Genomic DNA, 56,018 nt, shown 5'->3' with positions numbered 1-56,018 from the left:
AGCACCCAGCGCACCGCATCCATGATGTTGGACTTGCCGCAGCCGTTGGGGCCCACCACGCCCACCAGTTGCCCCGGCAGCATGAAGTTGGTGGGCTCGGCGAAGGACTTGAAGCCGGACAGCTTGATGGAATTCAGGCGCACGATGCAGGCAGATGGCGGTCCGCGGCGAACGGACGAATGAGGACGTGGGGGAACAACAGGGAAGCTCGGAATGATACCGCGCGCCACCCCTGCTCAAGAATGGAAAGCGGCCCGCGCGGGGCCGTGTCGAATGTCAAGAATGGTTTGAGGGGGCGTCCGGCACCCCGCTGCCATCCGTGCACTCCACCACCTGGGGCCGGTCCTGCGCCTCCTGCGGCAGGTTCGCCGGGCTCAGGGCCGGAGGGCGCGACACGATGGCCTGGCGGACCAGTGCCTCGAAGCTGCGCACGGGCACGGGCGGACTGAGCAGGTAGCCCTGCCAGGCATGGCAGTGCTGGTCTTCGAGGAATTGGCGCTGCGCCTCGGTCTCCACACCCTCGGCGATGACCTGCAGGCCCAGGCTGGTACCCAGGGCGACGATGGTGCGCGCAATGGCCGCGTCGTTGGGGTCGCTGAGCACGTCGCGCACGAAGCTGCGGTCGATCTTGAGCTGGTCCAGCGGCAGGCGCTTGAGATAGGCCAGCGAGGAGTAGCCGGTGCCGAAGTCGTCCAGCGAGAACCCCACGCCGTGTGCCTTGAGCGTGGCCATCTTGGCCGCCGTGTCGTCCACGTCGGCCAGCAGCAGGCTTTCGGTCAGCTCCAGCTTGAGCAGGCGCGGATTGGCACCGTGCTCCTTGAGCGCCTGCAGCACCTGCTCCACGAAGCGCGCCTGGTGGAACTGGCGCGGGCTGACGTTGACGGCCAGCATCAGGCAGGCCATGTCCGGCTCCGCCGCCCATTGCGCCAGTTGCCGGCAGGCCTCGCCCAGCACCCATTCGCCCAGTTGCTGGATCAGGCCCGTTTCCTCGGCCAGCGAGACGAAGAGCGACGGCGGCACCAGCCCTTCGCGCGGGTGGTTCCAGCGCAGCAGGCCCTCGGCGCCGACGATGCGCCCGTTCGCCACCTGCGGCTGGTAGTACAGGACGAATTGCGAGCGCACCAGGCCCTCGCGCATTTCCTGCTCCATGGCCGTGCGCGATCTGAGCACGGCCTGCAGTTGCGGATCGAAGAACTGCAGCGTGTTGCGCCCCATGCCCTTGGCCTGGTACATGGCCATCTCGGCACGGCGCAGAACCTCGTCGGCACTGAGTTCCTGCTCGCCGAACAGGCTGGCGCCAATGCTCAGCGTGATGTGGCAGGACTGGCCACTCAGTTGCAGCGGTTGCAGCAGCAGCGAACGCATGCGCTGGACCTCGCCTTCGAGCTTGGAGGCGGCGTGCATGGAGTCCTTGCCCAGGTCCTCCAGCAGCACGACGAAGTCATCGCCGCTGTGACGGGCCAGCGTGGCCTCGCGGCCCAGGGACTGGGCCAGTCGCTCGGCAATCATGCGCAGCAGCACGTCGCCCAGTTCCAGCCCCAGGCTGTCGTTGAAGGCCTTGAAGTTGTCCACGTCCAGCAGCATGACGGCGCCACAGCGCCCGCGACGGCGGCTGGAGGCCAGCGCCTGCTGCAGCCGGTCCACCAGCAGGCGGCGGTTGGGCAGGCCGGTAAGCGCATCGTAGAAGGCCAGGCGGCGAATTTCTTCTTCGGCGGTCTTGCGCTGGCTCTGGTCCTGCAGGATCAGCAGGCAGCCTTCGTCCAGCAGCATGCCGCCGATGGATACGGAGCGCGCGCAGCCGTCGCTGCCTATGAGCTGGTACTCCTCGGAGTTGAGGGTGCCGCAGCTGTCGGACTCGCTGCCATGGGAGCTTTGGGCAACGCGCGCCCGCGCCTGCGCAGCCTCGAAGCGGCGCTGCATGCGCTGGCGGCGGGCTTCATCCGGGCACATGTTGCGCCACCAGCCGTCGCCATCCATGCCGGCCGTGGCGCCATGGCCTGCCAGGCGCATGAATTCCTCGTTCCAGTAGGCGAAGCGGCCATCCTCCTGCAGCATGGCCAGGCCCAGGGGCAGGCGCTGGATGACCATGCGCAGGTGGCGCGATCCGTCGCGCTGCATTTGCTGCAAGTGGCGGCGCGCGCTGATGTCCTGCACCAGGGCCATCAGCCGCAGCGATGGGCCGTGGCCCAGCGCGGAGATGTGCAGTTCCACCCAGACCAGGCTGCCGTCGCTGCGCCGCAGCTGCCGCTCGATCTGCAGGGCGCGGCGCTGGCCCGCAGCCAGTTCCTGCAGCAGCAGCCTGTCGCCCTCCACCGTTTCGGCGGCCACCAGGGCCAGCAGGGGGCGCTGGCACAGCTGCTGTGCCTCGTGGCCGGTGATGTCGCAATACCTGCGGTTCACATGCAGGACATTGCCGTTGGCCGCGTCGATCTGCACCACGCCCACGGCGGCCTGCTCGAACAGTGCCTGAAAGCGGGCATCGCTCTCGCGCATGCTGCGGGAAGAGGCACGCAGTTGCGCCCAGCTGGACGGATGGCGCCGCCACCAGGCTGCCGCCAGCGAGGCCAGCAGGACTGACACCAGCATGCCCAGCGCAAACAGCACCAGGGGCTGGGCACGCTCGGTCCAGGACAGGGCCGTGCTCACGGGAATGAAGTTCAGCCGCCACAGCCGGTCCTGGGCCTGCAGTGTCTGCTCCAGCACCACCTGGCCGGTATCGCCCAGGCCTACCGCATCCTGCCCGCGCTCGGGCCAGGCAGCACCCAGATACAGCGGCAGCGGCGATACGCCGGCCGGCGGCAGGGGCGAGACCGGGCCTGCGTCATGCATGGCCAGCGCTAGCCGGCCCAGGAAGCCGCGCTCATGCAGGTCCTGCACCAGGTCGTGCACACGAATGCTGACGTCGGCCGTTCCCAGGAACAGCGGATGCGCGGCCGTGCCATCCGGAGACTGGTGGTCCGCCAGCGCAAAGACGGGCGCGCGCACCAGCACGGCGGTGGCATGCTCGCCGGGCTGCTTCATTGCAAACGGCGCCGAGACCACGGCGGCCGCGCTGTCCCGGCTGCGCAGCATGCTGGCCATGAGACTGGGGCGGTCGTGCATGTCCAGGCCGGCGATGGATTCATTGCCTTCCACCGGCCAGAGATAGTCGATGAAGAAATAGTGGGGATCGGGCCTGAACGAGGCCGACGGATCCTGGCTGGCCTGACCGCGCTCCGTTGCGGCCCGCGTAAAGGTCAGCGCCTGCATGCCGGGCTGTATCTGTATGCGCAGCGCCTGCGCAATGCGCGCGAAGGCCTGCTGCCCCATCTCGGGAGAGGCGGCCAGCTGGTTGGCCACATGCTGGACCATGACGGCATAGGCATCCAGGCGCATCTCCAGCGCCTGGCGGGCAGACTGGGCCTGTTGCGTATGGCGTTGCAGGTCGATGCGCTCCAGCGCCCGCTGCTGCTGCAGGGCGAGCGCGGCGCTCAGGCACATGCCCACCGCCATGACGGTGGCGGCTGGCCAGGCGGTCCGGATGGCTACAAGCGTGCGCTGGGCAAAAGCTGACATGGAGCGGCTAAGGCTGAATAGGCAGTCACGGGGAATCGGTCCAGGAGCACGGAACCACTCGTTGCCAGCCCCATGGCCAGCCACCCGAAAAGGCCGGGCAGGCCATGTGGAGCAGAGAGCGAGGATAAATGGATTTCGGCACCCGGCAGGCAAATCATATGTAAGACAAATCCTACAAACGCCTTTGCTCTATCGTCGGAATGCGCTCTTGCTGAAGACCTCCACGGGCAAACCCTAGAGTGCAGGCAGCAAGGTGCTTGTACCCGGCCCCATGTGCCCGGGCTCGCCGGGCCTGCCGGGCCTTGCCGGGCACCAGGGGTGGAGGGCGAGGCATTGCACAAGCCCTCATCCATGAAATCAGAGGCGGCAGTTTTGAAACAACAATGAAACGGATGGTACGGCAGCAGGTGGCGCTGCAGCCCTTCAGCCTCTGGCAGCAGGCTGCGATGCTTGCACGGGTTTCCCCTTGAGTCGGATGGCATGCTGCTTGCAACAAGCCTGGTGCACTGCCAACCATAACTCTGCAGGAGACACCAACCCATGAGCATCAACCGCCGCCGCTTTTGCGCCGCCCTGCCCGCCCCGCTGGCCGGCCTTGCGCTGCCGCACCAGGGCCTGGCCCAGGAGGCGTTTCCCAGCAAGTCGCTGAAGATCGTCTGCCCCTTCGCACCCGGCGGCGGATCGGACTTCATTGCGCGCGTGGCCTCCAACGTGCTCAACGACAGGCTGGGCCAGCCCGTGGTGGTGGAGAACCGGCCGGGCGCCGGTGGCACGCTGGGCACCGAGTACGCGCTGCGCTCGGCGGCCGATGGCTACACGCTGCTGCTGGTGGCGGGCAGCTATACGGTCAACCCTTCGCTGTACAAGCTGCGCTTCGACCCCGTGGCCGACATGACGCCCGTGATCCAGCTGTCCAAAGGCGCCTACGTGGTCTGCGTGAGCCCCCGCGTGCCCGCCAGAAACCTGCAGGAATTGCTGACCTATGCGCGTGAGAACCCGGGCAAGCTGACCTTTGCCTCGGCCGGCAATGGCAGCCATCTTCACATCGTCACCGAGTACCTGTTCGGCATGGCCAAGGTCAAGGCCACGCATGTGCCCTATCGCGGCACGGGCCCGGCCGTGACCGATCTGCTGTCGGGCAATGTGGACATGCTGGTGGCAGGCACCGAGGCGCTGATGCAGCACGTCAAGAGCGGCAAGCTGCACGCCCTGGCCGTGACCACAGCCCAGCGCCTGCCCGCCTATCCCGAGATTCCGTCGGTGGCCGAAAGCGGCCTGCCGGACTATGACGTGGTGGCCTGGCACGGCCTGCTCGCGCCCAAGGGCCTGCCGCCCGCCGTGCTGTCGCGCATCAATGCTGCGTTGGACACCGGCCTCAAGGCGCCGGCACTGCTGGCCCAGCTGGAGCCCACGGGCGTGTCCCCGGCAGGCGGCACACCGGCCCAGTTCGGCGCCCTGATCCAGTCCGAGATTCCCCGCTACGCCAAGGTGGTGAAAGACAACGAAATTCGCGCACAGTAATAGGCGCCCAGCAATCGGCTCACGCAGGCCCGAGAATCCATCCGCCCCCATGACGTCCCGCTACAAGAAACCCCTGCCCGGCACCACGCTGCACTACATCGACGCCCGCGCCGCCGTCGATGCCCTCTCGCCCGGTGCCTGGGCACGCCTGCCCTACACCGCCCGCGTCCACGCCGAGAACCTCGTGCGCCGCGCCGATCCCGCGCAGCTGGACGGCTACCTGCTGCAGCTCATCGAGCGCCGGCGCGACATCGACTTTCCCTGGTACCCCGTGCGCGTGGTCTGCCACGACATCCTGGGCCAGACCGCCCTGGTGGACCTGGCCGGCCTGCGCGACGCCATTGCGGCCGAAGGCGGCGACCCCGCCCAGGTCAACCCCGTCGTGCCCGTGCAGCTCATCGTGGACCACTCGCTGGCCGTGGAGTGCGGCGGCTTCAATCCCGATGCCTTTGCGAAGAACCGCGCCATCGAGGACCGCCGCAACGAGGACCGCTTCCACTTCATCGAGTGGACGAAGAAGGCCTTCGCCAACGTGGATGTGATTCCCGCAGGGAACGGGATCATGCACCAGATCAATCTGGAAAAAATGTCCCCCGTGGTCACTGTGCAGGATGGCCTGGCCTTCCCGGACACCTGTGTCGGCACCGACTCGCATACCCCCCATGTCGATGCCCTGGGCGTGATCGCCGTGGGCGTGGGGGGCCTTGAGGCCGAGAACGTCATGCTGGGCCGCGCCTGCTGGATGCGCCTGCCCGAGATCGTGGGCGTGCGCCTCACGGGCCGGCGCCAGGGCGGCATCACCGCCACCGACATCGTGCTGGCCCTGACCGAATTCCTGCGCCAGCAAAAGGTGGTGGGCGCCTATGTGGAATTCTTTGGCGAGGGCGCCGACAGCCTGAGCATCGGCGACCGCGCCACCATCTCCAACATGTGCCCTGAATACGGCGCCACGGCGGCCATGTTCTCCATTGATGCCCAGACCCTGGCCTACCTGCGCCTGACCGGCCGCGACGAGGTCCAGGTGCGCCTGGTCGAGGCCTATGCGCGCACCGCGGGTTTCTGGAGCGACACCCTGGCCGGGGTGGAGTACGAGCGCCTGCTGCAGTTCGACCTGTCCACCGTGGTGCGCAACATGGCCGGCCCCTCGAATCCGCACCGGCGCCTGCCCACCTCGGCCCTGGCCGAGCGCGGCATTGCCGATGCGGCAAAACTGCAGGCCGCCCGCGCCCAGGAGAGCCAGGGCCTGATGCCCGATGGGGCCGTCATCATCGCGGCCATCACCAGCTGCACCAACACCAGCAACCCGCGCAATGTCATCGCCGCGGCCTTGCTGGCGCGCAATGCCAACCGTCTTGGATTGGTGCGCAAGCCCTGGGTCAAATCCTCACTGGCGCCGGGCTCCAAGGCCGTGGAGCTGTATCTGAAGGAGGCCGGGCTGCTCAGCGAGCTGGAGCAGCTGGGCTTTGGCATCGTCGCCTTTGCCTGCACCACCTGCAACGGCATGAGCGGCGCGCTGGACCCCGCCATCCAGCAGGAAATCATCGAGCGCGACCTCTACGCCACGGCCGTGCTCTCGGGCAACCGCAACTTCGACGGGCGCATCCATCCCCAGGCCAAACAAGCCTTCCTGGCCTCGCCGCCGCTGGTCGTGGCCTATGCGCTGGCGGGCACCATCCGCTTCGACATCGAGCAGGATGTGCTGGGCGTGGTGGACGGCCGCGAGATCCGCCTCAAGGACCTGTGGCCCGCCGACGAGGAGATCGACGCCATCGTCGAGCAATCGGTCAAACCTGCGCAATTCCGCGCCGTCTACGAACCCATGTTCGCCATCCGCAAGGACGATGGCGACAAAGCCTCGCCCCAGTACGACTGGCGCCCCCAGTCCACCTACATCCGCCGCCCGCCCTACTGGGATACCGAAGGCGTGGGCGCGCTGGCGGCCTTCCCGCGCACGCTGCGCAACATGCGGCCACTGGCCCTGCTGCCCGACAACATCACCACCGACCACCTGTCGCCCTCCAACGCCATCCTGGCCGACAGCGCGGCGGGCGAATACCTGGCGCGCATGGGCCTGCCCGAGGAGGACTTCAACTCCTACGCCACCCATCGCGGCGACCACCTGACGGCCATGCGCGCCACCTTCGCCAACCCGCAGCTGGTCAACGAAATGGCCGTCATCGACGGCGTGCAGCACAAGGGATCGCTGGCGCGCATCGAGCCCGAAGGGCGCGTGGTGCGCATGTGGGAGGCCATGGAAACCTACCTGAACCGCCGCCAGCCGCTGATCATCATCGCGGGTGCCGACTACGGCCAGGGCAGCTCGCGCGACTGGGCGGCCAAGGGCGTGCGGCTGGCCGGAGTCGAGGCGGTGGTGGCCGAAGGCTTCGAGCGCATCCACCGCACCAACCTCATCGGCATGGGCGTGCTGCCGCTGCAGTTCGTGCCGGGCACCGACCGCAGGACCCTGGGGCTGGACGGCACGGAGGTCTATGGCGTGGAAGGCGAGCGCACGCCGGGCACCCAACTCACTCTGGTGATTGAACGAAGAAGCGGCCAGACGCTGCGCGTGCCCGTGACCTGCCGGCTGGACACGGCCGAGGAGGTATCGGTCTACGAGGCGGGCGGCGTGCTGCAGCGCTTCGCCCAGGACTTTCTTGCACAGACACAGGACGCTTGATGAACACCACACCCCAGATCCGCATTCCCGCCACCTACCTGCGCGGCGGCACCAGCAAGGGCGTGTTCTTTCGCCTGCAAGACCTTCCGGAGACTGCGCAGCAGCCGGGCGCCGTGCGCGACGCCATCCTGCTGCGCGCCCTGGGCAGCCCCGACCCTTACGGCAAGCAGATCGACGGCATGGGCAATGCATCGTCGAGCACCAGCAAGGCCGTGATCCTCTCGGCCAGCACGCGCGAAGGCCATGACGTGGACTACCTGTTCGGCCAGGTCTCCATCGACCGGCCCTTCGTGGACTGGAGCGGCAACTGCGGCAATCTCTCGGCCGCCGTGGGGCCCTGCGCCATCCACATGGGATTGATAGCCCCTGCGCGCATTCCACGCAACGGCACGGCCACCCTCCGCATCTGGCAGGCCAATATCGGCAAGACCATCGTGGCCCATGTGCCCATCACGGACGGACAGGTGCAGGAGACGGGCGACTTCGAGCTCGATGGCGTGACCTTTCCTGCGGCCGAGGTGGCGTTGGAGTTCCTGGACCCTGCCGATGAGGGAGAGGACGGAGGAGCCATGTTCCCCACGGGCCATCTCGTGGACCGGCTGGATGTTCCCGGAGTCGGCAGCTTTGCAGCCACGCTGATCAATGCGGGCATTCCGACCATCTTCCTGAACGCAAAGGACCTGGGCTACACGGGCTGCGAGCTGCAGGACGCCATCAACGGCGATGCCGAGGCGCTGGCGCGCTTCGAGGCCATACGCGCCCACGGCGCCCTGCAGATGGGCCTGATCCAGGAACTGTCCGAAGCCGCCAGGCGCCAGCACACGCCCAAAATCGCCTTTGTGGCACCGCCAGCGCCCTACACGGCCTCCAGCGGCAAACGCATCGAGGCGGGCGATGTGGACCTGCTGGTGCGCGCCCTGTCCATGGGCAAGCTGCACCACGCCATGATGGGCACTGCGGCGGTGGCCATCGGCACGGCGGCAGCGGTGCCGGGCACGCTGGTGAATCTGGCGGCGGGCGGCGGCGAACGCGGCGCCGTTCGCTTCGGCCATCCCTCCGGCACGCTGCGCGTGGGCGCCGAGGCCCGGTTGGTGAATGGCCAGTGGCAGGTGACCAAGGCCTTGATGAGCCGCAGCGCGCGCATCCTGATGGAAGGCTGGATCAGGGTGCCTGGCGAGGTGTTGAACGCCGCGTGAATGCGCAGGGCCCGGCTTCAGATCTGGGCCGTGCTCACGCCTGGCCGGTCAGCGCCGCTGCGTGCCACGTCTGCAGTTGCTCCAGCGTGTTCGTCGTGCCGCCGCAGGCCACCACCAGCACGCGCTTGAAACCCTGCAGCGCAGGTGCGCCTGCGTAGGCCAGGGCCAGCGCGGCACCGCAGGCGGGCTCCACATGCAGGCGATGGTCATCAATGAAGCGCAGGCAGGCGTTCAGCGCCTGCGCATCCGTCACTACGGCGCTGCGCACGGGGTGCACCTGCGACAGATCGAAGGCCCGCTGGCAGACCTGGCGCGCGCCCAGCGAGGTGGCAACGCTGGTGATGCGGTCCAGCAGCACGCGGCGGCCCTGGGCCAGCGACTGCGCCAGGGAGTCGGCGCCGGCTGTCTCCGCAGCAATCACGGGCACATCAATCCAGCCATGGCGCTCCAGGCCCTGCACCACGCCGGCCAGCAGGCCGCCGCCGCCCACGGCCAGCACCACGGCGTCGGGCTTGAAGTCGGCAGCAGCCAGCTCATCGACCAGGGTGGAATGCCCCGCCCACAGCAGCGGGTCGTCAAACGGATGGACAAAGGCATCCTCGGCACCCAACAGGGACTGGGCCAAGGCATTGGCCTCGTCCCAGACGGCGCCATGCACGATCAGCTCGGCGCCCTGAGCACGGATCAGTGCCCGCGCATGCTCGGTCGTGGTTTGCGGTACGACCACGGTGACGGGTATGGACAGCTGCCGCCCGGCATAGGCCACGGCAATGCCGGCATTGCCGCCCGACGAAGCTACAAAGCGCTTCTTGCCCTGGCGCGCCAGGATCTCGCAGGCATGGCCTATGCCGCGCAGCTTGAACGATCCGCAGGGTTGCAGCGCATCCAGCTTGAGCCAGATTTCAGGACCACCGACATGGCTCAGGGCATGGGACGGGATAAGGGGAGTGAAGGTGTGCAAAGGCATGGGGTGGCAGTGTAGGACTGGCGTTCAGCCGCGATAATCCCTTGGCTTTTCAAATATTCTTTGCGCCATGAGCACAAATCAAGCCCTGCCCCTGTTCGGAGAAATGGCCATCTTCGTCAAGGTGGTGGACACGGGCAGCTTCTCCGAGGCCGCACGCCAGCTGGGCAGCACGCCATCGGCCACCAGCCGGGGCGTGGCGCGGCTGGAAAGGGCTCTGGGCCTGCGCCTGCTGGAACGCACCACGCGCAAGCTGCGCCTGAGCGAGGCCGGCCGTGAGGTGCATGCGCGCTGCCTGGACATGGTGGGCGCCGCCCAGGCCGTCATGGCCGCGTCCCTGCTGCAGGACGCGCAGCCGCGCGGCCTGGTGCGCATCAGCGTGCCCAAGGCCGTGGGCCGTACCGTGGTCCATCCCCACATGCCCGACTTCCTGGCCCTGTATCCGGAGGTCGATGTGCAGATGCGGCTGGAAGACCGCTACATGGACCTGATCGACGACCCGGTGGACCTGGCCATACGCATCACCAACCACCCGCCACCGGGCCTCATGGGTCGCCACCTGATGGACATCGACCATCTGCTGTGCGCCTCGCCCCAGTACCTGGCCCGGCACGGCACGCCCGTGCATCCACTGGAGCTCAAGGCCCACAGCTGCATCTACCTGGGCGAGGAGCCCGGCGACGCGCACTGGAAGCTGCGCGGCCATGGCAAGACCGTCACCGTGGCCGTGCGCGGGCGCTATGCCGCCAACCACACCGGTGTGCGGCTGGACGCCGTGCTGCAGCACATCGGCATCGCCAGCCTGCCCCGCTTCACGGCACGCGAGGCCCTGGCGGACGGGCGCATCGTGCAGGTGCTGCCGGACTGGAGCTTTCTGCCCAACTACAGCGGCCAGCTGTGGATTCTTCACCCGCCCACGCGCCACCTGCCGCTCAAGCTGCGCGTGCTGATGGATTTCCTGGCCGAGCGGCTGGGCGGGGTTGGTGGGCCGCCGGTCCAGCGTGGCTAGCACCACAGCGGCAAGCGCTTGACAAACCTGGGGGGTGGCCGCGAAGCGTTGACCGGCGGCGCACGCACCTGCGTCGATACACTTTCGGCTTCACATCTGAGGGACGGTCATGGACACGAGCATCTATGTTTCGGAGCTGACAGCGGATCTGGAAACGGAGTTCATCAAAGGTGCCAGCCAAAGCCGCAAACTGCACGCGCCATGGGTGTCGCCCCCCAGCACGCCGCAGGAATTTCAGAGCTACCTGGCACGCGTGCAGGAGCCGGCTGGGGCCGCCTTTGTGATCTGGGAGTGGCACAGCGACGGTTTTGCCGGAATCGTGCAGATCACGAACATCGTGATGGACCCGTTCCGCTGTGGCCTGATCGATTTCTATGCGTTCTCGGGCTTTGAGGGAAAAGGCCTGATGAAGGAAGGCCTCGCGCATGTCGTGAAGCAGGCTTTCAGGACATTGAAGCTGCATCGGCTGGAAGCCAACATCCAGCCTGAGAACAAGGCAGCCATTGCACTGGCCAAGTCATGCGGCTTCAAGCTGGAGGGCTTCTCACCGGCGTTCATGAAGGTTGGAACCCGCTGGCGAGACCATGAGCGCTGGGCGATGCTGGCCGCTTAGGTTGTGCCGCGCGATCTTGGTCGCTTGTGGAATGTCAGCGGGGCAAGCTGCGAGATCTCAGTTTTGGCTCGTCGCTCCAGGGGTTTCGCACGGCAATGCCATCGTTTTTGGCCAGTTTGACCAAGGCTTGGAAGGACTCCGAGAATTGTCTCTCTGTCAACAATGCCCGCATCCGCCGCACAAAGCGCGTGCGCGGACTTTCGTCGGGCTCGTTGTCAAGGTCGAACTGGAAGATCCGGTACAGACCAATCAGCACAGGCTCCAGCCACTTCCCCTCGGGGGCCGCTGACTTGGCAACATCCTGGTACCAGAGATCCAGGGGCCTCTCGTACTGAAAGATCATGTCGTTGTAGCCCTTGCTGGATGGGGCAGGAAATGCCAGCCATTGGCCCATGGTCCATAGGTCATACAGTGCAAAACGGAAGGCTCTCAACGGGAGCTCTTCGTGGTCCCATGGAAAGTATCTGGGTGCTCTGCTGACGTAAGTGTCTCGGGTCACTGGCAACTGCACAGTGTCTTGAGACAGGTCTGGAAGCATCAGGTTGAACAGCCGTTCGTTATGCCCGTTCGTATGTATGTCCACAATTTTGCAATGTGCATAGGGCGCAGGGGCGTCAGGAAGCTGAGACACAGCGAGGGGCAACTCTTTTTCCAACTCTGACGTGCTGACCAGGCGCGTGCCCCCGGAAGATGCATGGCCCTGCCCGATGCTGAAGAGCAAAGTGAAACCTCCGAGGCGATCTCCCGGCAGCGCCTGAGGGTGCTCCATGAACTGGTCCCGCAATGAGCGCAGCACCGTCTCGTCCTGGCAAGGGTGCAGGTACAGGAACAGCAGCAGATTCAAATGGCGCACCGTGGAATCACGGTCCCAGTCGTGGAGCTTTTTCCAATGGGGAAGGGAGCCTTTGAGGAAGTACCTCTTGACGATCCCCCGGCCCTTCTTGGTCATTTCCAGCGCATAGAGCATTTGCTCGATCTCCGGCCACTGCTTCTCGCGCTCCTTCATCCAAGACTTGTCGTCGGTTTTCCAGTGACTGGTGTCGAAATTCTCCAGGGGATTCAAGGAACTCACTCTATTTCACTCCCAATGCTTCATGCTTGTTGGGGGCGATGATAGACAGCCCGCAGCGATCGGTACTGGACATTTTGACCAGTGAAGAGGAGCCCTGGAAGGCGAGCGGCACCGCGAAGCAGGAACGGCTGCATCACGCAGGTCGTGCGCTCCTGCCTGCGTGCTGGCACCGGGCATGGCACATCTGCCGACCCTCATACGAAAATCGCATTCAACCTGAAAAAGGTCAAATGCCTCCGGTGTGACGGATCGCTCAATATGCCCAAGTGAATCGCGGTTAAAGTCGGCTTCCATTCGATTCACCCCTCACAACGGAGCAAGCATGTCAAAGCGACTGAATGGCCTCATGGCCGCGGCCCTTGCCGCCTTCATTTCCACACCCGCGCTGGCCATTCTTCCGGATTCGGGCATGTGGAGCATTGGCGCGGAACTCAATGGCAAGCCCGGGCGCGGCATTCAGATCGACAGGCAGGGTGGCTCCACGCTGATCCTGACCTATTTCGGTTATCGCGCGGACGGATCGTCACTGTTCCTGCAGGCCGCAGGCACGCTCAAGGACGGCAAGCAGTTTGACGGTGTGCTCACGAAATACCGCAATGGCCGCGCACTGGGTGGCCAGGCCCGCGATGGAGAGTTTGCACAGGAGGCTGGCCCGGTCAGGATCGTCTTCGATTCCTCCACCACGGCGACGATCACCCTGCCAGGCGAGGCTCCGCAGCGCCTTCAGCGCTTCCAGTTCGAGGATCTCAGGAACCGGCTCAACTTCACGTTCTTCCATTCGAGCGCACAGGACTATGCACGAATGTCGTCATCTGGCGAAATAACTTTCAAGGTTGATGCGAACTCATTGATCGCCGTCGAGAGATCAAATGCTGGAAGCATTGCCTGCGAGTACAGTGGGAATTTGCAACCGACGGGTGATTCCTTCAGCTCCGAAGGAACTGCCCAATGTTTTTTTGGGGCCACGTCGCAAGCCTACCTGTACAACATGAGAGAACTGAAGGTGGATGAGTTCGGCGCGCTCACTGCACGTTTTTATTTCAGGCATCCCAGCTATCCCGAACTGCGACCTTCCCTTCGGTCGGTCGCCGGCATATGCAAAGGCAGTGCAGCCAATATTGACGTCTACCGTTGCGATCCATCCGATTTGAAACTTGACCCTGGCCTCTGGAAAGAGTGGTGACAGCTCGCGTCAGTCGCTTTGGCTACGCAACCTGCGCCACAGCGTGGCCCGGCTGATACCCAGGATCTCGCAGGCGCGGCGCTGGTCGCCCTGCACCTGCTCCAGTACTTCGCGCATGCGCTGGCGCTCGGCATCGCGCCGGGCCTCGCGCAACTGCAGTTGCCGCTGCTGTGCGGGCAGGGTCTGAACGGTACCCTGCCCAGCCCCGCCGCATTCAGGAAACAGCTCCCGCAACCGGCCCATGTCCACGCGGCCCGCGCTGTCACGCAGGTCGTGGCGGCAGGCCAGCAGGCGCTCCACCCAGTTGTCCAGCTCTCGCGCATTGCCGGGCCAGCGGTGCGCGGCGGCCAAATCCAGCAGGGCTTCCAGCAAGGGCTCCAGTGAAGAGGACTCGGCCTGCAGTGACTGCGTGCGCAAACGTCGCGCAAGCATGGTGCGGGCCAGGGCCTGGACATCGCCCTGTCCGCGTTCGTGCAGTCCGGGCATGGCCAGGCGCAGCACGGCCAGGCGGTAGAACAGGTCGCGCCTGAATTCACCGCGCTCGACCAGGGCCGCCAGATCGGCATGCGTGGCGGCGATGACGCGCAGGTCCACGGGCACGGACGTGGTGGAGCCCACGCGCAGCACTTCGCGCTCCTGTAGCACGCGCAGCAGGCGGGATTGCAGGGCCAGCGGCATGTCCCCGATCTCGTCCAGGAACAAGGTGCCCGTATGGGCTGCCTCGATCAGCCCGGTCTTGCCGCCGCGCCGCGCGCCGGTGAAAGCGCCTTCGTCGTAGCCGAAGAGTTCGCTCTCCAGCAGGCTTTCCCCCAGGGCCGCGCAGTTGACGGCCAGAAAGGGCTGGGCGGCGCGCCGGCTGGCGCGGTGCATGCCCTGGGCCAGCAACTCCTTGCCCGTGCCGCTGTCGCCCTGGATGAGCACGGTGGCATCGCTGGCCGCGAACTGGCGCGCCAGGCGGCGCACGCGCTGGGCGGGTTCGCTGTCGCCCGCGTAGTCTTCGATGCGCCAGCGCACGCCCGCTCCGCGCAGGCTGCGGTTGGCGCGCAGGTGGCGGTCGGCGCGCTGGATGATGGCGGGGTCGCGGCAGACCAGCAAGGCGCCCGTGAGCTGGCCGTTTTCCACGATGGGCGCGCGCCGTACCACCAGGGTGCGCATGGCCAGCTGGACCACGTCTTCACTGCCTTCGGGCTCCAGGGACTGCGACTGCAGCGCCTGTGCCAGCGCCAGCGCGGGCGCCACCTCGTCCAGCAGCCGGCCATGCAGCGCCCTGGCGGGCGCGCCCAGCAGGGCCGCCATGGTGGGGTTCAGTGCCTGGATGCAGCCTTGCGTATCCACGGCGACCACGCCGTCCTGCAACTGGCCAAGCACGGTTTCCAGCCGCTGGTGGCGGGCACGCTCGGCATGGCGGTGGCGGGCCAGCAGCACCGCGTCGCGCAGGGCCTGCAGCACGGCGCCGTCGGAGTACAGCAGCACGCTGGGAATGCCGGCCTGCTCGGCCAGGTCGGCAACCAGCCCTGGCGCGACCACGGCACCCACGCCTGCGGCCTGCAGCGCACGCACGCAGGCCTGGGCATCCTCGGGCCCGTGGTAGCTGAACTGGGCAATGCCGGCGCCGAACAGCGCGTCGAACTGGGCCAGGTGCGGCGAGGGATGGTCGAACGACACCAGCCCGATGCGCGGCGTGCCGCCCGCCTGCGCCAATTCCCGCGCGCTGGCCAGCGCCTGCAGCAGATCGAAGCCGCGCACCTCGATCATGACCACGGGAATGTCGACATGCTCGCGCACCCAGGCACCACTGGCGCCGGCGGCCACCAGCGCGTCTATGGGCTCGACCGCCTGCAGCGCGCGCACGGCCTGCACAGCGTCGTCAAAGGCCGCGCTGACATGCTCCACACGCACCTGGTCGCCCACCGCCAGGGACATGCGCTCCAGCACGCGGCCGATGCGATGGCGGCCTATGGTGACGACACGGGGCCATGCCACGCGGGGGGCGGACGGGGTTCCAGGGACAGGGGCCACGAATGATTCATTCATGCAACCGATTATTTCATTCATGCAACATCGCGCCGCATGAATCCAGCAGCAGGTTCCGCCTCATCCTCTTGTGAACTGAAAAATGCATTCAGATCAATGGCTTGCAATAACAAGGGTTTACCCTTTATTGCCATGGCATGCAGCTTGCAAACAAGGCCGGCGTTTCAATCATTTCAAGTATTTCCAGGAGACTCCCCATGCACCAGCCATCCCGCCTGCCCCGCCGCACCGCCCTGGCCGCCCTGCTTGCCACCGTGCTGCCGCTGGCCGGCGTGTCGTTTGCCGCGCCTGCCGCCGATGCCTGGCCCACCCGCCCCATCCGCCTGGTGGTGCCGTTCTCTGCAGGCGGCGCCAACGACCTGATGGCCCGCTCGGCCGCCGAAGGTGCGTCCAAAATCCTGGGCCAGCCCGTGGTCATCGACAACCGCGCAGGCGCGGGCGGCACCGTGGGCGCCGACATCGTGGCCAAGGCCCAGCCCGATGGCTACACCCTGCTGGTGAGCGCGGCCGGCGTGATCTCCAACAGCATGATCAAGAAGACCATGCCGTTCAAGGACGATGCGCTGGTGCCCGTGGCCATGATCGGACTGGCGCCTTCGGTGATCGTGGTTCCCAAGAACGCGCCCTACCAGAACCTGCGCGATTTCGTCGAGGCATCGAAGAAGGGCCAGGGCTTCAATTTCGCCACGGCCGGCACGGGCAGCACGCCGCATTTCGTGGCCGAGATGCTGAACGTGAAGTACGGCGCACAGCTGCAGCCCGTGCCCTACAAGAGCGGATCGGAAAGCACGACGGCCGTGCTGGGCGGCCAGGTGGAGGGCACGTCGGAGGCCAGCATCATCGCCCTGCCCCACATCCTCAATGAGGGCAAGTTCAAGGCCCTGGCCACGACCTGGACGCAGCGCATCTCCGCCTATCCGCAGCTGTCCACCGCCGTGGAGCAGGGCTTTGCCGAGCTGCAGATAGCGCACTGGGCCGGCATCCATGCGCCCAAGGGAACGCCGCCTGCCATCCTGGACAAGCTGGCCGCCGCCGTGGACCAGGCCATGAAGGAGCCGGCCACCGTGGAGAAGCTCAAGGGCCTGGGCATCGAGCCCATCGGCGGCACGCGCGCCGAGTTCGTGAAATTCACCGATGCCGAGCGCAAGCGCCTGGGCGAGATCGTCAAGGCCGCGAAGATGCAGGAAAAGTGAGCCGCTTCCGCCACAACCACGGATTCCAACCGAGACAAGACACCATGAATACCCGCCGCAATACCCTCCGCCTGAGCTTGGGGCTGGCCCTGAGCGCCACCGCCGCTGCTGCGGCCCTGCTCGCCGCCCCCGCCACCGCCGTGGCCCAGGGCGCAGATGCCTGGCCCTCGCGCCCCATCAAGCTCATCGTGCCCTATGCGGCCGGCGGCTTTGCCGATACGCGGGCCCGCAAGATCGCCGACAAGATAGGCCAGAGCCTGGGCCAGCCCATCGTGATCGACAACCGCGGCGGCGCGGGCGGCGTGACGGGCACGGATGCCATCGCCAAGGCCACGGACGGCCACACTTTCGGCTTCGGCTCGCCAGGCCCGCTGGTGACCAATCCCATGCTGATGAAAAAGCTGCCCTACAACGCCGCACGTGACCTGCAGCCCATCATCCTGATCGAAGAGGCGCCGCTGATCCTGACCACGGCGCCCAACCAGCCGTTCAAGACCGTGGCCGAGCTGGTGGCTGCAGCCAAGGCCAAGCCGGGCACGCTGACCTATGGATCGTCGGGCGTGGGCGGTGCCCACCACCTGTCGGGCGAGCTGCTGGCCTTCCAGACGCGCACGGACATGGTCCATGTGCCCTACAAGGGCGGCGCGCTGGCAGCCACCGACCTGATGGGCGGCCACCTGGCCTTCATGTTCGAGATGGGCTATGCGGCCCTGCCCGCCATCCAGGGCGACAAGGTCAAGGCGCTGGCCGTGTCCAGCAAGCAGCGACTGAAGGTGCTGCCCAGCGTGCCCACGCTGGATGAGGCGGGCATCAAGGGCTTCGAGTCGTACAACTGGCTGGGCATGATCGCGCCGGCCAGCACGCCGCCGGCCGTGATCGAGCGCCTGAACAAGGCCGTGAACGAGACCCTCAAGGACGCCGAGGTGCGCGCCATGATCGAGAACACGGGCGGCATGGTCATGGGCGGCACGCCCCAGGCCTACGGCAAGTTCATCGAGGCCGAGCGCGCCAAGTGGGGCCCGGTGATCAAGAACGCCAACATCACGCTGGACTGAGCGCCAGCCCGCGCATCGCTTTTTCCCATTCGACAGAACCATCCATGAATACCAAGCAACAACTCAAGGCCCTGGCCGAAGCGCGCCGCGGCGTGCTCGTGCCCGGCGCATTCAACGCGCTGTCCGCGCGCGTCGTGGCCGATCTCGGCTTCGAGGCCATCTATGTGACCGGTGCCGGCGTGACCAACATGTGGTTCGGCCTGCCCGACCAGGCCTTCATGGGCCTGACCGACATCGCCGACCACACGGCCCGCATCCGCGACGCGGTGGATCTGCCGCTGATCGTCGATGCCGACACCGGCTTTGGCAACGCGCTCAACACCTATCACGCCGTGCGCACGCTGGAGCGCGCAGGCGCCGACTGCATCCAGATCGAGGACCAGATCAGCCCCAAGCGCTGCGGCCATTTCAATGGCAAGGAAGTGATTTCCACCGAGGAAATGCTGGGCAAGATCAAGGCCGCCGTGGACGCGCGCCGCGACCAGGGCACGCTGATCATGGCGCGCACCGATGCCTGCGCCACCCAGGGCTTCGAGGCCGCTGTGGAGCGCGCCCAACGCTTTGCCGAGGCGGGAGCCGACATCCTGTTCGTGGAAGCCGTGACCCAGGCCGATGAGATCCGCGCCCTGCCCCAGCGCCTGTCCACGCCGCAGCTGATGAACATGGTGATCGGAGGCAAGACGCCCATCACCGACGCGGGCGAGCTGGCAGACCTGGGCTATGGCCTGGTGCTTTATGCCAACGCGGCGCTGCAAGGCGCCGTGGCCGGCATGCAAAAGGCGCTGGGCCAACTGCGCAACGAGCGCAGGGTGGACGAGAACCCCGCTGTGGTCGCCCCCTTTGCCGAGCGCCAGCGCCTGGTCAACAAGCCGTTCTGGGACGGGCTGGAAAAGAAGTACGAGTGAAGCGCGAGTGAAGTTCGAGCGAGGGCGGGCTGGCGCAGCGCCGCTCAGCCGCTCAGCCCCTCGCAGGCGCCTTCCACCCCTTGAGCGTCAACTCCAGCGCCTGCAGCGCCTGCGGCAGGCGTTCGGGGGGCGCCCCTTCCTCGGCAATCCAGAACGCGGATTCCACCAGGCAGCCATTGAGCAGGCGCGACATGGCCAGAGGATTGGCACGCACGATCACGCCGCGCTCCATGAGCTGCTCCAGGTAGCCGGCCACGAAGGCGATGCAGGCGCGGTGCTGCTCGCCCTGGTCCGTGCCCGTGAGCACGGCGCGCGCATCCTGCAGCACGATGCGGCGTATCTCGCCCTCCTGCGCCATGGCCAGGTAGGCGCGGCAGTAGGCCAGGAAGCCCTCCCAGGGGTCGGCATGGTCGGCCAGCACCTGCTCCAGGCGTGCGTCCATCTCGGCATCCATCTGCGCCACCACGGCGGCCAGCAGGCCCGGCTTGCCACCGAAATGGTGGTACAGCGCGCCGCGCGTCAGCCCGGCATTGGCCGTCAATTCGTCCATGGAGGCCTGGGAATAGCCCTGGCTGCCAAAGGCCTCGCGCGCAGCCTCGATGAGCTTGGCGCGTGTCTCCTCGATCATGCTGGCCCGGCTTTTGCGCATGGCGCACTCCATTCACATACAAAACGTATGCCAATGATACGGCGCGTCATGGGCAGCCCGTAGAATTGCTGACATACGCCGCGTATGTGATTGCAGCGGCCTGTCCGTTTTCCGAGGTTTCCATGTTCCACGCCTACCGCCAGCTGTTCACCCGGCCCGGCACGGCCGCCTTTGTGCTGGCCGGTCTCCTGGCCCGCCTGCCCCTGTCGATGACGGGTATCGGCCTGATCACCATGCTGTCCCAGCAGCGCGGCGCCTACACGCTGGCCGGCGCGGTCGCGGCCTGCTTTGCGCTGTCCATTGCAGTGCTGGCGCCCCGCATCTCGGCCCTGGTGGACCGCCATGGCCAGCGCAAGGTCCTGCCCTGGGCAGCGGCCGTGAGTGCTGCCGCCATGTTTGCGCTGCTGGCCTGCGCGCATTGGCAGGGGCCGGATTGGCTGCTGCTGGTGCTGGCAGCGCTGGTGGGTGCCCTGCCCAGCATGCCGGCCATGGTGCGTGCGCGCTGGACCGTGCTGCTGCGCGGTACGCCCCAGCTGCAGACGGCCTATGCGCTGGAGGCCGTGCTGGACGATGTCTGCTTCATCGTCGGCCCGCCGCTGTCGGTGGGTCTGAGCATGGTGCTGTTCCCCGAGGCCGGGCCGCTGGCCGCCTCCTTGCTGCTGCTGGTGGGCGTGGCGCTGTTCGTGGCCCAGCGCCGCACAGAGCCGCCCGTGGACACATCGCAGCAGCGCACGCGCCAGCAGTCGCTGGCCCGCCATCCCGTGGTGCGCACGCTGGCGCTGTTCATGCTGGCCCAGGGCATCATCGTGGGCACCATCGACGTGGCCAGCGTGGCCTTTGCCACGCAGCAGGGCCAGCCGGCGGCGGCCAGCATCGTCCTCTCGTTCTATGCGTTGGGGTCCTGCGTGATGGGACTGGTGTTCGGCACGCTGCGCCTGCAGGCGCCGCTGCACCGCCAGATCGCCTGGGTGGGCGCCTCGGTCTGCATCACCGCCGTGCCCCTGCTGCTGGCCACCAATGTGTTCACGCTGACCGTGGCCGTATTGCTGGCCGGCATTACCTTCGGCCCGACCATCACCGTGGCCATGGGCCTGGTGGAGCAGCAGGTGCCGCACCAGCGCCTGACCGAAGGCATGACCTGGCTGCTGACCGGCATTGCCATGGGCGTGGCCCTGGGCGCGGCCGCCGCAGGCTGGGCCACCGACCTGTGGGGCGCGCGCATCTCCTTCGTGGTGGCGCTGCTGGCCGGTGTCGCCATGTGGGCCCTGGGCGTGCTGGCCGCACGCCAGGCACGAGCGAAAGAGAGCCCGCCTGCCGAAGACGCAGCCGCCGCCTGCACCTGAACACGGCCGCAACGCCCGCGCCAGCCCAGACCGCTCAGGCCGCTCAGGCCGTGGCCATCAAGGCCAGCAGCTCGGCCAGGCGCTGGCGCATCCACAGCGCTTCGGCCCCGGGCGCCAGCCCTTCCAGCCAGAGCATGCGCACGGTCAGCGGCGGCAGCGCCAGCCCCTCGCAGGCGCGTTGCCGCAGATGCGGGCGCAGATCGCCGAACTCGGCAATATTGACCGGCAGGATGGCCCAGCCCAGGCCGTCGGCCACCATGTCGGCAATCACATAGAAGCTGTTGGAGCGCCAGACGGCGGGACTGAGCACGGTGTCCTCCACGCCCTCGATGTGCATCAGCAACTGGCGGTGCGCGGCCAGCTGCCTGCGCGTGAGGGCCGCCGTGCCATCGAGCACATGGCCCTTGGCCACGCAAATGGTCTGCGGCACGCTGCCGATATGGCGCTGGGCACAGGTGGCCGGCGCAGGCGCTCGGTCGAACTGGAAGGCGACCTGGGCACGCTGCGCCGCCACATGCTCGGCCACTTCGGAGGCCGTGCCGTTCAGCACGGTCAGCTCCATGGCCGGAAAGCGCGCCGCCAGCTCCTTGAACAGCTGGGCCAGCGGCACATAGGGCAGCGCCTCGTCCAGCGCAACGGCCAGGCGTGCCTGCCCGCCTGTGGCCAATGCGCGGGCGCGGTGGTCCATGGCCTGGGCCTGGTGCAGCAGGGACCGGGCCTCCAGCAGCATCACCTCCCCTGCCGCCGTCAGCTGCACGCGGCGCCCCACGCGGTCGAAGAGTTCCAGCCCCAAGTCGGCCTCCAGCAGGCCGATGGCCGTGCTCACGGCCGACTGCGCACGTCCCAGGCGACGGGCGGCCTCGGTCATGGTGCCGGCTTCGGCCACCGCCACAAAATGCTTCAGCCTGTCGAGTGTCCATTCCATCCATCAATTTTATGGATGGAATCAAACTTTGATAAATCATTTCATTGATGGAAACTGTGGTTTTCATCAAGAAGGAAGCCCTGGCCCACAAGGCCCGGGGCAAACAGGTGCTTTATGGCGTTCACAACGCAAACCCAGAACCCCGTTTCGGGGCATCTTCCAAAATCCCAGGCGGCCGATCCGCGCCGCTGGCTGGTGCTGGCCATCGTCTCGGTAGCGCTGCTGCTCATCGTCATCGACATGACGGTGCTCTACACGGCGCTTCCGCGCCTGACGCGTGACCTGGCGGCCACGGCCTCGGCCAAGCTATGGATCGTCAATATCTACGCGCTGGTGGTCTCCGGCCTGCTGCTGGGCATGGGCACGCTGGGCGACAGGCTCGGCCACAAGCGGCTGTTCATGGCCGGGCTGTGCGTGTTCGGCGTGGCATCGCTGTGCGCGGCCTTTGCGCCCTCGCCCGCCCTGCTGATTGCGGCGCGCGCGCTGCTGGGAGTGGGCGCGGCCATGATGATGCCGGCCACGCTGTCCCTGATCCGCCTGAGCTTTGCCGATGAGCGCGAGCGCGCTCTGGCCATCGGCATCTGGGCCTCGGTGGCCTCGGGCGGTGCGGCCTTCGGGCCGGTGGTGGGCGGGCTGCTGCTCGAATACTTCTGGTGGGGCTCGGTGTTCCTGATCAATGTGCCCATCGTGCTGCTCGCCCTGCCCCTGGCCGGCTGGTTGATTCCCGCAGGCACGGCCACCTCGCAGCGGCCCTGGGACTTCATCGGCTCATTGCAGGTCATGGCAGGCCTGGTGGGCAGCACCTACGCCATCAAGGAAGCCGGCAAACAGTCGCCCGACTGGGCCCTGGCCGCCGCGACCCTGGTGCTGGGCCTGGGCTTTCTCGCGCTGTTCGTGCGGCGCCAGCGCCGCAGCAGCGACCCGCTGCTGGACTTCGCGCTGTTCCGCAACCCGGCGTTTGCCACGGCCGTGGCCTCGGCCCTGGTGGCAGCGGCCGCGCTGATCGGCATGGAGCTCGTGTTCAGCCAGCGCCTGCAACTGGTGCAGGGACTGTCGCCACTGCAGGCCGGCCTGGCCGTGCTGCCGCTGCCGCTGGCCGCCTTTGTGGCCGGCCCCGTGGCAGGCCACTGGCTGCCACGCCTGGGCGGCGCGCGCATGTTGCCGGCAGCGCTGCTGCTGTCGGGCCTGGGCATGGGCGGCTATCTGCTGGTCCACGACATGGGCTGGTGGCCGCAGGCGGCGGCGCTGGCCGTGCTGGGCCTGGGCATAGGCGCGGCCATGACCACGGCGTCGAGCACCATCATGCAAAGCGCTCCCGCGGACCGTGCCGGCATGGCGGCCTCGGTCGAGGAGGTGTCCTACGAGCTGGGCGGCGCCCTGGGCGTGACGCTGATGGGCAGCCTGCTGTCGGCCATCTATGCAGGCTCCCTGCGCCTGCCGGAGGGCCTGGGCCTGGCCCTGCCCGATTCCGTGCGCGACAGCCTGGACGAAGCCCTGCTGGCTGCCGATCAGCTGATGCCCCAGGCCGCGCACCAATTGACCGAACTGGCACGCACGGCCTTCGGCCAGGGCTTCAGCGCCGTGATCGCCAGCGCCACGCTGCTGCTGGTCTGCACGGCACTGTGGACGGGCTGGCGGCTGCGCGCTCAGCGCCGCTGAGCCGTCGCCTTCCTCTCAAAAAGCAAAAAGCCCCGTCCGGGGCTTTTTGCGTTGCGTGCACATGGCGTGCACACGTCGTACCTGCGCTTCGATCAGGCGAAGTTCTGCTCGGCAAACTTCCAGTTCACCAGTTGGCCGAGGAAGGTCTCGACGAACTTGGGACGCAGGTTGCGGTAGTCGATGTAGTAGGCGTGTTCCCAGACGTCCACGGTCAGCAGGGCCTTGTCTTCCGTGGTCAGGGGCGTGCCGGCGGCGCCGGTGTTGACGATGTCCACCGAACCGTCGGCCTTCTTGACCAGCCAGGTCCAGCCAGAGCCGAAGTTGCCCACGGCCGACTTCACGAAGGCTTCCTTGAAGGCGGCGTAGCTGCCCCACTTCTTGTTGATGGCGTCAGCCAGTGCGCCGGTAGGCTCGCCGCCGCCGTTGGGGGCCATGCAGTTCCAGAAGAAGGTGTGGTTCCAGATCTGGGCTGCGTTGTTGTAGATGCCGCCGGAAGACTTCTTGACGATCTCTTCCAGGGTCATGTTTTCGAATTCGGTGCCCTTTTGCAGGTTGTTCAGGTTCACCACATAGGCGTTGTGGTGCTTGCCATGGTGGTACTCCAGCGTTTCCTGGCTGTAGTGGGGTGCCAGCGCGTCAATCGCATAGGGCAGAGGGGGCAAGGTATGTTCCATGGTGTTTCCTTCGTGGTTGAAATCTTTTAGGACGGGCCAGCACCTGTTGCGCAGAGCGCCTGCAGCGTCTGCCGTGACCGTCGCGCGGGGCCTGCACTGCGCGCATTGCTGCGAGCCCTGGCCCTCACGCACCCGAACGGGCATTGTAGGAACAACTTCGTGACCCTGCGGCGAAAGCGCGCGCCAAATGGCCCATCTTGGCCCGCTGCTGCGAGGGTGGATGTGAATTGACCTTGATCCGGCCAATCGGCCTACACGGATACTGCCTGCCACCCGCCACTCCCCGCACGCCGAACGCTGCACACAGCGGGCCGCAGTTCAGAGCAGGCGCGGCTGCGTCACCACCAGGTCCAGGCTGCCGTCGGCCAGTTGCGCCTGCAAGGCCGTGCCCGGTGGCGCGCTGCGCGCCTCGGTCACGGGATGGCCCTCGGCATCGGTCAGCAGGGCATAGCCGCGCTGCAGCACCAGGCGCGGGTCCAGCAGCTGCAGGCGAAGCTCCATGCGCGCCAGGTGATCCGCGCGCCGGTCGAGGCCGCGACGCATGCCGGCAGGCAACTGCGCCTGCAGGCCCTGCCCCGCATGGTCCATGCGCTGCAACCGCAACTGCATGGCATGGCGCAGTCGCTGGGCCTGGCGGCTGAGCTGCAGCCGGCTGCGGGCCAGTTGCTCGCTGGGCCGGCCCAGGCGCTGCGCTGCCAGGTCCAGGCGCTGCTGCTGGCGGTCCAGCAGCCGCTGCACGGAATCCTCCAGGCGGCCCTGCATGAGCTGTAGCGCACCCATCCAGACCTCGCGCGGCTGGCTCACCAGTTCGGCCGCCGCCGTGGGCGTGGGCGCGCGCAGGTCGGCGCAGAAGTCGGCAATGGTGAAGTCGGTCTCGTGCCCCACGCCGCAGATCAGGGGCACAGGGCTTTGCACGATGGTGCGGGCCAGGCGCTCGTCATTGAAGGCCCAAAGGTCTTCAATGGAGCCGCCCCCGCGCACCAGCAAGATGGTGTCGATGGGCGGCGCGCCGGCAACCGAGCCATCAACCGAGCCCGCGCCTTCCCGCGCCAGGCCATAAAGCCTTTGCAGCGCATCGATCAGGGAGGCCGGCGCCTGCGCGCCCTGCACCAGGGCAGGCACCAGCACCACGGGGATATGGGGCACGCGGCGGCGCAGCGCCGTGATCACGTCGTGCAGCGCAGCAGCCCCCGGCGAAGTGACCACGCCAATGCCGCGCGGCAGCGGCGGCAGGTTGCGCTTTCGGGCCGCGTCGAAAAGGCCTTCGGCCTCCAGCTGCGCCTTCAGCCGCAGGAACTGCTCGAACAGGGCGCCCTGGCCTGCACGCTGCATGCTCTCGACGACCAGTTGCAGGTCGCCACGCTGCTCGTAGACGCCCAGCCGGCCACGCAGCTCGACCAGTTCGCCGTCGCGCGGCGAAAAATCCATGAGCTGGGCCGCACGCCGGAACATGGCGCAGCGGATCTGCCCGCCCGCGTCCTTGATGCTGAAGTAGCAATGGCCGCTGGCCGCGCGCGAGAAGCCGCTGATCTCGCCGCGAACCGCCACCGGATTGAAGCGTGCCTGCAAGGCGTCGCTCACGGCGCGGCACAGCGCGCCGACTTCCCAGACCAGCGGCGCCGCTGCTGGGTTCATTGCGCCGAATGCACCACTCATGCGGCCTCCCGGTCTGCATGCAGTGCAACATTCTCCACAGGCAGGCGGATGCAGACCCGAGCAGGCACTTTGGCGGCAATTTGCAGAAGCACTCTCAAAAACACCTCGCAAGCAATTGATTCATAAAGATTTTTTTGCTGCAACAAAGAATTCACATTTGTCACAGTGTCCATTCGCCGCCGCAGCGGCGTTTGCGCAACCCGCTTGATAACAAAGTTATCCACAGAAATCTGTGCTATAGCGACCATCCAAAATCCCGAATATGGGGAGCCGCCCGTTGCCTGGATGCTGCGCCGGGTCACAGTTTTCAGGCGATCGCGGACACGAGACGCCTGGACCGGCCATATGGCTGGGCCATAATCGTCGGCTGCAGTTAAACGCGGGGGGAAAACAACTTGCTGTCGATCATACAAGCCGCAGGCTGGCCGATCTGGCCACTGATTGCCTGCTCCATCCTGGCTCTGGCCCTGGTTTTTGAACGTTTCGTGGCGCTGAAAACGGCCCGCGTGGCGCCGCCTGCCCTGCTGGGCGAGGCGATTTCCGTGTCCTCGCGCGGCCTGCCCAGCCAGGAAGTCGTGCAGCAGTTGTCCCAGAACTCCACGCTGGGCGAAGTCCTGGCAAGCGGACTGCGCGCCCTGCAGGCCCATCCGGACAGCAGCGAAGAAGAGCTTCGCGCCTCCATGGAAGGCGCCGGCCGCGCTGCTGCCCACACGCTGGAAAAGCACCTGAGCGCGCTGGCCACCATTGCCTCTGCCGCGCCTTTGCTGGGCCTGCTGGGCACGGTGATCGGCATGATCGAGATCTTCGGCTCGCAAGGCGGCGCATCGGCCACCGGCGGCGGCAACCCGGCGCAGCTGGCGGCCGGCATCTCCATCGCCCTGTACAACACGGCCTTCGGCCTGATCGTCGCCATTCCGGCACTGATCTTCTGGCGCTACTTCCGCGCCCGCGTCGATGGCTACCTGCTGGGCATGGAGCTGGCTTCCGAGCAGTTCGTGCGCCATCTGGTGCGCGTCGGCGGCAAGTGAACCCGCAGAACCCGCACGCGAGAGACCTGCCATGAACTTCCGTCCCCGCCGCCGTGACGAGCCCGAGATCAACCTGATCCCGTTCATCGATGTGCTGCTGGTGGTGCTGATCTTTCTGATGCTGTCCACCACCTACAGCAAGTTCACCGAACTGCAGCTGACCCTTCCCGTGGCCGATGTCGAGCAGCAGCGCGACCGGCCCCGCGAAATCATCGTCGCCATCGCTGCCGACGGCCGCTACGCCATCAACAAGACCGCCGTGGAAGACCGCAGCGTCACCGGCCTGACCCAGGCACTGGCCGCAGCGGCCGTTGCCGGCAAGGACAGCGTGGTCATCATCAGCGCCGACGCCACCGCGCCGCACCAGTCCGTGGTGTCGGTGATGGAGGCCTCGCGCCGCGCCGGACTGTCCCAGATCACCTTTGCCACGCAGACCTCGGCCAGCGCCGGGCGCTGAGGGCAAGGCCTCCATGCCCGGGAATGGCCCCGCCCCCGCAGCCTGGGGGCTTCGCGCGGCCTGGCGCCGCCGTGGCCCGCTGGCCTGCGCCCTCTTCCCCCTGTCCCTGCTGTACCGTGCCCTGCTGGGCCTGCAGCGGCTGCCCTATGCACTGGGTTTCAGGCGTGCAGGCCAGGCCGGCATTCCGGTCATCGTCGTCGGCAATGTGATTGCGGGCGGCGCCGGCAAGACCCCCGTCACGCTCGCCCTGGCCCGCCATCTGCGGGACAGCGGCTGGAGCCCTGGCATCGTCTCGCGCGGCTATGGCCGCAGCACGGATGATTGCCGAGAAGCCACGCCCGAAAGCGCCCCCGCCGATGTGGGCGACGAGCCCGCGCTGCTGGCTCGCGCCAGCGGCGTGCCGGTCTTCGTGGCCCGCAAGCGCATCGAGGCCGTCCAGGCCCTGCGCGCCCGCCATCCGCAGGTGGATGTGGTCATCAGCGACGACGGCCTGCAGCACCTGGGCCTGGCCCGCGACATCGAGCTGTGCGTCTTCAACGACGACGGCATCGGCAATGGCTGGCTGCTGCCAGCCGGCCCGCTGCGCGAACCCTGGCCGCGCCCCGTCACCGCCGTGCTGCACACGGGAGCCTGCCCTCCAACGGATGCGCCCGCCTTTGCCATGCAGCGCCAACTGGCCGCTGAAGGCGTCAATGCGCACGGTGAGCGCATTCCCCTGGCGGCCCTGCGCGGACGGCCCGTGGAGGCCGTGGCCGCCGTGGCCCGGCCCGAGGCCTTTTTCTCCATGCTGGCCACTGAACAGGGCCTGACGCTGGAGCACGCCCAGGCGCTGCCGGATCACTATAATTTTGAGAGCTTCCAGCGCTTGGAACGCAATGAAGACCCGCTGGTCTGCACCGAAAAGGATGCCGTCAAGCTGTGGCGCACCCATCCCCAGGCCTGGTCCGTTGCGCTGCAATTGCAGCTGCCGCCAGATTTCTGGGCGCTGCTGGATCAGCGGCTGCAGGCGCTGCGCAGGCCACGCGCCTGACTATCATCACCGTCTTGGCTGGCCGCCACGGCCCGCCCTCCCCCTCCAAAACACAGGATCCGCCATGGACGCCAAACTTCTCGAACTGCTGGTCTGCCCCGTCACCAAGGGCCCGCTGCGCTTTGACCGCGAGCACCAGGAACTGGTCTCGCGCAGCGCGCGCCTGGCCTACCCCGTGCGCGACGGCATCCCGGTGCTGCTGGAGGCCGAAGCCCGCACGCTGGACGACGACGAGCTCGAGGACTGATCGCGCCGCAAGGCCCGATTTCCGACGACGCCCGCGCCCGCACTTTCGACCATCTCCGCAACGCACCATGCCCACCGCGCACTTCACGGTTCTGATTCCTGCCCGCCTTGCCTCCAGCCGCCTGCCAGGCAAGCCCCTCGCAGACATTGGTGGTCTTCCCATGGTCGTGCGCGTGGCACAGCGCGCTGGCCTCAGCGGCGCCACGCGCTGCGTGGTCGCGGCCGATGACGAAAGCATCGTCGCCGCCTGCGCCGCGCACGGCGTTGCGGCCGTGCTCACGCGCAGCGACCACGCCAGCGGCAGCGACCGCCTGGCCGAGGCCTGCGAACTGCTGGGCCTGGATGGCGATGACATCGTCGTCAACGTCCAGGGCGACGAACCGTTGATCGCTCCCGACCTTATCGATGCCGTGGCCGCCCTGCTGACGCAGCAGCCCTCGGCCAGCATGGGCACGGCGGCACATGCCATCGACAGCCTGGCCGACTTCACCAACCCGAACGTGGTCAAGGTCGTCTGCGATGCCCAGGGCATGGCCCACTATTTCAGCCGCGCACCCATCCCCTTTGCGCGTGAGCATGCAGGCCAGGCATGGTGGGAGACGGCATCTGCAGCGGCAGCGCCGGGCCACCCCGGCTTCGCGCCCCTGCGCCACATCGGCATCTACAGCTACCGTGCCGGTTTCCTGCGCAGCTTCCCACAGCTTTCTCCCGCCCCCACCGAGGTGCTGGAGGCGCTGGAACAGTTGCGTGCGCTGTGGCATGGCCACCGCATCGCCGTCCACCTCACGCCCCATGCACCAGGCCCCGGCGTTGACACCCCCGAAGACCTGGAACGGGTGCGCGCCCGGTTGTCCGCCTGAATCCGATCCCGCATACGCCAATACAGATGCGCCAATGGCGATGCCCGGCATCGCCATTCACATCACAACTGCACATGCGGTTTTGTCGGACAGCAAAACGCAGTTTTTGGAGATTGCACAGGCGACAGTTTTGCCCTCTGCGTGTAAGCCAGTGTTAGCCCTGTGCGTGCTATCCTTGCCCGCGACAAAAATATGACGCATGGACTGTCCGCCCCGGTGGGCCGATCCGGCAGACAAGAATTTCTACTCTCCTCAAGGACTTCCATGAAACTGATTTTGTTGGGCGCACCCGGCGCCGGCAAAGGCACGCAAGCCGCTTTCATCTGCCAGAAGTACGGCATCCCCCAGATTTCCACCGGTGACATGCTGCGTGCCGCCGTCAAGGCCGGAACGCCCCTGGGCCAGCAGGCCAAGGCCGTGATGGACGCCGGCCAACTGGTCAGCGACGACCTGATCATCAATCTGGTCAAGGAACGCATCGCCCAGGCCGATTGCGCCAACGGCTTCCTGTTTGATGGATTTCCCCGCACCATTCCCCAGGCAGACGCCATGAAGGCCGCTGGCGTGAAGCTGGACTACGTGCTGGAGATCGACGTGCCCTTCGACGCCATCATCGAGCGCATGAGCGGCCGCCGTTCCCACCCCGCCTCGGGCCGCACCTACCACGTCAAGTTCAATCCGCCCAAGGTCGAAGGCCAGGACGACGTGACCGGCGAGCCGCTGGTGCAGCGCGAAGACGACAAGGAAGAAACCGTCAAGAAGCGCCTGGACGTCTACAGCAGCCAGACCCGCCCCCTGGTGGACTACTACCGCGCATGGGCCGAAAAGGAAGCTGCAGCGGCGCCCAAGTACCGCGCCATCAGCGGCCTGGGCTCGGTCGAGGACATCACCCAACGCGCACTGGCTGCACTGGCTGAGTGATGCAGGCCATGTGCCGCAACGAAAAAAGCACCCGCCGGGTGCTTTTTTGTTGACCGCCAGCAATTGAAGAAATGCCGGCGTCGCTGCCCGGCTCAATCGCGCGGCTGCGCTGCCAGCGCCAGCATCATCGCAATCCGGGCCTTTGCCACGGGCAGCTGCGCCAGATCGGCCTCTGCCGGGTTGGTCCCAAGGCCGGAGGCCACGGGCAGGCCTTCGGCACAGCGCGTGCCCCGCCAGATCCAGACGCCCTTGTCGCGGGCACGCTGCAAGGCCGCTTCCATGCCTTCGTGAACCGTCGCATTGCCCGTGCCAGCCACGACGATGCCACGCACGCCTGCCGCCACCAGCGCATCCACGCCGCTGGCACGCGCCAAGGCGCCGCTGAACACCACCTCGACCCAGGGCAGCTCATCCAGCGCCAGCAGATCAGATGACATGGCCGCAGGCACCATGGCCCGCGCGGACGGCGCGGCGGGGGAGGACGGCGCATCGGGCACCAGCCAGCGCACACGCCCTTCCTCCACCAACGCCTGCGGCCCGCCCTCCACGGAGCGCATTGCCTGCAGCCGGTAGGGATGGACCTTCTGCACCTGGGCTGCCGCATGCACCTCGCCGCCCGCCACCACCCATACGCCGCTGCGCCCGCCGCTGGCAGCCACGGTCACGGCATCGCGCAGATTCTGCGGTCCGTCTGCCAACAGGGCCGTGGCCGGGCGCATGGCGCAGGTCAGCACGATGGGCTTGGTGGCCGGCAGCAGGCTGTGCAGCAGCCAGGCCGTCTCTTCCAGCGTGTCCGTTCCATGCGTGATCACCACGGCGCGTGTGTCCGCATCCTCCAGTGCCTGCGTGCAGGCGCGCAGCAACGCGCGCCACACGGGCCAGTCCATATCCTTGCTGTCCACCTGCGCGATCTGCTGCGTCTGCACGGGTCCCAGCGCCTGCTGCTCCAGGTCCGGCACGGCCTCCAGCAGCGATTGCACCGTGATCTGCCCGGCCTTGTACCCCACGCCCTGCGACTGCGAATCCGCCCGGCCGGCGATGGTCCCGCCCGTGCCCAGAATCACCAACTTTGACTGCCCCACTTGCACCTCTTGGAAAACTGGTTAAAAATACAGATACTGTATAAATCATCAGATGGCCTCCCAGCCTGCCATCTGCCCTCAAGGACCGGACGCACGCCATGCTCGACCATCCCAAGCTCACCGCCCGCCAGCAACAGATCCTGGACCTGATCCAGGCCGCCATCTCCCGCACGGGCGCGCCTCCCACCCGCGCGGAAATCGCCAACACGCTGGGCTTCAAGTCCGCCAACGCTGCCGAGGAACACCTGCAGGCCCTGGCCCGCAAAGGTGTGATCGAACTGGTCAGCGGCACCTCGCGCGGCATTCGCCTGCGTACCGACACCGTGCGCAACATCAATGCCGCGCGCGGCACCAGCTTCGGACTGCCGCTGTCGGCCCTGGCACCGCTGATGCTGCCCCTGGTGGGCCGCGTTGCGGCGGGCTCGCCCATTCTCGCCCAGGAACATATCGACCAAACCTATTCCGTCGAGCCCAGCCTGTTCCAGACGCGCCCCGACTATCTGCTGCGCGTGCGCGGTATGTCCATGCGCGACGCGGGCATCATGGACGGTGACCTGCTGGCCGTGCAGTCCGCACACGAAGCCCGCAACGGCCAGATCGTCGTGGCACGCCTGGGTGACGAAGTCACCGTCAAGCGCCTGCGCCGCACCACGCAGGGCGTGGAACTTCTGCCGGAAAACCCAGATTACCCGGTGATTCGCGTCGCCCCCGAAGAGGCCTTTGCCATTGAAGGCCTGGCCGTGGGGCTGATCCGCAACAGCATGTCCATGTAAGCCGGACTGGCGGCGCTTCTCAGGCCGCCTCACCCCATTTCACGCATCGCCCAGGTGGTAGGCGCGAAGCCTTGGAGCTTCGCCCTGGGCGGAGCTTTGCCCGCAAACCGCAATCCTGCCTGTGTCCATGCCTCTTTGAAACACGCCAACAGGAGTCGTCACATGGGATTCGCTCTGCCAACACTGTCTTCTTTTTCCTTCCTGCGCCTGGCACATGGCATCCGCCTGACTGCGACCGCCATGGAGTCGGCCATGCCTCTTGCACAAGCCCCTGCGTGCCAGCCATTACCTGCTGCAGCACCCGAGCCCGCCAACGTGATCTCTTTCAGCAAGGCACGCCGGCGCAGCCAGCAGCGCCGCGGCAAGGCCGCACGCGCTGCAGACCATGGAGATGCCCAGCTGATCCTGCCCTTGCTGCCGACGCAGCCCACCCTGCAATCCGCGCCTGAGCAGCCTTCAGGCCTGCGCATCATCCAGCGGTCGCCGCAGGAGCAGCCGGAATGCCTGTTCATCTCCGGGCGAATGGCCGATGTCTGCGCTGCGCTGGAGCGCATGGAAGCGCATGGCGGACCGGCAGCCAACTGAGGCCCGATGCAAGGTGTGCGATACACCTTGCACAACACAAACCTGGGCGGCGCGGACCGCCGCGTGCCGCACGAGGAATCGGCCTGCGCAAAGCTGGTGCAGGCTGGCGGCCACCACTGCCCTGTAGCGCACATGCAACAAGTGGACGCCCTCTTTGCGGGAGGGGCGCCGGCCTGAAAGATAATTGATAAGCATTCTTATTATCTTTTGCAGCAGCGATTGCCACTGCGCCCGCCTCCTCCGCCCCAGCCTTCTCCGTGCACAGCCTCTACCAGAACCACCATCCCTGGCTGGAAAGCCTGCTGCGCAAACGCCTGGGCAACCGTGACGATGCCGCCGACCTGGCCCAGGACACCTTTGTGCGCCTGCTGCGCTCTCCCCTGCCGCAGCAGGACATCCGCGAACCCAGGCGCTACCTGGCCACCATCGCCCGGGGCCTGGTCGCCGACCTGTTTCGCCGCCGCACGCTGGAGCAGTCCTATCTGGACTATCTGGCCCAGTTGCCGCAATCGCTGGCGCCTTCGCCCGAAGAGCAGGCCATCGTCCAGCAAACCCTGCTGGATGTGGACCGCATGCTCCAGGGCCTTCCCCCCAAGGTTCGCGAAGCCTTCGTGCTGGCCCAGTTCGAGGAACTGAGCTACCCAGAGATCGCCGAGCGCCTGGGTGTATCGCTGCGCACCGTCAGCAACTACCTGACCCGGGCGATGGAGCATTGCTGCCTGGTCCTGGCATAGCCACATGGGCGAGAGACATCTGGAAGGCAACGACCGCCGCGCCTTGCATGAGGCCGCCGCCTGGCACGTGAAACTGCGCGGCGCCTCTGCCACAGCAGGCCTGCAACAGGACTGGCAGAAATGGCATGAGGCTGATCCCGCCCACCAGCGCGCCTGGCTGCGCGTGCAATCCGTCACCGCGCAGCTGTCGCATCTGCCCGCCCCCCTGGCGCGCCAGGCGCTGGGCCGCCGCGCCTCGCCCACCCGCCGCTCCGTGGTGCGCGGCGTGGCTCTGGGCCTGGGCAGCGGCGCCACGGCCTGGATGGCCTGGAAAGGCGCACCACTGGAAAGCTGGCAGGCCGGGCAGCGCACAGCCACGGGCGAGCGCCGGGATCTGACGCTGCCCGACGGCTCCCTGGTGGCCCTGGATACGGCCACCGCCTTGGACACCGTTTTTGACGACCGCCAGCGCCTGCTGCGCCTGCACCGTGGCCGCATCCTCGTCGCCACCGAGCCCGACGCGCTGGGCCGCCCCTTCAGCGTGCAGACCCCGCAAGGCCACGTACTGGCCCTGGGCACGCGCTTCACGGTCCATCTCGCGGACGATGGCCTGTGCCACGTCACCGTGCAGGAAAAGGCCGTGCGCCTGCAGCCTCTGGACAGCGATGCGCCCTCCGCGCAATTGCAGGCCGGACAGCAGGCCGCCTTCTCGTCCAGCGCCACCCAGCCGCCCACGTCCGCAGACCCCTTTGCAGCCAGCTGGCATGAAGGCGGCCTGGTCGCGCTGGACATGCCGTTGGGCCAGCTGATTGACGCCCTTGCCCGCTACCGGCCCGGCTACCTGGGCTGCTCGGCCGAGGTCGCCGGGATGCTTGTCTCGGGCGCCTTTCCCGTGGATGACACGGATCGCGCCCTGGCCGCGCTCGTCAGCCGCTTTCCTCTGCAACTGCGAACCCGCACCCGCTATTGGGTGGAGGTGCAAGCGCGATCAAGCTGAGATGATGGGATGGGGCCGTGGCGAAGTCTCTCGTCCAGGCCGGCACTTCAGAGCGGCGCATACGGGTGATGCACCACGTCGAAGCCCTCCTCGTCGGAGGGCGCGACAAAGTAGCTCGTGATCAGGTCGAATTGCTCATCGCTGGCCTGAAACGGATGCTCGCCTGCCGCATTGCGCGCACGCAAGCGCTGCTTGCAGACCTCGTCAGGCACATCCAGAAAATGCAGGCGGTGCGAGGCGCCCACTTTCTCGAACACGCTGCGCGCCCACCCCCTCCCCTCCAGGGTATTGGCCGGAAAATCCAGCACCACCGACACGCCAGCGTCCAGCAACGCCTGTACATGCGCCCCCATCAACCCCTTGAGCCGCGTGCTGCAACGCACGTAATCGGCCACCGACTGCATCTCGCCGGGGTACAGGCCGGCCAGCCAGGAATCCTCGCTGACCAACACCGTTCCGGGCCCGGCCGCCAATTGCCGCGCCAGCGTTGACTTGCCCGAGCCGATCTTGCCGCAGACCATGTGCAGCGTGGCAAGCCGCGCGTTGGCGGCAGGGGCATCGGCATATTCTGCACAACGGGGCCGGGACTGTTCGGAAACCTGCATATCCATCTCCTGAAAGGCTTGAGAAAACCCCGGAGACGGAATGAAAAAACCCGCCTCCTCTGGGCGGGTTGCATGGCGCTGAAGGCCGCTGGCTAACCCACCATCCAATGGATGGTGCGAATAATCTGCGTTGCGTTCAGGCGGGCCATGGCGCACAGCATAGCGCAATCGCGGTGTCTCAATGGGCCACCATGCGCACCAGCCCCAACCCCGCAAACAGCGCAGCCACGCCAAGCACCAGCGAGCCCAGCGCATACAGCACGGAGGCCAGCCAGTCGCCACGCTCATACAACATGCCGACCTCCAGCGCGTACGTCGAAAACGTGGTGAAGCCACCCAGAATGCCCGTGGTGATGAACAGCCGCGCACTCTGCGGCAGCGTTGTCTTGAGCGCAAACCACTCCACCACCACCCCCATCACGAAGGCACCCAGCACATTGATCGCCAATGTACCCAGTGGATACGCACTGCCCACCAGCCGCAGCGCGAGCAAGTTCGTGCCATGCCGGAGCGCAGACCCCAGGCCGCCTCCAACGAACACCAAAATGAAACCGTAGAACCCCATGACCGTCCTTTCATCGAATAACCGGACGGGCGTGCCGGGCAGGATCAAGACATGGCCCCGCCACCGGCAGGACCCATCCCACCAAGGCAGGAGCCATCAGCCCTTCGCAGGGCGGTTTCGGGAAGCTCCATTCCCATCGTGCAGCGAGTGCTGGCTGCGGGGGCGAGTTTACTCTGGACCTGGCAAGCGGCAGAGGTGTGAGATTGCGTTGCAGACGCTGGCCGTACCCTCCAAATGACCAGCGGCACAATGCAACAATGAAATTCATCGTGCTCCTGATCATTGCAGCGGCCTTGCTGTACGGCACAGCAAGGCTTTCCAACATTCACATCGGTGAGCGCGCCGCAGGCGGCCATGACGGCACACCGACCACAGCACAAGAACGTTTCAGGCAAGCCGAGAAGGAGGCTCAGGAGACCGCTGAAGCAGCCCGCCGCGCTGCCCTGCGGGACGCCGAGTGAAACGAGCCATTCGAACCAAGACGAAAGTTGTCAGGCATGCGGGCCAAAGGACTATTCTTCGTCTGTAATTCGATTCCGATCAGGCCCATCAATTCATCGATATGCATATGCGACTCTTGACCACAGCAATCTTTACAGCACTTTTCGCATTGCCTGCCGCAGCCCAGGTCTTTCAATGCAAGGATGCTTCTGGAAAGTCAACTTTCTCAGACAGTCCTTGCAGCAGCACTGACACTGGAGCTCTGATACAGCGCAAAAAATCGGACGATGAGATCTCCCGTGAACGGGCTGATGCAGCACAGGCGAATGAACAAAAGTATCAGCGCCAGATGAACGAAATGCAGCAGCGCCAGATCGAGAGCCAGCAGCGTGTCATCGAGCAGCAAGCCCGCCAGACAACTGCTCCTGCGCCCGAGCAGCTCGGCGCGTCCCTTCAGTGCAAGCAGGCGCGCAAGGAGCTGGAATTCGTCTCCAGCATTCGCACCATTTCCCAAGACGAAAAACGCATGCGGACCAATGCCGCGATCACGAGTGTCAATGCCGCATGCGGCTCAAATACGCCCCTGATGCAGGAGCCGCCGAAGGTGATTGGGACACCGCGAGTACCTCACTCCATTCAGCAACCAGTTTCTCAATGAGAACCAGGCACGGAACTGCCAGATATCGAGCGCAATCATGACTCCTCTCGCGCCACTCACCAGCGGGGGAACATGTTCAGGCATTCTCCCAATGCCACACAGCCTCTTCAGACCGCCGCCAACCCGGTCTTCACCGACTTCGCCAACAGGCGACCATCCACCAAGCCTTCTCGACATCGTCGTCGCCAAGACGTTCCAGTGTGTAAGCCACTGATACGGTTGCGCGGAGCCAACCTTGTCCTGCCTGCCTGCGTTCGTTGGATAAGGATGTTCAGTCCCACAGTGAGATGGTGCGGATGAAGTCTAAAGCGGCTTGGATCTTTTTCCCATGCCTCGCAAATCGCCCTGAATGGTGTCTTCCACCTGAGCGCCTTCAAGTGCTTGCCGAAGTTGTAGCTTTGAACGAAGGCCTGGACATGCTCCCGTAGCTGCTCCAGTCCTTCGTACTCGTACGCCTTGATCGTGGATTCCTTGATAGTCCGGTTCATGCGCTCGACCATGCCGTTCGTCCAGGGGTTCCAGGGGTGGTACGGCTTGGTATGCCTTTTCTCAACGTCATTGAACTTGCAGATGCGCTCGAAGATGTGACCGATGCATGTGTCGGTGACGCCGCCTCTGAAGCGTTCTTGTCCCGTAAAGGCCATGCCGTTGTCCGTCAGAACGGTATGTATGCGGTACGGGAAGGCCACAAGCACCTACCGAAGGAACTGTGCTGCATTGGCTTTCGTGGCCCTGTCAAAGAACGCGACATGCGTGAATTTTGTGACTCGGGCTATGGCGACAAACATGTGCTGTCTGCCACTGGAGATCTTCATTTCGGCGCTGTCGATGTGCACGAAGCCGAGCGTCGTTTCTTCAAACTTTCCGTGCCTTCGTGGCAGGTGCGTTGCGGGTTGTCGGCTGATTCCGTGACGCTGCAGGCATCGATGCAAGGCGCTGCGGCTGAGCTTGGGTGCTGTCTCCAGGAGTTGCCCCATGAGATCGTTCAGCGACAGATGCCGTTGCTTGCGCAACGCAATCGCCAAGTGTTCTTGCTCTTGGGAAAGATGCTGGCTTGCTCTGTCCCGAGGACCCATGGGCTCATCAAGCACCGAGGTGCGCGCACGCCACTTGGCCACGGTCTTGGGGTTGATGCCGTAGAGCTTGGCCAAGGACCGATGGGAGCCGGTCGCTAGCTGGAGTTCTGCGCGGATACGCGGCGTCGTGCGGGCGCTGCCATGCAGGCGGATTGCCATAGTGCTTTCTCCTGTTCTAGGCTGAAGAATGCACCATGACTTCCTGGGACCGTACATCTAATCACACCCAACTGAACGATGCATGAGCGAAGGGGCCGCTGCTCCTTCCCTGATGCATCCGGTCCTCGATCACTGCTTGATGGAGCAGCAAGATCATGAAAGGCTAGGGACGGATTCTCTCGTAAGTCGCAATACCTTTGGTCTTGGTGGAGTAGAGAATTAGCTGATTCTTTTTATTTAGATTCATTGATGTTTTATAAGCCATTCCATTAGGAAGCGGATAGATCATTGTCACCACATCCCCCTCTAATCGATACAATCCCTCGGTCCGACGACCATCATTTCTAATAGCTGCCACCGCCCCGCTCTTACTAAACTCCAGATGATCTTTCGGATCTCCGTCTGTATCGTGCTTCATCTCCCAGAGACCTATTATTTGACTCAACTCAGCGCCAAATACGTCATTCGCGCCACCCAAAAATATTGCAAGCGATATAAAAACAGGCTTCAATCCCTTAAGCATCATTCAACCCTCTCTTGAACAAGTAACTCTTAGAAAATAACAACCACTTATAGCGGATATCGCTTTAGTGCGTCACTCATCTTTGACGAGTGGCGAATCCTAACCTCCCATAGTCCGTTTGGCAGTCGCCTCTCGGGCTTTTTTGCGCCCATGCCACAAGTCACATCACCCGCCCTGCGCTATCACGGCACCAAGTTCCGGCTGGCGCCCTGGGTGCTCCAGCACTTCTCCGAGCACCGCTTCTACGTCGAGCCCTTCGGCGGCGCGGCCGGCGTGCTGCTGCAGAAACCCCGGGCCTACGCCGAGGTCTACAACGATCTGGACGACGACATCGCCAACTTCTTCCGCGTGCTGCGCGACCCTGGCCAGTCCGAGCGACTCATCCAGTTGCTGCACCTCACGCCATACGCGCGGGCCGAGTTCGACCTGTCTTATCAAGACTGCGACGACCCCGTGGAGCGCGCCAGGCGCACCGCCGTGCGGGCATGCATGGGCTTCGGCTCAGCCGGCGCTACAAAGGGAGTGACGGGCTTCCGCATTGACACTGCCAGGCCCTACGGCACGGCACAGCACCTCTGGAGCCGCTACCCAGGCCAGCTGCCGCCCATCATCGAACGCCTGCAGGGCGTGCTGATCGAGAACCGGCTGCCATCGAGGTCATGCAGCAGCACGACACCGCCGATACGCTGCACTTCGTGGACCGGCCCTATGTCTTCGGCACGCGCTCGCTGCGCAACGTGGCCCAGGGCTGCTACCGGCACGAGATGACGGACGAGAAGCACCTGGAGCTACTGGGCGTACTGCGAGGCCTGCGCGGCATGGTCGTGCTCAGCGCCTACCCATCGGAGCTGTACGAGCGCGAGCTGGCCGACTGGCAGGCCCACACCACCGGCGCCCGCATCTCTGCTGGCCGTGGCACAGCGGTCAAAACCGAAGTGCTGTGGCTCAACCCAGAGTGCCAGCAGCGCCTGGCCGTGCCACCCGCCTTGCAGCAAGCGCTCGGGATCTAGCTCGAGCAATTCTCCTGCCAGGCCGGCCATGACAAGCCACCGAACTGGATCAACGGCAAAGACAGCGGGCAATTCCTGATCGAAACGGCCAAAAGTTAGGCGAGGGGCTGCCGATACACCAAGTAAGGAGGTGCGCGCCAAGTCTAGGCGGCGCCTCAAGCCCCTGGGTGCGCGCGCCAGGGGCTTTTTCTTCCCAGGCGACGCCCAAACTGGATCGTTGGCAAGGATCGGGAGCAATTCCTGATTGCAAGTCAGTGGCAGACGTATACACCACTGATTAAGAGCTCGTAAAAATAGCGAGCCATGAGAAATTAATATCTCGCATGGTCGCCAAAAATTCGATTCAACGCAATTTATATGCAAACGCAAATGCTTTAACTATTAGTTTGTGTGCCTCACCCCAAAACCACGCAAATTATCCAAGTATCCAGGGGCATTATCTGTGCCACATTGCTTGCAGACGCCATCAATACCTTTTCGAAGCAACTCTTCGATTGTGACTGGCGTTGTTGGGAACGGGTTCTCTTCCTGCGTGACGACTATCGTGAATGTATCCCAATATGTTCCTTCACCCCACGACCAACGATATTCTCCAGGTCTAAGTCCTAAACTACTAAGGGTCCAGTCGTTCCATCTAGCGAGTGATTGAAGAGGTGCGCCGGACACATACCCGTTTGGCACCATTAGAGTACCCCACGATGCATCAATACCTACAGCATCACCTTCTGCATACGTGGCATCTATAACCCCGGGAGCAAATCCAAATCGATCAGGCCCAGTAACTTGCCCTAGATATATACCGGGATTACGCTTGCCTAATGCCAAAAGCCCATAACCAGAGGCAATATTGGGTTGAATAACGCGAGTATATACATCCCCCTTTAAACTTATCATATTAATTGACCCACTCCCCACCGCAATAACGTCACTGCCAGACTGATAAATTGTCACTGTGTAATGCGCATGCGCACAAACGGAAGTAGCAAAAGCAATTGCTGCAATCAGTTTTTTAAATTTCATTTAACCCTCTTTGCTTATTACCAAATTTTACAACAAACCATTCTAGTTTATCTTGAGCAATCGACAGGTATCTCGAAGCCGCCCGGCCCTGCCGCGAGCGGCTTTTTTTGGCCCAAATTTCAAGGAACCGCATGCTTACCCCCTCAATTTCTCCTGCCCCTCGCGGCCAAGCTGGTGATCGACCTTTTCGCCGGCGGCGGTGGCGCATCGACAGGCATCGAGCAGGCCATCGGCCGCCCGGTCGATGCCGCCGTCAACCACGATGCCGACGCCATCGGCATGCATGAAGTCAACCACCCGCAGACCAAGCACTATCGCGCCGACATCCGCGAGGTGGACCCACTGTCCGTGACCAAGGGCGAGCTGGTGGGCCTGCTGCACGCATCCCCGGACTGCACGCACCACAGCCAGGCCCTGGGTGGCCAGCCGCGCAACGGGGAAATCCGGTCGCTCGCATGGATCGTCATCCGCTGGGCGGGCAAGACCCAGCCCGATGTCATCACGCTGGAGAACGTCGAACAGATGATGCAGTGGTCCCCGCTGATTGCGAAGCGCGATCCAGCCACCGGCCGCGCCATCACGCTGGACCGCATCACGGACCCCGCCACGGGGAAAGCCACCTTCCGCGTAGCCGACCCCGGCGAGGTGGTGCCGCGTCGCAATCAGTTCCTGGTGCCGGACCCGAAGCACAAGGGCCGCAACTGGCGCCACTTCATCCAGGCGCTGCGCGACCTGGGCTACAAGGTGGAATGGCGGGTGATCTGCAACGCCACCCTGGGCTCGCGCAGCACCCGCACACGGCTGTACCTGATCGCCCGCCGCGACGGCCTGCCCATCGTGTGGCCAGCGCAGACGCACTGGAAGAATCCGAAGGCGGGCCAGAAGCCATTCCGCCAGGCAGCCGAGTGCATCGACTGGAGCATCCCCGGGCAAAGCATCTTCGGGCGCAAGAAGGAACTGGCGCCGGCCACCATGCGGCGAATCGCGCATGGCCTGGACAAGTTCGTGCTGAACAGCCCCCAGCCATTTATCGTGAACATGGCCCACGGCGGGAAGATCGAAATGCTCGACCGCCCCATGAGCACCATCGCCACGGAAAAAGGCGGCTGCCGTGCACTGGTGTCGCCCACCCTGATCCAGATGGGCTATGGCGAAGCCAAGGGCCAGGCGCCGCGCGTGCTCGACCTGTCCCAGCCCCTGGGCACGGCCGTGGCCGGCGGCATCAAGCACGCCGTCAGCTCGGCATACCTGGTGCAGGCCGGGCACGGTGAAGGCAAGGACGGCGGCAAGCGCTGGAGCCACGGCGCCAACGACATCCGGGGGCCGCTGGGCACTGTGACGGCCAGCGGCGGTGGGCAGAGCCTGGCATCCGCGTTCATGGTCCAGGCCAACGGCGGGTTCAACAGCACGCCGGCCCGCGACCTGCGCGACCCCGTATCGACCGTGACCACCAGCGGCAGCCAGCAGCAGCTGATCGCCGCCCACCTGTGCACGCTACGCAGGAATAGCGTGGGCCGCGACATGCGCGAGCCAGTGCCCACCGTCACGGCCGGGGCCGAGCACCATGCCCTGATCCAGTACCACCTGTCGCCCGAGCAGGAGGCCGGCGCCCTGCGCTGCGCCGCCTTCCTGATGCGCTACCACGCCAGCGGCGGCCAGTGGGCGGACCTGCGCGACCCCATGACCACGATCACCACGCGCGACCGCCTGGCGCTCGTGACCGTGTGGCTCAAGGGCGAGCCCTGGGTGATCGTGGACATCACGCTGCGAATGCTGGTGCCGCGCGAGCTCCACAACGCCCAGGACTTCCCCCCTGGCTACGTCATCGACCGGACCGCCTCCGGCAAGCCCCTGACGAAGACCGCCCAGGTGCGCATGGTCGGCAACTCCGTGAGCCCCGTGCCCATGCAGCAGATCGTTTCGCTCAACTCGCCCGAGTCCACGGCCTGGCAACTGCGGCGGTCCGCCTGACCCCTCCAACCCGTCCCGCCACGCGCTGGCCGCCGCAATGCCGCGGTTCTACGAGCGCGCCCACGACAACAAGGAAACCTGACCATGGCCAGCAAGAAGCCCAAACACTGGCGCGACAAGCGCGCGCCGCTCCCCGACAACGAGGAACCACCCACCTGGCCCGCACCCGCGGGCCTTTTTCATTGAGGACGCCCATGTCCAAGAGCATCACTCTGAACTTTGCTCCTGCCGTGCTCGGCCGCGAGCATGCCGCAGCCTACGTGGCGCTGAGCGTCAGTTCCTTCGAACAACTGGTGCGTGAGCGCCAGATACCCCGGCCCCGCCAGCTGTCTGCCAGGCGCGTTGGCTGGCTGCGCGCGGAGCTCGATGACTGGTCCGCCCGTCGGCCAGCGTCCGAGCTGCTGCCACCTGAGAACACCGGTGCCCCTAAGCCCCGATGAACTCCTCCAACTTCGCATCGAGCGCTGCCAGCCATTGGCGGCGCTCTGCGTCGTACCTGTAGAGGTTGTAGTCGCCGGCCACGCCAGGGAGGACGTGGCCAAGGATCGCCTCCCCCACCTCATGCGGACAGCCCATCGACGCAAGGATGGTGCGCCCCGTCCGCCGAAGATCATGCGGCGACCAATGCGTCACGGTCAGCCGCACCCGCTTGTGCTCGGGCTTCGTCTTACTGTAGGGCTGCAGATAGTGCACCTTGGTCTGCATGTAGGCCTGGGTCTGCCCTTTAAGCACACCATCGCGCCCGATGCTCGGGAACAGCCATTGCCCCTCATTCGCCAGCAGACGTCGCACGATCTGCTCGGCCCGACCGAACAAAGGCACACGCAGGTCATGTGCGACCTCAACGTGCCGAATCTTCATTGCCTCCTTGGGCACGGTCCACCAAAGCACACCCGCCTCCTCCGACAACTGCTTCTTCTGCATCTGGCAGATCTCCCCGCCACGCGTGCATGTCCACAGCTGCAGCGTCAGGAAATCCTGAACCTGCTGGCTGAACATCGACAGCTCGCTGCCGATCAGCGTCTTGATCTCCGCTCCGCTCAGCACGCGCTTGCTGGTGCCTTTGTGTTTTCCATCTCGCACTGCCCCTTTGCTGCGAAGCTTGTGGGACGTGCGTTCCGCCCACCAGTTGGGCATGCCGTCCGGAATTCGCCCTGACTCCAGCCCCACGCGCCATGCAGCTGCCATCTCCGTCTTCACGGACTTGGCCAAGACGGGGCGGTCGGCGAGACCTTCAATGACGTCGTAGACAAAAGAGCGCCCCACCTCGGCCACGGATGTCGACTCCCGTCCCGAGATCGCATTGCGCAGACGCTGCTCGATGTTGCGGGCGCCTTAGCCTCCCGATTGACCTTGAGATACCGGGCGGCATAGTCGTCCACCAGCCTGGCCAATGTGTAAACCTGTGCAACCGGTTGCGCCAAAGCCTTGCGCGCCAGCTTTCGCTCGTCCGCTGGATCTCTTCTCTGCTCAAGCAGGTCCCGTGCTGCCTGCCATTCGGCTGCAGACTGGGCTGGCGACATGGCTGGCCATTGGCCGAGCTTGACCTGCTTGAGCTTTGCCGAATCCGCCAAGCTTCTGTAACGATAGGTCCAAGATTTCGTGCTGGCCGTCGCTTCGAGCCTCAACGCTGGGCAACCTTGTACGACAATGTGTTCGCCCTGCTTTAGGGTCTTGGCTGAACGTGCGTCAAAGAACATCTGAAGCTACACCTTGAGTGCCGGAAAAACCTACACAAAACCTATACCGAGCGGTGAGGTGTAGACGAGTCCAGGCAAGCGCAGATGACGCGCAAAGGTAAGCGCAGGAATGGAATAAATCATTTGCCGACAACATCTTACGCGGCAAACCAGAGATAAATCAAAGGCTTATGACGGATTCACAGGCAATGAACATCATCATTCTTGACGACTACCAGGACGCCGTGCGCAAGCTGGACTGTGCTCGTCTGCTGGAGCCCTTCAACGCCAAGGTCTTCACCAATACCGTCAAGGGCGTTGGCCAGCTGTCGGTGCGGTTGCGCGATGCGGACATCATCGTGCTGACCCGCGAGCGCACGCAGATCAGCCGGCAGCTGCTGGAAAAGCTTCCGCGCCTGAAGCTGATCGCGCAGACCGGCAAGGCCGGCGCCCATATCGATGTGCAGGCCTGTACCGACCAGGGCGTTGCGATTGCCGAGGGCGTGGGCTCGCCCATTGCGCCGGCAGAGCTGACCTGGTCGCTGATCATGGCGGCCACGCGGCGGCTGCCGCAGTACATCGCCAACCTCAAGCACGGCGCATGGCAGCAATCGGGCTTCAAGGCTGCGTCCATGCCTGCGAATTTCGGACTGGGCAGCGTGTTGCACGGGCGCACGCTGGGCATCTGGGGCTACGGCCGCATTGGACGGCTGGTCGCGCACTATGGCCATGCCTTCGGCATGCAGGTTCTGGTCTGGGGCAGCGAAAGCTCGCGCCAGAAGGCGCAGGCCGATGGCTTTGCGGCGGCGGACTCGCGCGAGGCTTTCTTTACCGAATCCGACGTGCTGTCCATGCATCTGCGACTGCATGAGGCCACACGCGGCATCGTCACGGCGCAGGATCTGGCACGCATGAAGCCGACTGCCCTGTTCGTGAACACCTCGCGCGCGGAGCTGGTGGAGGCCGATGCCCTGCTGGGTGCGCTCAACCGAGGCCGGCCGGGCCTGGCGGCCGTGGACGTGTTCGAGAGCGAGCCCATCCTCCAGGGCCATGCGCTGCTGCGGCTGGAGAACTGCATCTGCACGCCGCACATCGGCTACGTGGAGCAGGACAGCTACGAGCTGTACTTTCGCGCTGCCTTCGACAATGTGGTGAACTTCGTTGCGGGGCAGCCCAGCAACATCCTCAATCCCGAGGTGTTCTCAGGCCCGGCCCGCGCAGGCTGACGACCGGATCAGGCGGGGGCTTGCGCCACCCGCCCTTGCCCTGCACTCAACGGCCGCCCTGGCCGGAGTCGCCACGTGCGGCCGTGGCGCGAAAGGCCAGTTCATCGGCCACCGCCTCATAGACGGCCTGGCGCACGACGGATTCCACCTCCTCGCGCAGACGCACGACGATGGACCGAGTCTGCTGCTGAACCACGGTGGCAATGGCGTCGCGCAGGCGCTGGTCCAGCACCAGGTCCACACGCTGCATGAGGCGATGGACCAGATATTCCTCGGTGACCTGCTGCGCATGGCTGTCCCAGATGGACTCCATGGTGGGGGCTGCCGGCATGGCAGGGGAAGCCGGCGTCGCCCCGGCAGCCGCCTCTGCCACGACAGCCTGCACCACCGGGACCACCAGGTCGGCAGGGACCACTTCCCCTGCCGGTGCCACGTCGCCCGCTGCAGCCACATCTGCCGCACCAGCCACATCAGCCATTTCGGCCAGACGGCTTTCCTGGGCCAATTGCATTTCCACGGACGGGGCGCTGGGCGGCTGATAGTCCGAGAGCACGGGCTGCATTGCAGGTGTCGGGATTTCCTCGGGTGCACCCTGCTCGGCGACCATGGGCCGCTGGGGTTCCAGGTCCTGCGGCAGCGGCGGCAGGGACGCAGGCAGGGTGACCACGCCACGCCGAGGCGCCAGCATGCCTTCGCTGGCCCAGGGCGTCGCTTCGTCCGTCAGCGGCAGTTCGGACACGGGGTGTGCCAGGGGTGCCGGGGGTTCGACCGCCTGAACCGGTGCCTGCACCGCATCCACCGCAACGACATCGGTGAGCGTGGGAACAAAGCGCGGTGGGGTTTTGGAGGGAGGAGCGCTCATGGCTTACTCCTTGAGGACCAGGTCATGGCGCTTGATGGAAATACCCTGGGCCGCATAGTGCTTCCAGCGCTGCCGGGCCAGGTGGCGGTCTTCATCGTCGGTGGCGGAAACCACTTCGACGACACGCGCAAAGCGCTCGAATCCTTCGGGCACTTCGCCGCCCAGGTTGACCAGCATGTCGTGGTGCGGCGCGCCGTCCAGCCGCTCCAGCAGAACGATGGGCGAGAAGGCCATGATGTCTGCCCCATCGCCTTCGCCCGCATGGGCCAGGAAGTCGGTGGGCGAGACACTCCACAGCCTGGGCGACAAGGCCTTGAGCAGCGGCGGCGACCCCAGCACCACCAGTTGCGTGCGGTGCCTGAGCGCCTTGCGCGCCAGACGGCAGACATAGGCCAGCTTGTCGGGCGCGTTGAAATGGAACGCCACTTCAGTCAAGCGATGCTCCCTTCAAACAGGCCCGGGCTGACGGGGACGATGCGCTCATGCCTGCTCCGGCTGAGCGGCAACTGCAGCCTTGCGGCGGCTGGCAGATCCTGCCTTGGGTGGCACCGGCTTCTTGGGTGCAGCAGCTTTATGGGGTGCCGCAGCCTTGGCCTGCGCCTTGCCAGCATCGATGCCGGCCAGCAGATAGTGCAGCAGCAGGCCCACGGGGCGGCCGGTACCGCCCTTGGCGGCGCCGCTCTTCCAGGCCGTGCCGGCGATGTCCAGGTGCGCCCAGGGAATGTCGCCCACAAAGCGCTGCAGGAACTTGGCTGCCGTGACTGCGCCACCCGCGCGGCCAGCCACATTGCCCATGTCGGCGAAATTGCTCTTGAGGCCTTCGCCATACTCCTCGTCCAGCGGCATGCGCCAGCAGGGGTCCAGTGCCGCATCGCCGGCCTGCTCCAGCGCGCGGGCCAGTTCGTCGCTGGGCGAGAACATGCCGCTGCGCAGCCCGCCCAGGGCGATGACGCAGGCGCCGGTCAGCGTGGCGATGTCCACCATGGCGCGGGGCTTGAAGCGGGCGGCGTAGGTCAGCGCATCGCAGAGCACGAGACGGCCTTCGGCATCGGTGTTGAGGATTTCTATGGTCTGACCGCTCATGCTGGTGACCACATCGCCCGGCTTGACGGCAGCGCCGCCGGGCATGTTCTCGGACGCCGGAATGAGGCCGACGACATTGACGGCCGGCTGCAGCCGGGCCAGCGCATGGAACACGCCCAGCACGCTGGCGGCGCCGCCCATGTCGAACTTCATCTCGTCCATTTCAGCGGCAGGCTTGAGGGAGATGCCGCCGGTATCGAAAGTGATGCCCTTGCCGACCAGCACCACGGGCGCGGCGCCCTTGGTGCCGCCGTTGTAGTGCAGTTCGATGAAGCGCAGCGGCTGCTCCGATCCCTGGGCCACGGCCATGAAGGCGCCCATGCCGAGTTTGGCGACTTCGGCGGGGCCGTGGATCTTGCAGCTGATGCCGGGCAGCTTGGCCAGGGCGCGGGCCGCGTCAGCCAGCAAGGTGGGCGTGGCGTGGTTGGCGGGGCGATTGGCCCATTCGCGTGCCAGGGTCATGCCTTCGGCCTGGGCCACGGCGGTCTTGAAAGCGTCGGCAACGCCATTCTTGTCGCCCGCCTTGACGGCTGCGGCAATCACCAGCTTCTTGAGCGCCACGGGCTTGGCCTGCGGCTTGGTGTGGGTATAGCTGTAGCAGGCATCGGCCGCCGCCAGAACGGCGGCAGCAACGGCAGGACCTGCCGCATCGAAGCCAAAGCACAGCAAGGCCTTGCCAACACCGGTCGCCTTGAGCGCGGCACCTGCGCCGGCCACGGCCTGGCGCACTTCCCGTGCCGAGCCGTTGCCCGCGCCCAGCAGCACGACGCGGCGTGCAGCGACGGCCGGCAGGCCGTACAGTGCCAGCTGCTTGCCGGCTGCCGTTTCGAAATCTCCGGCCTTGACCGCGTGTGCGACCAGGGTGGACAGCGCGTCGCTGCCCGTGACCGTGGCTTCGGTCACCAGCACCAACAACAGGTCACACTTTTCACGTACTGCTGCGGCAGTCGTCAACGGCTTCAGTTCAAAGTTCATAATCGGCGTTTTCCTTTCAGCCAATGTTATTCGATTCATCCATACGCAAAGAGCTGGCCCGCAGCTTCGGTGCCACGGTCGTGGTGCTGATCACGGTCGTCATGACCATGATGCTGATCCGCACGCTGGGCCAGGCTTACAAGGGCAATGTCAGCCCTTCCGACGTTCTGCTGGTCATGGGCTATACGGTGCTTGGCCAGTTGCCCACGATTTTGGGCCTGGGGCTTTTCGTGGCCGTGGTCGGCTCGCTGTCGCGCATGTACCGCGACAGCGAGATGGTGATCTGGTTCGCCGCAGGCCAGGGGCTGGCCAGCCTGCTGCGCCCGCTGCTGCGCTTTGCCTGGCCGGTGCTTGCCGTGATCGCCGTGCTGGGCCTGGGCATCCTGCCCTGGGCCAATCAGCAGATCGAGCAGATCAAGACCCAGTTCGAGCAGCGCAGCGACATTGACCGCATCGCCCCCGGCGAGTTCCAGGAGTCTGCCGGCGGCTCGCGCGTGTTCTTCATCGACAAGGACGTGCCCAGCGCCACCGCTGCCAACAATGTGTTCATCGTGGCCAATGAGCGCGGGCGCGAGTCCGTGACCTCGGCGCGCGGGGCGCGGCTGGAAGTGGTCAAGGGCGAACGCATGGCCGTGCTGACCGACGGCCAGCGCATGGAAACGCAGACCAGCGACGGCTCGGTGAAGATCAGCGAGTTCAAGGAATACGGCACGCAGCTCGGCAGCGGCAGCAATCTGGCCGCGGCCGAGGAAATGGCCGCGCGCAGCACGTACACGCATGAGCTGCTGCCGCGCACCGAACCCATCTACCGCGCCGAGCTGGGCTGGCGCATAGGCCTGCCGCTGGCGGCGCTGAACTTCGTGATCCTGGGCCTGGCCGTGGCCAGCGTGAACCCGCGCGCGGGCGGCAGCGGCAGCCTCATGCTCGCGCTGTTCGCCTTCATCGTGTACTACAACCTGATGACGCTGGGCGAGAACTGGGTGGCCTCGGGCAAGCTGAGCATGCCCGCCATGACGGCCCTGCTGCACGGTGGAACATTGCTGCTGGCACTGCTGGTGCTGCTGGCACGGCACAAGCGCTGGTCGCCGCGCGACCTATGGCGCAGGCCCTGCAAGCCGGCTGCCCTGGACGACGCAAAGGCGGTGCCCTGATGAGAGTTCTGAGAAACCTGCTGTACCGCGACATCATCGCGGCCGTCAGCTATGTGACGCTGGCCTTCCTGGCGCTGTTCTTCTTCTTCGATCTGGTCGATGAGCTGCGCTGGGTCGGGCGCGGCGGCGACAACGGCTACCAGATCACGCACGCCCTGCTCTTCGTGGTGCTGCGCATCCCCAGCCACCTGTACGAGCTGATGCCCATCACCGTGCTGATCGGCACCATCTACGTGATGGCGCGCTTTGCCCAGAGCTCGGAATTCACCATCATGCGCACCAGCGGCATGGGCCCCTGGCTGGCGCTGCGCACGCTGATGGTGCTGGGCCTGGGTTTTGTGCTGGCCACCTTCGGCACGGGCGACTACCTGGCGCCGGCGGCCGAGAACGCGGGCCAGAACATCCGCGCCATCCACCTGGCCCAGCTGTCGCGCGGCGCCACGGGTGCCTGGCTCAAGGAACGCCAGGGCGATCACTCCATCGCCATCAACGTGCGCGCCATCCGCGGGCCCGGTGATTTCTCCAACGTGCGCATCTTCGACTTTGACGGTCAGGGCCGCATCTCGGCCCAGATCCATGCGCAGGCGGCGCAGGTCAGCGAGGATGGCGAATCCTGGACGCTCCAGGGCGTTGAGGCCAGCCGCCTGAAGGCCAAGGCCGACGGAGGTATGGTGCTGCTGCGCGAGAAGGAGGACAGCCTGGTCTGGAAAACCGGCATCAGCGCCGAAATGGTCTCGGCCGCGCTGCTCAAGCCCGACCGCATGTCCACCATTTCGCTGTTCCAGTACGTGCGCCACCTGGAGGCCAACGGCCAGGCCGCGCAGAAGTACGAGATCGAGTTCTGGCGCAAGGTCTTCTACCCCATGAGCTGCCTGGTGATGGTGGTGCTGGCCCTGCCCTTTGCCTATCTGCACTTCCGTTCGGGCGGCATCGCGGCCTATGTGTTCGGCGGCGTCATGGCCGGCATCAGCTTCTTCCTGCTGAACAACGTGTTCGGCTACATCGGCACGCTGCAGACCTGGTCGCCCTGGCTGACCGCTGCGGCGCCGGGCCTGCTCTACAGCCTTCTTTCATTGACCGCCTTCACCTGGCTGGTGCTGCGCCGCTAGGTCCGTTGCCATGCAAAACGACACAACAGCGGCCGGCGCTGCCGGCCTGATCCTGCTGGCCCACGGCTCCCGCGACGCCCTGTGGCGCCAGCCCATCGAGGCCGTGCTCGGCGCCGTCCGGCAAACGCGGCCCCACGGCCTGGCTGCATGCGCCTACCTGGAAGCCTGTGCGCCCGATCTGCCCACCGCCGCGCGCGGGCTGGTCGAGGCGGGCGCCACGCGCATCACCGTGCTGCCCCTGTTCCTGGGCACGGGCAAGCATGCGCGCGAGGACATCCCCAAGCTGGTGCAGGAGATCCGCGACACCCACCCACAGGTGGCCGTGGAACTGGAGCCTGCCGTGGGCGAGCATCCGCGTGTCACGGCCCTGCTGGCAGAGCTGGCGTTGGCGGCCGTGGAGCCTTCCGGCAGCTCAGGAAGCTGAAATAACGAATCGCTTCTTTATATAAATGCAGCATAATGGCGCGCTGCACCCAGCTGTCACCGCCATGAACCTGCACCAATTCCGATTCGTCCAAGAAGCGGCGCGCCGCAACCTCAACCTCACCGAGGCGGCCAAGGCCCTGCACACCTCGCAGCCCGGCGTCTCCAAGGCCATCATCGAGCTGGAGGAGGAGCTGGGCATCGACATCTTCGCGCGCCACGGCAAGCGCCTCAAGCGCATCACCGAGCCCGGCCTGGAGGTGCTCAAGAGCATTGAACTCATCATGCGCGAGATCGGCAACCTCAAGCGCATCGGCGAGCAGTACAGCGCCCAGGACAGCGGCACGCTGTCGATTGCCACCACCCACACCCAGGCCCGCTACGTGCTGCCGCCCGCCGTGGCACGGCTGCGCGACCTGTATCCCAAGGTCACCATCAGCCTGCACCAGGCCACGCCGGCCGAGGTGGCGCGCATGGTCATCGACGAAATCGCCGACATCGGCATGGCCACCGAGTCCCTGGCCGACTACCCCGATCTCGTCACCCTGCCCTGCTACGAATGGCAGCATGTGCTGGTCATGCCCACGGGCCATCCGCTGGCGCAGAAAGAGCGCATCACGCTGGACGACATCGCCCATGAGTCGCTGATCACCTACCACCCCTCGTTCACCGGGCGCGGCAAGATCGACCAGGCCTTCGCCACGCGCCGGCTGCGTCCGCGCATCGTGCTGGAGGCCATTGACTCCGACGTGATCAAGACCTACGTGCGCCTGGGCCTGGGCATCGGCATCGTGGCCGAGATGGCCATGCGCGACGATCCGGTCAACGACCTCGTGGTGCGCCCCATGGGCCATCTGTTCGGCCAGAGCGTGGCGCGCGTGGCCATCAAGCGTGGCGCCTATTTGCGCAACTTCGTCTACCGCTTCGCCGAACTGCTCAGCGACCGCCTGACGCGCGACCTGATCATGCGCGCCATGAGCGGCCACGTGCACGACTACGAACTCTGATCCTCCGCCCCACCGGGCCCGCAGTGCGGGCCCGTTCCCGTTTTCCGCTGCCTCCGCCATGACCTCTGCCACGCCCCGCACGCCCGCCTTCCCCAGCCGCCTGCCCCATGTGGGCACGACCATCTTCACCACCATGTCGGCGCTGGCCGCCGAACACCAGGCGGTGAACCTGGGCCAGGGCTTCCCCGACTTCGGCTGCGACCCCAGGCTGGTCGATGCCGTCACGGCCGCCATGCAGGCCGGCCACAACCAGTACCCGCCCATGCCCGGCCTGCCGCAGCTGCGCCAGGCCATGGCCGACAAGATGGAGGCGCTGTACGGCCGCCGCTACGACGCGGGCACCGAGATCACGGTCACGGCCGGCGCCACGCAGGCCATCCTCACCGCCATCCTGGCCACCGTGCATGCGGGCGATGAGGTCATCGTGCTCGACCCCTGCTACGACAGCTACGTGCCCAATATCGAGCTGGCCGGCGGCGTGCCCGTGCGCGTGCCGCTGACGCCGGGCAGCTTCAAGCCCGACTTCGCCAAAATTGCCGCCGCCATCACGCCGCGCACCCGGCTTTTGATCATCAACAGCCCGCACAACCCCAGCGCCACCATCTGGAGCGATGCCGAGATGCTGCAGCTGCAGGAACTGCTGGCGCCCACCGACGTGCTGCTGATCAGCGACGAGGTCTACGAGCACATGGTCTACGACGGCCGCCAGCACCAGAGCGCCGCGCGCTTTGCCGGCCTGGCGGCGCGCGCCTTCATCGTCTCCAGCTTCGGCAAGACCTACCATGTCACGGGCTGGAAGGTGGGCACCGTCGCCGCGCCGGCCGCGCTCACGGCCGAGTTCCGCAAGGTACACCAGTTCAACGTATTCACCGTCAATACGCCCATGCAGGCGGGCCTGGCCAGCTACATGGCCGACCCTGCGCCCTACCTGCAGCTGCCCGCCTTCTACCAGGCCAAGCGCGACCTGTTCTGCCAGGGCCTGGAAGGCTCGCGCCTGCGCCTGCTGCCCACGGCGGGGACCTACTTCGTCTGCGCCGACATCTCGGCCGTGTCGGACCTGGACGAAGCCGCGTTCTGCCAGTGGCTGGTCCGGGAGCATGGCGTGGCGGCCATCCCGCTGTCGGCCTTCTATGGCGACGGCTTCGACCAGCGCGTGGTGCGCTTTTGCTTTGCCAAGCAAGACAGCACGCTGCGCGCGGCGTTGGAGCGGCTGCGCAAACTCTGAAGCCGGGCGCGGGGCAGCGCCCACGCCGGGTTGTCCCGTCATCCTCTGAGATGACATGGCCCCTCCGTCCCTGGTCTTACGCTCGGGCGACAGGAGACACAAGCCATGCGAACCGACCACGCCCCACGCGCCTTGCGGCGCGTTTTTCCATCCACGGCCGCCTTTGCCGCATCCCTTCTCATGGCGGGCTGCGGCGGTGGCAGCAGCCCCACTTTGGCCGATGCCGCAACGCCGGCGGCCGCCTGCGCCGACCTGCCTGGCAGGGCAGGCCTTGCGGCCACCCGGCTGTCCACCAGCTATGTGCCGCCCGACACCCGCAGGCCGGGCGGCGCCAGCACCGGCGCGCTGCTGCCCGGGCACTGCGTAGTCACCGGCGCCATCAACCCGCGCGTGGGCGTGGACGGCAAGAACTACGCCATCGGGTTCCAGCTCAGCCTGCCGGACCAATGGAACGGCCGGTTTCTCTTCATCGGCGGCGGTGGCAACGACGGCATCCTGCGCGACACCTCGCTGAGCTCCAGCATCTCTGGCGCAACGCCTTCGCCGTTGGGCCAGGGCTTTGCGGTGGTCTCCACCGACGCGGGCCACACCGGCACCACGGCCAGCTTCGGTGCCGACCCTCAGGCCCGGCTGGACCACGCCTACAACGCCTACGACAAGACCGCCGTGGCGGCCAAATCGCTGATCTCCACGCGCTACGGGCGCAAGCCTGAGCACTCCTATTTTTCGGGCTGCTCGGGCGGAGGACGCCAGGGCATGGTGTTCTCGCAGCGCTTTCCCGACTACTTCGACGCCATCACGGCCGGTGCCCCTGCCATGCGGGTATCGAGCGGCGCCACGGTGGCCGCGATGTGGAACACCATCGAGTTCGACGCCATCGCGCCGGCCGACAGCAGCGGCCGGCGCATCCTCTCCCGGGCCTTCAGCAACGAGGACCTGAACCTGGTGGCCAAGGCAGTGACCGCCTCCTGCGATGCGGCCGACGGCGTGGCCGATGGCATGGTGAACCACGTCAAGGCCTGCCATTTCGACCCCGGCGTGCTGCAGTGCGGCGGCGCCAAGTCTGGCAGCTGCCTGAGCAGCGGACAGGTGAACGCGCTCAGAAACGTGTTTGCCGGGCCGCGCAACTCGGCAGGCCAGGCACTGTATGCGGGCCAGCCGTGGGATCCGGGCCTGGCAGCGCCGGGCTGGCGCACCTGGACACTGGGCAGCTCCACCACCGCCACGCCGGATTCGCGCTACATCACGCTGATCGTGGATGCGCTGGTCAACGAATTCCTCACCCCGCCAGACCTGGGCTTCAACCCGCTGGCCTTCAATTTCGACACCGACCCGGCGCGCATGCAGGCCTACTCGGCCATCTATGACACCTACCGGGACGACCGGCTCACGGCCTTCCGGCAGCACGGCGGCAAGATGCTCTTCATCCACGGCATGTCCGACCCCATCTTCTCAGCGCTGGACACGCTGGACTACTACGAGCGCCTGGCCGCCAACAACGGCGGCATGCAGGCCACGCAGGACTTTGCGCGCACCTTCCTCGTGCCGGGCATGAACCATTGCTCGGGCGGCCCGGCCACGGACAGCTTCGACTCCATACAGGCCATGGTCGACTGGGTGGAGAAAGGCATCGCCCCGGACACCATCGCCGCCAGGGCCCTGCCGTCCAGCGCGGACTTTCCGCAGCGCACGCGCCCGCTGTGCCCGTATCCGAAGATTGCCAGGTACAGGTTCGAGGGCGCAGCCGCCGGCACGGGCAATGTGGAGGATGCGGCCAGTTTTGTCTGCGCCCTGCCCTGAGCCTGCGCATCTGCGGGCTGGACGGCGCAGGGCCGAAGCAAGCATGCAGCGATAATGAGAAGCGTTCAGTACAGCGAGCGCTTCCCGCCAACGCCTTTCCGCCTCCGCCCATGCCCGCCCCTTCCCAGCGCTACACCACGGCGCAGCTCGACGCCATGCGTCAGCGCCACGGCTTCAGCGTGCGCTTTCTCTCCACCGTCTCCGAAAACGATTGCATCTTCGAAGGCCAGGTACAGGAGCACCAACTGCCTTCGGGCCTGCAGCTGGTCAGCTCCGACATCCGCATCAACCATGGCTATGAATCCACGTCCGAGCATCCGCGGCGCTTCACCGCCGTGGTCCTGCTGGACGGCCAGGCCGAGCTGCAGCTGCCCGCCGCCCGCAAGGCCCTGAGCGTGACGCGCCATGCCGCAGCGGCATTCTCCTGCGGCGACACCGAGGTGCTCAAGGCCACCCATGCGGCAGGCCAGACGGTGCGCGGCTTCAACCTGTCCATCGAGGCGCCCGAGGCCTGCGCCGATGCCGAACTGGCCGAGCTGCTGCACCACACCCTGCAGCAGTCCGGCCCGCCGCTGCATGCCTGGTCGCTGCCCGAGCATCTGGCGGTGTCGCTGCGCCAGCTGCTCGATGGTGTCTGGAGCGGCAGCCTGGCCCGGCTGCACCGCGAAGGCATTGCGTTGCAGGTGCTGGCCTGCGCGCTGCAGGCACATGCGCAGCCGCGGCCTGCGCCCTCGCCGCGCATCCATCCCCGGGACAGGCGCGGCCTGGAGCGCGTGCGCGAGTGCATGGATGCAGCGCCGGGCCAGGCGCACAGCCTGGACGACCTGGCGCGCCTGGCCTGCATGAGCCCGACCACGCTGCGCGAGAAATTCCAG

At 65.9% G+C, this 56,018-nt stretch carries 54 protein-coding genes, 1 pseudogene and 1 riboswitch (2 of these 56 cut by a window edge); of the genes and pseudogenes, 35 read left to right on the top strand and 20 right to left on the bottom strand.

Translation table 11 applies throughout. The features are described from left to right. Positions 1–143 carry the 5' end (the start) of a chromosome segregation protein SMC gene (gene smc, locus INR38_RS18445; protein ID WP_034393154.1) on the bottom strand. Its footprint begins 3,385 nt before the window's first position, so the window shows 143 of its 3,528 coding nt (coding positions 1–143); its start codon is at positions 141–143; its stop codon lies beyond the left edge, outside the window. A 133-nt stretch (positions 144–276) separates the two neighbouring features. After that, entirely contained in the window at positions 277–3,555 is a 3,279-nt protein-coding gene (locus INR38_RS18440) for an EAL domain-containing protein (protein ID WP_207442611.1), read from the bottom strand. 540 nt (positions 3,556–4,095) lie between these two features. Between INR38_RS18440 and INR38_RS18435 the strand changes: the two genes are divergently transcribed. From INR38_RS18435 to prpF, 3 genes are read left to right on the top strand one after another with little or no spacing between them, the layout of a single operon-like run. Next, positions 4,096–5,076, top strand: coding sequence for a tripartite tricarboxylate transporter substrate binding protein (locus INR38_RS18435; RefSeq protein WP_013802568.1), 981 nt, complete (start codon positions 4,096–4,098; stop codon positions 5,074–5,076). Between the two features lie 49 nt (positions 5,077–5,125). Then, on the top strand, positions 5,126–7,753 hold the full coding sequence (acnD, locus tag INR38_RS18430; RefSeq protein WP_207442612.1) for a Fe/S-dependent 2-methylisocitrate dehydratase AcnD: 2,628 nt from the start codon (positions 5,126–5,128) through the stop codon (positions 7,751–7,753). Then, positions 7,753–8,949, top strand: coding sequence for a 2-methylaconitate cis-trans isomerase PrpF (prpF, locus tag INR38_RS18425; protein WP_207442613.1), 1,197 nt, complete (start codon positions 7,753–7,755; stop codon positions 8,947–8,949). Before acnD ends, prpF begins: the two co-directional genes overlap by 1 nt. A 34-nt stretch (positions 8,950–8,983) precedes the next feature. Here the strand turns inward: prpF and INR38_RS18420 are convergent, their stop codons facing one another. Beyond that, positions 8,984–9,916, bottom strand: a complete 933-nt coding sequence (locus INR38_RS18420; protein ID WP_207442614.1) for a pyridoxal-phosphate dependent enzyme — start codon at positions 9,914–9,916, stop codon at positions 8,984–8,986. 67 nt (positions 9,917–9,983) lie between these two features. Here INR38_RS18420 and INR38_RS18415 point away from each other — a divergent pair, with 67 nt between their 5' ends. Then, complete coding sequence (locus INR38_RS18415; protein WP_099753023.1) at positions 9,984–10,922, top strand: LysR family transcriptional regulator; 939 nt, start codon at positions 9,984–9,986, stop codon at positions 10,920–10,922. A 109-nt stretch (positions 10,923–11,031) separates the two neighbouring features. Further along, the gene (locus INR38_RS18410) at positions 11,032–11,535 is read left to right on the top strand and encodes a GNAT family protein (protein ID WP_013802573.1); all 504 of its coding nucleotides are present in this window, start codon (positions 11,032–11,034) and stop codon (positions 11,533–11,535) included. Between the two features lie 34 nt (positions 11,536–11,569). On the opposite strand, the gene INR38_RS18405 is transcribed toward INR38_RS18410, so the two are convergent. Then, positions 11,570–12,598: a hypothetical protein gene (locus INR38_RS18405; RefSeq protein ID WP_207442615.1), complete on the bottom strand. Its 1,029-nt coding sequence runs from the start codon at positions 12,596–12,598 to the stop codon at positions 11,570–11,572. Between the two features lie 331 nt (positions 12,599–12,929). On the opposite strand from INR38_RS18405, the gene INR38_RS18400 reads away from it, so the two are divergent. Further along, positions 12,930–13,790: a hypothetical protein gene (locus INR38_RS18400; RefSeq protein WP_207442616.1), complete on the top strand. Its 861-nt coding sequence runs from the start codon at positions 12,930–12,932 to the stop codon at positions 13,788–13,790. Between the two features lie 9 nt (positions 13,791–13,799). On the opposite strand, the gene prpR is transcribed toward INR38_RS18400, so the two are convergent. Further along, positions 13,800–15,824: a propionate catabolism operon regulatory protein PrpR gene (gene prpR / locus INR38_RS18395; RefSeq protein ID WP_207442617.1), complete on the bottom strand. Its 2,025-nt coding sequence runs from the start codon at positions 15,822–15,824 to the stop codon at positions 13,800–13,802. A 197-nt stretch (positions 15,825–16,021) separates the two neighbouring features. On the opposite strand from prpR, the gene INR38_RS18390 reads away from it, so the two are divergent. The 3 genes from INR38_RS18390 to INR38_RS18380 are packed head-to-tail and all read left to right on the top strand — an operon-like array spanning position 16,022 to position 18,977. After that, the gene (locus INR38_RS18390; RefSeq protein WP_097202477.1) at positions 16,022–17,017 is read left to right on the top strand and encodes a tripartite tricarboxylate transporter substrate binding protein; all 996 of its coding nucleotides are present in this window, start codon (positions 16,022–16,024) and stop codon (positions 17,015–17,017) included. Between the two features lie 44 nt (positions 17,018–17,061). After that, the gene (locus tag INR38_RS18385) at positions 17,062–18,072 is read left to right on the top strand and encodes a tripartite tricarboxylate transporter substrate binding protein (RefSeq protein ID WP_207442618.1); all 1,011 of its coding nucleotides are present in this window, start codon (positions 17,062–17,064) and stop codon (positions 18,070–18,072) included. 44 nt (positions 18,073–18,116) lie between these two features. Further along, on the top strand, positions 18,117–18,977 hold the full coding sequence (locus INR38_RS18380; RefSeq protein WP_207442619.1) for an isocitrate lyase/PEP mutase family protein: 861 nt from the start codon (positions 18,117–18,119) through the stop codon (positions 18,975–18,977). Positions 18,978–19,029: 52 nt separating this feature from the next. On the opposite strand, the gene INR38_RS18375 is transcribed toward INR38_RS18380, so the two are convergent. Continuing rightward, positions 19,030–19,626: a TetR/AcrR family transcriptional regulator gene (locus INR38_RS18375; RefSeq protein WP_207442620.1), complete on the bottom strand. Its 597-nt coding sequence runs from the start codon at positions 19,624–19,626 to the stop codon at positions 19,030–19,032. A 122-nt stretch (positions 19,627–19,748) separates the two neighbouring features. On the opposite strand from INR38_RS18375, the gene INR38_RS18370 reads away from it, so the two are divergent. After that, positions 19,749–20,969 (top strand): MFS transporter, encoded by a 1,221-nt coding sequence (locus INR38_RS18370; RefSeq protein WP_207442621.1) that lies wholly within the window; start codon positions 19,749–19,751, stop codon positions 20,967–20,969. A gap of 43 nt (positions 20,970–21,012) precedes the next feature. Here INR38_RS18370 and INR38_RS18365 read toward each other — a convergent pair whose 3' ends face one another. After that, on the bottom strand, positions 21,013–21,894 hold the full coding sequence (locus INR38_RS18365) for a LysR family transcriptional regulator (protein WP_207442622.1): 882 nt from the start codon (positions 21,892–21,894) through the stop codon (positions 21,013–21,015). A 114-nt stretch (positions 21,895–22,008) separates the two neighbouring features. On the opposite strand from INR38_RS18365, the gene INR38_RS18360 reads away from it, so the two are divergent. Further along, positions 22,009–23,553: an MFS transporter gene (locus INR38_RS18360; protein ID WP_242699106.1), complete on the top strand. Its 1,545-nt coding sequence runs from the start codon at positions 22,009–22,011 to the stop codon at positions 23,551–23,553. Between the two features lie 92 nt (positions 23,554–23,645). Here the strand turns inward: INR38_RS18360 and INR38_RS18355 are convergent, their stop codons facing one another. The 3 genes from INR38_RS18355 to INR38_RS18345 all read right to left on the bottom strand — a co-directional run bounded on the left by INR38_RS18355 (position 23,646) and on the right by INR38_RS18345 (position 26,131). Beyond that, on the bottom strand, positions 23,646–24,227 hold the full coding sequence (locus INR38_RS18355) for a Fe-Mn family superoxide dismutase (protein WP_012205408.1): 582 nt from the start codon (positions 24,225–24,227) through the stop codon (positions 23,646–23,648). A 318-nt stretch (positions 24,228–24,545) separates the two neighbouring features. Beyond that, complete coding sequence (gene xseA, locus INR38_RS18350) at positions 24,546–25,883, bottom strand: exodeoxyribonuclease VII large subunit (protein WP_123695824.1); 1,338 nt, start codon at positions 25,881–25,883, stop codon at positions 24,546–24,548. After that, entirely contained in the window at positions 25,880–26,131 is a 252-nt protein-coding gene (locus tag INR38_RS18345; protein WP_139093503.1) for a hypothetical protein, read from the bottom strand. The genes xseA and INR38_RS18345 overlap by 4 nt, the downstream gene beginning before the upstream one ends. Positions 26,132–26,278: 147 nt before the next feature. Here INR38_RS18345 and INR38_RS18340 point away from each other — a divergent pair, with 147 nt between their 5' ends. The 6 genes from INR38_RS18340 (at position 26,279) to adk (ending at position 30,425) form a co-directional block, all read left to right on the top strand. Further along, positions 26,279–26,911, top strand: coding sequence for a MotA/TolQ/ExbB proton channel family protein (locus INR38_RS18340; protein ID WP_012205406.1), 633 nt, complete (start codon positions 26,279–26,281; stop codon positions 26,909–26,911). 31 nt (positions 26,912–26,942) lie between these two features. After that, entirely contained in the window at positions 26,943–27,368 is a 426-nt protein-coding gene (locus INR38_RS18335; protein WP_012205405.1) for a biopolymer transporter ExbD, read from the top strand. 13 nt (positions 27,369–27,381) lie between these two features. Beyond that, positions 27,382–28,398: a tetraacyldisaccharide 4'-kinase gene (gene lpxK, locus INR38_RS18330; RefSeq protein ID WP_123695825.1), complete on the top strand. Its 1,017-nt coding sequence runs from the start codon at positions 27,382–27,384 to the stop codon at positions 28,396–28,398. A 64-nt stretch (positions 28,399–28,462) separates the two neighbouring features. After that, entirely contained in the window at positions 28,463–28,645 is a 183-nt protein-coding gene (locus INR38_RS18325; protein WP_012205403.1) for a Trm112 family protein, read from the top strand. Positions 28,646–28,712: 67 nt separating this feature from the next. Then, positions 28,713–29,504, top strand: a complete 792-nt coding sequence (kdsB, locus tag INR38_RS18320; protein WP_123695826.1) for a 3-deoxy-manno-octulosonate cytidylyltransferase — start codon at positions 28,713–28,715, stop codon at positions 29,502–29,504. 264 nt (positions 29,505–29,768) lie between these two features. Next, a complete protein-coding gene (gene adk, locus INR38_RS18315) occupies positions 29,769–30,425 on the top strand; it encodes an adenylate kinase (protein WP_012205401.1) in 657 nt (218 codons plus the stop codon). A gap of 92 nt (positions 30,426–30,517) precedes the next feature. On the opposite strand, the gene INR38_RS18310 is transcribed toward adk, so the two are convergent. Next, complete coding sequence (locus INR38_RS18310; protein WP_123695827.1) at positions 30,518–31,507, bottom strand: asparaginase; 990 nt, start codon at positions 31,505–31,507, stop codon at positions 30,518–30,520. Positions 31,508–31,605: 98 nt separating this feature from the next. Here INR38_RS18310 and lexA point away from each other — a divergent pair, with 98 nt between their 5' ends. The 4 genes from lexA (at position 31,606) to INR38_RS18290 (ending at position 34,575) form a co-directional block, all read left to right on the top strand. Then, positions 31,606–32,280, top strand: a complete 675-nt coding sequence (gene lexA, locus INR38_RS18305) for a transcriptional repressor LexA (RefSeq protein WP_012205399.1) — start codon at positions 31,606–31,608, stop codon at positions 32,278–32,280. A 162-nt stretch (positions 32,281–32,442) separates the two neighbouring features. Beyond that, the gene (locus INR38_RS18300; protein WP_123695828.1) at positions 32,443–32,865 is read left to right on the top strand and encodes a hypothetical protein; all 423 of its coding nucleotides are present in this window, start codon (positions 32,443–32,445) and stop codon (positions 32,863–32,865) included. Positions 32,866–33,122: 257 nt separating this feature from the next. Beyond that, positions 33,123–33,599 carry a sigma-70 family RNA polymerase sigma factor gene (locus INR38_RS18295; protein ID WP_123695829.1) on the top strand — a complete coding sequence of 159 codons (477 nt, stop codon included), beginning with the start codon at positions 33,123–33,125 and terminating at the stop codon, positions 33,597–33,599. A 4-nt stretch (positions 33,600–33,603) separates the two neighbouring features. Next, positions 33,604–34,575, top strand: a complete 972-nt coding sequence (locus INR38_RS18290) for a FecR domain-containing protein (protein WP_123695830.1) — start codon at positions 33,604–33,606, stop codon at positions 34,573–34,575. 47 nt (positions 34,576–34,622) lie between these two features. Here the strand turns inward: INR38_RS18290 and INR38_RS18285 are convergent, their stop codons facing one another. After that, on the bottom strand, positions 34,623–35,180 hold the full coding sequence (locus INR38_RS18285) for an ATP-binding protein (protein WP_123695833.1): 558 nt from the start codon (positions 35,178–35,180) through the stop codon (positions 34,623–34,625). 178 nt (positions 35,181–35,358) lie between these two features. Then, a complete protein-coding gene (gene crcB, locus INR38_RS18280; protein ID WP_123695831.1) occupies positions 35,359–35,745 on the bottom strand; it encodes a fluoride efflux transporter CrcB in 387 nt (128 codons plus the stop codon). A gap of 80 nt (positions 35,746–35,825) precedes the next feature. Beyond that, positions 35,826–35,889, bottom strand: a riboswitch (Fluoride riboswitch). 113 nt (positions 35,890–36,002) lie between these two features. Between crcB and INR38_RS18275 the strand changes: the two genes are divergently transcribed. Together INR38_RS18275 and INR38_RS18270 are read left to right on the top strand one after the other, a co-directional pair. After that, on the top strand, positions 36,003–36,206 hold the full coding sequence (locus tag INR38_RS18275; RefSeq protein ID WP_071955643.1) for a hypothetical protein: 204 nt from the start codon (positions 36,003–36,005) through the stop codon (positions 36,204–36,206). A gap of 107 nt (positions 36,207–36,313) precedes the next feature. Further along, positions 36,314–36,844, top strand: coding sequence for a DUF4124 domain-containing protein (locus INR38_RS18270; protein ID WP_123695834.1), 531 nt, complete (start codon positions 36,314–36,316; stop codon positions 36,842–36,844). 284 nt (positions 36,845–37,128) lie between these two features. Here INR38_RS18270 and INR38_RS18265 read toward each other — a convergent pair. Both INR38_RS18265 and INR38_RS18260 read right to left on the bottom strand, forming a co-directional pair. After that, positions 37,129–38,079: pseudogene (locus tag INR38_RS18265) on the bottom strand (IS481 family transposase); the annotation flags it as partial. A gap of 163 nt (positions 38,080–38,242) precedes the next feature. Further along, positions 38,243–38,605 carry a hypothetical protein gene (locus INR38_RS18260; RefSeq protein WP_148078962.1) on the bottom strand — a complete coding sequence of 121 codons (363 nt, stop codon included), beginning with the start codon at positions 38,603–38,605 and terminating at the stop codon, positions 38,243–38,245. A gap of 147 nt (positions 38,606–38,752) precedes the next feature. On the opposite strand from INR38_RS18260, the gene INR38_RS18255 reads away from it, so the two are divergent. Next, on the top strand, positions 38,753–39,370 hold the full coding sequence (locus INR38_RS18255) for a DNA adenine methylase (protein WP_238003355.1): 618 nt from the start codon (positions 38,753–38,755) through the stop codon (positions 39,368–39,370). Further along, complete coding sequence (locus tag INR38_RS28730; protein ID WP_242699104.1) at positions 39,298–39,612, top strand: hypothetical protein; 315 nt, start codon at positions 39,298–39,300, stop codon at positions 39,610–39,612. The genes INR38_RS18255 and INR38_RS28730 overlap by 73 nt, the downstream gene beginning before the upstream one ends. A gap of 381 nt (positions 39,613–39,993) precedes the next feature. Here the strand turns inward: INR38_RS28730 and INR38_RS18250 are convergent, their stop codons facing one another. Continuing rightward, on the bottom strand, positions 39,994–40,632 hold the full coding sequence (locus INR38_RS18250) for a hypothetical protein (protein WP_148078963.1): 639 nt from the start codon (positions 40,630–40,632) through the stop codon (positions 39,994–39,996). A 174-nt stretch (positions 40,633–40,806) separates the two neighbouring features. On the opposite strand from INR38_RS18250, the gene INR38_RS18245 reads away from it, so the two are divergent. Then, positions 40,807–42,603 carry a DNA cytosine methyltransferase gene (locus INR38_RS18245; protein WP_347566760.1) on the top strand — a complete coding sequence of 599 codons (1,797 nt, stop codon included), beginning with the start codon at positions 40,807–40,809 and terminating at the stop codon, positions 42,601–42,603. Between the two features lie 194 nt (positions 42,604–42,797). Continuing rightward, on the top strand, positions 42,798–43,043 hold the full coding sequence (locus INR38_RS18240) for an AlpA family phage regulatory protein (RefSeq protein ID WP_123691097.1): 246 nt from the start codon (positions 42,798–42,800) through the stop codon (positions 43,041–43,043). On the opposite strand, the gene INR38_RS18235 is transcribed toward INR38_RS18240, so the two are convergent. Beyond that, a complete protein-coding gene (locus INR38_RS18235) occupies positions 43,030–43,878 on the bottom strand; it encodes a tyrosine-type recombinase/integrase (RefSeq protein WP_207475983.1) in 849 nt (282 codons plus the stop codon). The two genes, INR38_RS18240 and INR38_RS18235, sit on opposite strands and share 14 nt — an antisense overlap. 613 nt (positions 43,879–44,491) lie before the next feature. On the opposite strand from INR38_RS18235, the gene INR38_RS18225 reads away from it, so the two are divergent. Then, entirely contained in the window at positions 44,492–45,508 is a 1,017-nt protein-coding gene (locus tag INR38_RS18225) for a D-2-hydroxyacid dehydrogenase family protein (RefSeq protein WP_063326267.1), read from the top strand. A 46-nt stretch (positions 45,509–45,554) separates the two neighbouring features. Here INR38_RS18225 and INR38_RS18220 read toward each other — a convergent pair whose 3' ends face one another. From INR38_RS18220 to INR38_RS18210, 3 genes are read right to left on the bottom strand one after another with little or no spacing between them, the layout of a single operon-like run. After that, positions 45,555–46,370 (bottom strand): hypothetical protein, encoded by an 816-nt coding sequence (locus INR38_RS18220; protein WP_207442625.1) that lies wholly within the window; start codon positions 46,368–46,370, stop codon positions 45,555–45,557. A gap of 3 nt (positions 46,371–46,373) precedes the next feature. Next, positions 46,374–46,805 carry a DNA polymerase III subunit chi gene (locus INR38_RS18215; protein ID WP_207442626.1) on the bottom strand — a complete coding sequence of 144 codons (432 nt, stop codon included), beginning with the start codon at positions 46,803–46,805 and terminating at the stop codon, positions 46,374–46,376. 45 nt (positions 46,806–46,850) lie between these two features. After that, positions 46,851–48,428, bottom strand: coding sequence for a leucyl aminopeptidase (locus INR38_RS18210; RefSeq protein WP_034393088.1), 1,578 nt, complete (start codon positions 48,426–48,428; stop codon positions 46,851–46,853). A gap of 23 nt (positions 48,429–48,451) precedes the next feature. On the opposite strand from INR38_RS18210, the gene lptF reads away from it, so the two are divergent. From lptF to INR38_RS18175, 7 genes are all read left to right on the top strand, one after another. Continuing rightward, a complete protein-coding gene (lptF, locus tag INR38_RS18205) occupies positions 48,452–49,579 on the top strand; it encodes an LPS export ABC transporter permease LptF (RefSeq protein WP_013802622.1) in 1,128 nt (375 codons plus the stop codon). Further along, the gene (gene lptG, locus INR38_RS18200) at positions 49,579–50,688 is read left to right on the top strand and encodes an LPS export ABC transporter permease LptG (RefSeq protein ID WP_034393081.1); all 1,110 of its coding nucleotides are present in this window, start codon (positions 49,579–49,581) and stop codon (positions 50,686–50,688) included. The genes lptF and lptG overlap by 1 nt, the downstream gene beginning before the upstream one ends. A gap of 10 nt (positions 50,689–50,698) precedes the next feature. Beyond that, positions 50,699–51,112 carry a CbiX/SirB N-terminal domain-containing protein gene (locus INR38_RS18195; protein ID WP_207442627.1) on the top strand — a complete coding sequence of 138 codons (414 nt, stop codon included), beginning with the start codon at positions 50,699–50,701 and terminating at the stop codon, positions 51,110–51,112. Between the two features lie 64 nt (positions 51,113–51,176). Then, a complete protein-coding gene (locus INR38_RS18190) occupies positions 51,177–52,118 on the top strand; it encodes a CysB family HTH-type transcriptional regulator (protein ID WP_034398475.1) in 942 nt (313 codons plus the stop codon). A 58-nt stretch (positions 52,119–52,176) separates the two neighbouring features. Beyond that, positions 52,177–53,343, top strand: coding sequence for a pyridoxal phosphate-dependent aminotransferase (locus INR38_RS18185; protein WP_034393073.1), 1,167 nt, complete (start codon positions 52,177–52,179; stop codon positions 53,341–53,343). A gap of 105 nt (positions 53,344–53,448) precedes the next feature. Next, the gene (locus INR38_RS18180) at positions 53,449–55,143 is read left to right on the top strand and encodes a tannase/feruloyl esterase family alpha/beta hydrolase (protein WP_123691110.1); all 1,695 of its coding nucleotides are present in this window, start codon (positions 53,449–53,451) and stop codon (positions 55,141–55,143) included. Between the two features lie 110 nt (positions 55,144–55,253). Next, positions 55,254–56,018, top strand: the 5' portion of a protein-coding gene (locus INR38_RS18175) for a helix-turn-helix transcriptional regulator (protein WP_123691112.1). Its footprint extends 198 nt past the window's final position; only the first 765 of its 963 coding nucleotides appear in the window; its start codon is at positions 55,254–55,256; its stop codon lies beyond the right edge, outside the window.

Source organism: Delftia sp. SD018, from assembly GCF_017355445.1.
In the GTDB taxonomy this organism is placed as follows: domain Bacteria; phylum Pseudomonadota; class Gammaproteobacteria; order Burkholderiales; family Burkholderiaceae_C; genus Comamonas; species Comamonas acidovorans.
The sequence above is the reverse complement of the archived record's forward strand: the minus strand, read 5'-3'. Positions and strand labels throughout refer to the sequence as shown.

Coding starts and splice junctions, on each gene's coding strand:
- INR38_RS18270 (WP_123695834.1), top strand. CDS start 36,314: ATGCGACTCTTGACCACAGCAATCTTTACAGCACTTTTCGCATTGCCT.
- crcB (WP_123695831.1), bottom strand. CDS start 35,745: ATGGGGTTCTACGGTTTCATTTTGGTGTTCGTTGGAGGCGGCCTGGGG.
- INR38_RS18390 (WP_097202477.1), top strand. CDS start 16,022: ATGCACCAGCCATCCCGCCTGCCCCGCCGCACCGCCCTGGCCGCCCTG.
- INR38_RS18410 (WP_013802573.1), top strand. CDS start 11,032: ATGGACACGAGCATCTATGTTTCGGAGCTGACAGCGGATCTGGAAACG.
- INR38_RS18380 (WP_207442619.1), top strand. CDS start 18,117: ATGAATACCAAGCAACAACTCAAGGCCCTGGCCGAAGCGCGCCGCGGC.
- lptG (WP_034393081.1), top strand. CDS start 49,579: ATGAGAGTTCTGAGAAACCTGCTGTACCGCGACATCATCGCGGCCGTC.
- INR38_RS18240 (WP_123691097.1), top strand. CDS start 42,798: ATGTCCAAGAGCATCACTCTGAACTTTGCTCCTGCCGTGCTCGGCCGC.
- adk (WP_012205401.1), top strand. CDS start 29,769: ATGAAACTGATTTTGTTGGGCGCACCCGGCGCCGGCAAAGGCACGCAA.
- prpR (WP_207442617.1), bottom strand. CDS start 15,824: ATGAATGAATCATTCGTGGCCCCTGTCCCTGGAACCCCGTCCGCCCCC.
- INR38_RS18360 (WP_242699106.1), top strand. CDS start 22,009: ATGGCGTTCACAACGCAAACCCAGAACCCCGTTTCGGGGCATCTTCCA.
- INR38_RS18335 (WP_012205405.1), top strand. CDS start 26,943: ATGAACTTCCGTCCCCGCCGCCGTGACGAGCCCGAGATCAACCTGATC.
- INR38_RS18300 (WP_123695828.1), top strand. CDS start 32,443: ATGGGATTCGCTCTGCCAACACTGTCTTCTTTTTCCTTCCTGCGCCTG.
- acnD (WP_207442612.1), top strand. CDS start 5,126: ATGACGTCCCGCTACAAGAAACCCCTGCCCGGCACCACGCTGCACTAC.
- INR38_RS18285 (WP_123695833.1), bottom strand. CDS start 35,180: ATGCAGGTTTCCGAACAGTCCCGGCCCCGTTGTGCAGAATATGCCGAT.
- INR38_RS18325 (WP_012205403.1), top strand. CDS start 28,463: ATGGACGCCAAACTTCTCGAACTGCTGGTCTGCCCCGTCACCAAGGGC.
- INR38_RS18255 (WP_238003355.1), top strand. CDS start 38,753: ATGCCACAAGTCACATCACCCGCCCTGCGCTATCACGGCACCAAGTTC.
- lptF (WP_013802622.1), top strand. CDS start 48,452: ATGTTATTCGATTCATCCATACGCAAAGAGCTGGCCCGCAGCTTCGGT.
- INR38_RS18190 (WP_034398475.1), top strand. CDS start 51,177: ATGAACCTGCACCAATTCCGATTCGTCCAAGAAGCGGCGCGCCGCAAC.
- INR38_RS18355 (WP_012205408.1), bottom strand. CDS start 24,227: ATGGAACATACCTTGCCCCCTCTGCCCTATGCGATTGACGCGCTGGCA.
- INR38_RS18420 (WP_207442614.1), bottom strand. CDS start 9,916: ATGCCTTTGCACACCTTCACTCCCCTTATCCCGTCCCATGCCCTGAGC.
- INR38_RS18400 (WP_207442616.1), top strand. CDS start 12,930: ATGTCAAAGCGACTGAATGGCCTCATGGCCGCGGCCCTTGCCGCCTTC.
- INR38_RS18345 (WP_139093503.1), bottom strand. CDS start 26,131: ATGGTCGCTATAGCACAGATTTCTGTGGATAACTTTGTTATCAAGCGG.
- INR38_RS18210 (WP_034393088.1), bottom strand. CDS start 48,428: ATGAACTTTGAACTGAAGCCGTTGACGACTGCCGCAGCAGTACGTGAA.
- INR38_RS18365 (WP_207442622.1), bottom strand. CDS start 21,894: ATGGAATGGACACTCGACAGGCTGAAGCATTTTGTGGCGGTGGCCGAA.
- lpxK (WP_123695825.1), top strand. CDS start 27,382: ATGCCCGGGAATGGCCCCGCCCCCGCAGCCTGGGGGCTTCGCGCGGCC.
- INR38_RS18435 (WP_013802568.1), top strand. CDS start 4,096: ATGAGCATCAACCGCCGCCGCTTTTGCGCCGCCCTGCCCGCCCCGCTG.
- xseA (WP_123695824.1), bottom strand. CDS start 25,883: ATGAGTGGTGCATTCGGCGCAATGAACCCAGCAGCGGCGCCGCTGGTC.
- INR38_RS18225 (WP_063326267.1), top strand. CDS start 44,492: ATGAACATCATCATTCTTGACGACTACCAGGACGCCGTGCGCAAGCTG.
- INR38_RS18180 (WP_123691110.1), top strand. CDS start 53,449: ATGCGAACCGACCACGCCCCACGCGCCTTGCGGCGCGTTTTTCCATCC.
- INR38_RS18370 (WP_207442621.1), top strand. CDS start 19,749: ATGTTCCACGCCTACCGCCAGCTGTTCACCCGGCCCGGCACGGCCGCC.
- INR38_RS18415 (WP_099753023.1), top strand. CDS start 9,984: ATGAGCACAAATCAAGCCCTGCCCCTGTTCGGAGAAATGGCCATCTTC.
- INR38_RS18195 (WP_207442627.1), top strand. CDS start 50,699: ATGCAAAACGACACAACAGCGGCCGGCGCTGCCGGCCTGATCCTGCTG.
- INR38_RS18260 (WP_148078962.1), bottom strand. CDS start 38,605: ATGATGCTTAAGGGATTGAAGCCTGTTTTTATATCGCTTGCAATATTT.
- INR38_RS18290 (WP_123695830.1), top strand. CDS start 33,604: ATGGGCGAGAGACATCTGGAAGGCAACGACCGCCGCGCCTTGCATGAG.
- INR38_RS18275 (WP_071955643.1), top strand. CDS start 36,003: ATGAAATTCATCGTGCTCCTGATCATTGCAGCGGCCTTGCTGTACGGC.
- prpF (WP_207442613.1), top strand. CDS start 7,753: ATGAACACCACACCCCAGATCCGCATTCCCGCCACCTACCTGCGCGGC.
- INR38_RS18185 (WP_034393073.1), top strand. CDS start 52,177: ATGACCTCTGCCACGCCCCGCACGCCCGCCTTCCCCAGCCGCCTGCCC.
- kdsB (WP_123695826.1), top strand. CDS start 28,713: ATGCCCACCGCGCACTTCACGGTTCTGATTCCTGCCCGCCTTGCCTCC.
- INR38_RS18385 (WP_207442618.1), top strand. CDS start 17,062: ATGAATACCCGCCGCAATACCCTCCGCCTGAGCTTGGGGCTGGCCCTG.
- INR38_RS18220 (WP_207442625.1), bottom strand. CDS start 46,370: ATGAGCGCTCCTCCCTCCAAAACCCCACCGCGCTTTGTTCCCACGCTC.
- lexA (WP_012205399.1), top strand. CDS start 31,606: ATGCTCGACCATCCCAAGCTCACCGCCCGCCAGCAACAGATCCTGGAC.
- INR38_RS18440 (WP_207442611.1), bottom strand. CDS start 3,555: ATGTCAGCTTTTGCCCAGCGCACGCTTGTAGCCATCCGGACCGCCTGG.
- INR38_RS18375 (WP_207442620.1), bottom strand. CDS start 19,626: ATGCGCAAAAGCCGGGCCAGCATGATCGAGGAGACACGCGCCAAGCTC.
- INR38_RS18250 (WP_148078963.1), bottom strand. CDS start 40,632: ATGAAATTTAAAAAACTGATTGCAGCAATTGCTTTTGCTACTTCCGTT.